This window comes from Haladaptatus rarus, from assembly GCF_054177585.1.
On sequence record NZ_JBPEHG010000013.1, the window covers coordinates 1 to 52,516 of the forward strand.

Annotated in this window: 67 protein-coding genes and 2 tRNA genes (1 of these 69 cut by a window edge); 34 read left to right on the top strand and 35 right to left on the bottom strand. The window is 61.4% G+C overall.

Features of this window, described 5'->3' with window-relative positions; genetic code table 11:
- From nadC to ACR3FE_RS20935, 3 genes are all read left to right on the top strand, one after another.
- A partial coding sequence (nadC, locus tag ACR3FE_RS20925) for a carboxylating nicotinate-nucleotide diphosphorylase (protein ID WP_458209557.1) occupies positions 1-480 on the top strand: 480 nt, incomplete at its 5' end.
- A 38-nt stretch (positions 481-518) separates the two neighbouring features.
- A complete protein-coding gene (locus ACR3FE_RS20930; protein WP_458209558.1) occupies positions 519-1,271 on the top strand; it encodes an inositol monophosphatase family protein in 753 nt (250 codons plus the stop codon).
- A gap of 130 nt (positions 1,272-1,401) precedes the next feature.
- Complete coding sequence (locus ACR3FE_RS20935; protein ID WP_458209560.1) at positions 1,402-1,599, top strand: HVO_0649 family zinc finger protein; 198 nt, start codon at positions 1,402-1,404, stop codon at positions 1,597-1,599.
- Here the strand turns inward: ACR3FE_RS20935 and gpmI are convergent.
- Positions 1,593-3,113: a 2,3-bisphosphoglycerate-independent phosphoglycerate mutase gene (gene gpmI / locus ACR3FE_RS20940; RefSeq protein WP_458209562.1), complete on the bottom strand. Its 1,521-nt coding sequence runs from the start codon at positions 3,111-3,113 to the stop codon at positions 1,593-1,595. The genes ACR3FE_RS20935 and gpmI overlap by 7 nt on opposite strands.
- 82 nt (positions 3,114-3,195) lie before the next feature.
- Between gpmI and ACR3FE_RS20945 the strand changes: the two genes are divergently transcribed.
- Positions 3,196-4,446, top strand: a complete 1,251-nt coding sequence (locus tag ACR3FE_RS20945; protein ID WP_458209563.1) for a DNA double-strand break repair nuclease NurA — start codon at positions 3,196-3,198, stop codon at positions 4,444-4,446.
- On the opposite strand, the gene ACR3FE_RS20950 is transcribed toward ACR3FE_RS20945, so the two are convergent.
- Positions 4,440-4,775, bottom strand: coding sequence for a DUF7113 family protein (locus tag ACR3FE_RS20950; protein WP_458209564.1), 336 nt, complete (start codon positions 4,773-4,775; stop codon positions 4,440-4,442). The two genes, ACR3FE_RS20945 and ACR3FE_RS20950, sit on opposite strands and share 7 nt — an antisense overlap.
- A gap of 87 nt (positions 4,776-4,862) precedes the next feature.
- Between ACR3FE_RS20950 and ACR3FE_RS20955 the strand changes: the two genes are divergently transcribed.
- From ACR3FE_RS20955 to ACR3FE_RS20965, 3 genes are all read left to right on the top strand, one after another.
- Positions 4,863-6,671 (top strand): ATP-binding protein, encoded by a 1,809-nt coding sequence (locus ACR3FE_RS20955; RefSeq protein WP_458209565.1) that lies wholly within the window; start codon positions 4,863-4,865, stop codon positions 6,669-6,671.
- Positions 6,672-6,800: 129 nt separating this feature from the next.
- On the top strand, positions 6,801-7,229 hold the full coding sequence (locus tag ACR3FE_RS20960) for a universal stress protein (RefSeq protein ID WP_458209566.1): 429 nt from the start codon (positions 6,801-6,803) through the stop codon (positions 7,227-7,229).
- Between the two features lie 80 nt (positions 7,230-7,309).
- Positions 7,310-7,765 carry a hypothetical protein gene (locus ACR3FE_RS20965; RefSeq protein WP_458209568.1) on the top strand — a complete coding sequence of 152 codons (456 nt, stop codon included), beginning with the start codon at positions 7,310-7,312 and terminating at the stop codon, positions 7,763-7,765.
- A 97-nt stretch (positions 7,766-7,862) separates the two neighbouring features.
- Here ACR3FE_RS20965 and ACR3FE_RS20970 read toward each other — a convergent pair whose 3' ends face one another.
- Positions 7,863-9,077 carry a KaiC domain-containing protein gene (locus ACR3FE_RS20970; protein WP_458209569.1) on the bottom strand — a complete coding sequence of 405 codons (1,215 nt, stop codon included), beginning with the start codon at positions 9,075-9,077 and terminating at the stop codon, positions 7,863-7,865.
- Positions 9,078-9,247: 170 nt separating this feature from the next.
- Here ACR3FE_RS20970 and ACR3FE_RS20975 point away from each other — a divergent pair, with 170 nt between their 5' ends.
- Entirely contained in the window at positions 9,248-10,072 is an 825-nt protein-coding gene (locus ACR3FE_RS20975) for an NAD(+)/NADH kinase (protein ID WP_458209570.1), read from the top strand.
- 61 nt (positions 10,073-10,133) lie between these two features.
- Positions 10,134-11,084 carry a GTP cyclohydrolase MptA gene (gene mptA / locus ACR3FE_RS20980; RefSeq protein ID WP_458209571.1) on the top strand — a complete coding sequence of 317 codons (951 nt, stop codon included), beginning with the start codon at positions 10,134-10,136 and terminating at the stop codon, positions 11,082-11,084.
- A 75-nt stretch (positions 11,085-11,159) separates the two neighbouring features.
- Here mptA and ACR3FE_RS20985 read toward each other — a convergent pair whose 3' ends face one another.
- Entirely contained in the window at positions 11,160-11,339 is a 180-nt protein-coding gene (locus ACR3FE_RS20985) for a hypothetical protein (RefSeq protein ID WP_458209573.1), read from the bottom strand.
- On the opposite strand from ACR3FE_RS20985, the gene ACR3FE_RS20990 reads away from it, so the two are divergent.
- Positions 11,338-12,729: an NAD(P)/FAD-dependent oxidoreductase gene (locus ACR3FE_RS20990; RefSeq protein ID WP_458209574.1), complete on the top strand. Its 1,392-nt coding sequence runs from the start codon at positions 11,338-11,340 to the stop codon at positions 12,727-12,729. The genes ACR3FE_RS20985 and ACR3FE_RS20990 overlap by 2 nt on opposite strands.
- Before the next feature lie 55 nt (positions 12,730-12,784).
- Complete coding sequence (locus tag ACR3FE_RS20995; RefSeq protein WP_458209756.1) at positions 12,785-13,144, top strand: DUF4260 domain-containing protein; 360 nt, start codon at positions 12,785-12,787, stop codon at positions 13,142-13,144.
- Between the two features lie 8 nt (positions 13,145-13,152).
- Here the strand turns inward: ACR3FE_RS20995 and ACR3FE_RS21000 are convergent, their stop codons facing one another.
- Positions 13,153-13,740, bottom strand: coding sequence for a DUF6149 family protein (locus ACR3FE_RS21000; protein WP_458209576.1), 588 nt, complete (start codon positions 13,738-13,740; stop codon positions 13,153-13,155).
- Between the two features lie 207 nt (positions 13,741-13,947).
- Between ACR3FE_RS21000 and ACR3FE_RS21005 the strand changes: the two genes are divergently transcribed.
- The 4 genes from ACR3FE_RS21005 to ACR3FE_RS21020 all read left to right on the top strand — a co-directional run bounded on the left by ACR3FE_RS21005 (position 13,948) and on the right by ACR3FE_RS21020 (position 16,568).
- Complete coding sequence (locus tag ACR3FE_RS21005) at positions 13,948-15,189, top strand: NAD(P)/FAD-dependent oxidoreductase (protein ID WP_458209577.1); 1,242 nt, start codon at positions 13,948-13,950, stop codon at positions 15,187-15,189.
- A 373-nt stretch (positions 15,190-15,562) separates the two neighbouring features.
- Positions 15,563-15,772 carry a DUF7979 domain-containing protein gene (locus tag ACR3FE_RS21010; protein ID WP_458209579.1) on the top strand — a complete coding sequence of 70 codons (210 nt, stop codon included), beginning with the start codon at positions 15,563-15,565 and terminating at the stop codon, positions 15,770-15,772.
- A gap of 72 nt (positions 15,773-15,844) precedes the next feature.
- Positions 15,845-16,102: a hypothetical protein gene (locus tag ACR3FE_RS21015; RefSeq protein WP_458209581.1), complete on the top strand. Its 258-nt coding sequence runs from the start codon at positions 15,845-15,847 to the stop codon at positions 16,100-16,102.
- Between the two features lie 52 nt (positions 16,103-16,154).
- A complete protein-coding gene (locus tag ACR3FE_RS21020) occupies positions 16,155-16,568 on the top strand; it encodes a DUF7124 domain-containing protein (RefSeq protein WP_458209583.1) in 414 nt (137 codons plus the stop codon).
- A 92-nt stretch (positions 16,569-16,660) separates the two neighbouring features.
- Here the strand turns inward: ACR3FE_RS21020 and ACR3FE_RS21025 are convergent, their stop codons facing one another.
- The gene (locus ACR3FE_RS21025) at positions 16,661-16,897 is read right to left on the bottom strand and encodes a hypothetical protein (protein WP_458209585.1); all 237 of its coding nucleotides are present in this window, start codon (positions 16,895-16,897) and stop codon (positions 16,661-16,663) included.
- Positions 16,898-17,084: 187 nt separating this feature from the next.
- Here ACR3FE_RS21025 and ACR3FE_RS21030 point away from each other — a divergent pair, with 187 nt between their 5' ends.
- From ACR3FE_RS21030 to ACR3FE_RS21040, 3 genes are read left to right on the top strand one after another with little or no spacing between them, the layout of a single operon-like run.
- Positions 17,085-17,618 carry a DUF5815 family protein gene (locus ACR3FE_RS21030; protein WP_458209586.1) on the top strand — a complete coding sequence of 178 codons (534 nt, stop codon included), beginning with the start codon at positions 17,085-17,087 and terminating at the stop codon, positions 17,616-17,618.
- 57 nt (positions 17,619-17,675) lie between these two features.
- Positions 17,676-17,912, top strand: a complete 237-nt coding sequence (locus tag ACR3FE_RS21035) for a hypothetical protein (RefSeq protein WP_458209588.1) — start codon at positions 17,676-17,678, stop codon at positions 17,910-17,912.
- 48 nt (positions 17,913-17,960) lie between these two features.
- Positions 17,961-18,848 (top strand): Vms1/Ankzf1 family peptidyl-tRNA hydrolase, encoded by an 888-nt coding sequence (locus tag ACR3FE_RS21040; protein WP_458209589.1) that lies wholly within the window; start codon positions 17,961-17,963, stop codon positions 18,846-18,848.
- Here the strand turns inward: ACR3FE_RS21040 and ACR3FE_RS21045 are convergent.
- Entirely contained in the window at positions 18,845-19,723 is an 879-nt protein-coding gene (locus ACR3FE_RS21045) for a homoserine kinase (protein WP_458209591.1), read from the bottom strand. The two genes, ACR3FE_RS21040 and ACR3FE_RS21045, sit on opposite strands and share 4 nt — an antisense overlap.
- Positions 19,724-20,000: 277 nt before the next feature.
- Here ACR3FE_RS21045 and ACR3FE_RS21050 point away from each other — a divergent pair, with 277 nt between their 5' ends.
- Positions 20,001-21,047 (top strand): thiamine pyrophosphate-dependent enzyme, encoded by a 1,047-nt coding sequence (locus tag ACR3FE_RS21050; protein ID WP_458209592.1) that lies wholly within the window; start codon positions 20,001-20,003, stop codon positions 21,045-21,047.
- 78 nt (positions 21,048-21,125) lie between these two features.
- On the opposite strand, the gene ACR3FE_RS21055 is transcribed toward ACR3FE_RS21050, so the two are convergent.
- Positions 21,126-21,356, bottom strand: a complete 231-nt coding sequence (locus ACR3FE_RS21055) for an Lrp/AsnC ligand binding domain-containing protein (RefSeq protein WP_458209593.1) — start codon at positions 21,354-21,356, stop codon at positions 21,126-21,128.
- 81 nt (positions 21,357-21,437) lie between these two features.
- Between ACR3FE_RS21055 and ACR3FE_RS21060 the strand changes: the two genes are divergently transcribed.
- Positions 21,438-22,127 carry a potassium channel family protein gene (locus ACR3FE_RS21060; protein ID WP_458209595.1) on the top strand — a complete coding sequence of 230 codons (690 nt, stop codon included), beginning with the start codon at positions 21,438-21,440 and terminating at the stop codon, positions 22,125-22,127.
- 1 nt (position 22,128) lies between these two features.
- The gene (locus ACR3FE_RS21065; RefSeq protein ID WP_458209596.1) at positions 22,129-22,359 is read left to right on the top strand and encodes an Lrp/AsnC family transcriptional regulator; all 231 of its coding nucleotides are present in this window, start codon (positions 22,129-22,131) and stop codon (positions 22,357-22,359) included.
- 42 nt (positions 22,360-22,401) lie between these two features.
- Here ACR3FE_RS21065 and ACR3FE_RS21070 read toward each other — a convergent pair whose 3' ends face one another.
- The 5 genes from ACR3FE_RS21070 to ACR3FE_RS21090 form a co-directional block, all read right to left on the bottom strand.
- Entirely contained in the window at positions 22,402-22,869 is a 468-nt protein-coding gene (locus ACR3FE_RS21070) for a DUF5813 family protein (RefSeq protein ID WP_458209598.1), read from the bottom strand.
- A 32-nt stretch (positions 22,870-22,901) separates the two neighbouring features.
- Entirely contained in the window at positions 22,902-25,010 is a 2,109-nt protein-coding gene (locus ACR3FE_RS21075) for a hypothetical protein (RefSeq protein WP_458209600.1), read from the bottom strand.
- Between the two features lie 9 nt (positions 25,011-25,019).
- Positions 25,020-25,943, bottom strand: coding sequence for a DUF7504 family protein (locus ACR3FE_RS21080; RefSeq protein WP_458209601.1), 924 nt, complete (start codon positions 25,941-25,943; stop codon positions 25,020-25,022).
- A gap of 314 nt (positions 25,944-26,257) precedes the next feature.
- Complete coding sequence (locus tag ACR3FE_RS21085) at positions 26,258-26,908, bottom strand: hypothetical protein (protein ID WP_458209602.1); 651 nt, start codon at positions 26,906-26,908, stop codon at positions 26,258-26,260.
- Positions 26,909-27,127: 219 nt separating this feature from the next.
- Positions 27,128-27,212, bottom strand: a tRNA-Leu gene (locus ACR3FE_RS21090).
- 82 nt (positions 27,213-27,294) lie between these two features.
- Between ACR3FE_RS21090 and ACR3FE_RS21095 the strand changes: the two genes are divergently transcribed.
- From ACR3FE_RS21095 to ACR3FE_RS21110, 4 genes are all read left to right on the top strand, one after another.
- Positions 27,295-27,714, top strand: coding sequence for a desampylase (locus ACR3FE_RS21095; RefSeq protein WP_458209604.1), 420 nt, complete (start codon positions 27,295-27,297; stop codon positions 27,712-27,714).
- A 150-nt stretch (positions 27,715-27,864) separates the two neighbouring features.
- The gene (locus tag ACR3FE_RS21100) at positions 27,865-28,008 is read left to right on the top strand and encodes a hypothetical protein (protein ID WP_458209605.1); all 144 of its coding nucleotides are present in this window, start codon (positions 27,865-27,867) and stop codon (positions 28,006-28,008) included.
- Complete coding sequence (locus ACR3FE_RS21105) at positions 28,001-29,680, top strand: sodium/proline symporter (RefSeq protein WP_458209607.1); 1,680 nt, start codon at positions 28,001-28,003, stop codon at positions 29,678-29,680. Before ACR3FE_RS21100 ends, ACR3FE_RS21105 begins: the two co-directional genes overlap by 8 nt.
- Positions 29,670-30,212 (top strand): hypothetical protein, encoded by a 543-nt coding sequence (locus ACR3FE_RS21110; RefSeq protein WP_458209608.1) that lies wholly within the window; start codon positions 29,670-29,672, stop codon positions 30,210-30,212. Before ACR3FE_RS21105 ends, ACR3FE_RS21110 begins: the two co-directional genes overlap by 11 nt.
- Before the next feature lie 46 nt (positions 30,213-30,258).
- Here ACR3FE_RS21110 and ACR3FE_RS21115 read toward each other — a convergent pair whose 3' ends face one another.
- A complete protein-coding gene (locus ACR3FE_RS21115; RefSeq protein WP_458209610.1) occupies positions 30,259-30,456 on the bottom strand; it encodes a DUF7977 family protein in 198 nt (65 codons plus the stop codon).
- Positions 30,456-31,496, bottom strand: a complete 1,041-nt coding sequence (locus ACR3FE_RS21120) for a zinc-binding dehydrogenase (RefSeq protein ID WP_458209612.1) — start codon at positions 31,494-31,496, stop codon at positions 30,456-30,458. Before ACR3FE_RS21120 ends, ACR3FE_RS21115 begins: the two co-directional genes overlap by 1 nt.
- Positions 31,497-31,580: 84 nt before the next feature.
- Between ACR3FE_RS21120 and ACR3FE_RS21125 the strand changes: the two genes are divergently transcribed.
- Positions 31,581-32,201, top strand: coding sequence for a molybdenum cofactor synthesis domain-containing protein (locus ACR3FE_RS21125; protein WP_458209613.1), 621 nt, complete (start codon positions 31,581-31,583; stop codon positions 32,199-32,201).
- A 51-nt stretch (positions 32,202-32,252) separates the two neighbouring features.
- On the opposite strand, the gene ACR3FE_RS21130 is transcribed toward ACR3FE_RS21125, so the two are convergent.
- The 5 genes from ACR3FE_RS21130 to ACR3FE_RS21150 form a co-directional block, all read right to left on the bottom strand.
- Entirely contained in the window at positions 32,253-33,059 is an 807-nt protein-coding gene (locus tag ACR3FE_RS21130) for a TrmB family transcriptional regulator (protein WP_458209614.1), read from the bottom strand.
- A 90-nt stretch (positions 33,060-33,149) separates the two neighbouring features.
- A complete protein-coding gene (locus ACR3FE_RS21135) occupies positions 33,150-34,799 on the bottom strand; it encodes a DUF255 domain-containing protein (protein WP_458209615.1) in 1,650 nt (549 codons plus the stop codon).
- A 199-nt stretch (positions 34,800-34,998) separates the two neighbouring features.
- Positions 34,999-35,517, bottom strand: a complete 519-nt coding sequence (locus ACR3FE_RS21140) for a peptidylprolyl isomerase (RefSeq protein WP_458209617.1) — start codon at positions 35,515-35,517, stop codon at positions 34,999-35,001.
- Between the two features lie 40 nt (positions 35,518-35,557).
- Positions 35,558-35,818, bottom strand: a complete 261-nt coding sequence (locus ACR3FE_RS21145) for a DUF8006 family protein (RefSeq protein WP_458209618.1) — start codon at positions 35,816-35,818, stop codon at positions 35,558-35,560.
- A gap of 41 nt (positions 35,819-35,859) precedes the next feature.
- Positions 35,860-36,072 carry a DUF7996 family protein gene (locus ACR3FE_RS21150; protein ID WP_458209619.1) on the bottom strand — a complete coding sequence of 71 codons (213 nt, stop codon included), beginning with the start codon at positions 36,070-36,072 and terminating at the stop codon, positions 35,860-35,862.
- 108 nt (positions 36,073-36,180) lie between these two features.
- Between ACR3FE_RS21150 and ACR3FE_RS21155 the strand changes: the two genes are divergently transcribed.
- Entirely contained in the window at positions 36,181-36,321 is a 141-nt protein-coding gene (locus tag ACR3FE_RS21155) for a hypothetical protein (protein WP_458209621.1), read from the top strand.
- 33 nt (positions 36,322-36,354) lie between these two features.
- On the opposite strand, the gene ACR3FE_RS21160 is transcribed toward ACR3FE_RS21155, so the two are convergent.
- Complete coding sequence (locus tag ACR3FE_RS21160) at positions 36,355-37,674, bottom strand: cytochrome P450 (RefSeq protein ID WP_458209622.1); 1,320 nt, start codon at positions 37,672-37,674, stop codon at positions 36,355-36,357.
- A 111-nt stretch (positions 37,675-37,785) separates the two neighbouring features.
- On the opposite strand from ACR3FE_RS21160, the gene ACR3FE_RS21165 reads away from it, so the two are divergent.
- The 3 genes from ACR3FE_RS21165 (at position 37,786) to ACR3FE_RS21175 (ending at position 40,387) form a co-directional block, all read left to right on the top strand.
- Positions 37,786-38,160 carry an SHOCT domain-containing protein gene (locus ACR3FE_RS21165; RefSeq protein ID WP_458209623.1) on the top strand — a complete coding sequence of 125 codons (375 nt, stop codon included), beginning with the start codon at positions 37,786-37,788 and terminating at the stop codon, positions 38,158-38,160.
- 74 nt (positions 38,161-38,234) lie between these two features.
- Positions 38,235-38,783 carry a hypothetical protein gene (locus tag ACR3FE_RS21170; protein ID WP_458209624.1) on the top strand — a complete coding sequence of 183 codons (549 nt, stop codon included), beginning with the start codon at positions 38,235-38,237 and terminating at the stop codon, positions 38,781-38,783.
- Between the two features lie 188 nt (positions 38,784-38,971).
- Entirely contained in the window at positions 38,972-40,387 is a 1,416-nt protein-coding gene (locus ACR3FE_RS21175; RefSeq protein ID WP_458209625.1) for an alpha/beta hydrolase family protein, read from the top strand.
- Between the two features lie 126 nt (positions 40,388-40,513).
- Here the strand turns inward: ACR3FE_RS21175 and ACR3FE_RS21180 are convergent, their stop codons facing one another.
- The 3 genes from ACR3FE_RS21180 to ACR3FE_RS21190 all read right to left on the bottom strand — a co-directional run bounded on the left by ACR3FE_RS21180 (position 40,514) and on the right by ACR3FE_RS21190 (position 41,950).
- Positions 40,514-41,053 (bottom strand): DUF302 domain-containing protein, encoded by a 540-nt coding sequence (locus tag ACR3FE_RS21180; RefSeq protein ID WP_458209627.1) that lies wholly within the window; start codon positions 41,051-41,053, stop codon positions 40,514-40,516.
- A 176-nt stretch (positions 41,054-41,229) separates the two neighbouring features.
- Positions 41,230-41,303, bottom strand: a tRNA-Ile gene (locus ACR3FE_RS21185).
- 35 nt (positions 41,304-41,338) lie between these two features.
- Positions 41,339-41,950, bottom strand: coding sequence for an FxsA family protein (locus ACR3FE_RS21190; protein ID WP_458209628.1), 612 nt, complete (start codon positions 41,948-41,950; stop codon positions 41,339-41,341).
- 250 nt (positions 41,951-42,200) lie between these two features.
- Here ACR3FE_RS21190 and ACR3FE_RS21195 point away from each other — a divergent pair, with 250 nt between their 5' ends.
- Complete coding sequence (locus ACR3FE_RS21195; protein WP_458209629.1) at positions 42,201-42,815, top strand: class I SAM-dependent methyltransferase; 615 nt, start codon at positions 42,201-42,203, stop codon at positions 42,813-42,815.
- A gap of 9 nt (positions 42,816-42,824) precedes the next feature.
- On the opposite strand, the gene ACR3FE_RS21200 is transcribed toward ACR3FE_RS21195, so the two are convergent.
- Both ACR3FE_RS21200 and ACR3FE_RS21205 read right to left on the bottom strand, forming a co-directional pair.
- Positions 42,825-43,838, bottom strand: a complete 1,014-nt coding sequence (locus tag ACR3FE_RS21200; protein ID WP_458209630.1) for a formyltetrahydrofolate deformylase — start codon at positions 43,836-43,838, stop codon at positions 42,825-42,827.
- A gap of 86 nt (positions 43,839-43,924) precedes the next feature.
- Entirely contained in the window at positions 43,925-45,496 is a 1,572-nt protein-coding gene (locus ACR3FE_RS21205) for a hypothetical protein (protein ID WP_458209631.1), read from the bottom strand.
- 113 nt (positions 45,497-45,609) lie between these two features.
- Here ACR3FE_RS21205 and purS point away from each other — a divergent pair, with 113 nt between their 5' ends.
- The gene (gene purS / locus ACR3FE_RS21210; RefSeq protein ID WP_458209758.1) at positions 45,610-45,861 is read left to right on the top strand and encodes a phosphoribosylformylglycinamidine synthase subunit PurS; all 252 of its coding nucleotides are present in this window, start codon (positions 45,610-45,612) and stop codon (positions 45,859-45,861) included.
- Positions 45,858-46,532 carry a phosphoribosylformylglycinamidine synthase I gene (gene purQ / locus ACR3FE_RS21215; RefSeq protein WP_458209632.1) on the top strand — a complete coding sequence of 225 codons (675 nt, stop codon included), beginning with the start codon at positions 45,858-45,860 and terminating at the stop codon, positions 46,530-46,532. Before purS ends, purQ begins: the two co-directional genes overlap by 4 nt.
- A gap of 26 nt (positions 46,533-46,558) precedes the next feature.
- Here purQ and ACR3FE_RS21220 read toward each other — a convergent pair whose 3' ends face one another.
- From ACR3FE_RS21220 to ACR3FE_RS21235, 4 genes are all read right to left on the bottom strand, one after another.
- On the bottom strand, positions 46,559-47,488 hold the full coding sequence (locus ACR3FE_RS21220) for a DMT family transporter (protein WP_458209633.1): 930 nt from the start codon (positions 47,486-47,488) through the stop codon (positions 46,559-46,561).
- A gap of 267 nt (positions 47,489-47,755) precedes the next feature.
- Positions 47,756-48,256, bottom strand: coding sequence for a CBS domain-containing protein (locus ACR3FE_RS21225; protein ID WP_458209634.1), 501 nt, complete (start codon positions 48,254-48,256; stop codon positions 47,756-47,758).
- A gap of 180 nt (positions 48,257-48,436) precedes the next feature.
- Positions 48,437-48,748 carry a cupin domain-containing protein gene (locus ACR3FE_RS21230; protein ID WP_458209636.1) on the bottom strand — a complete coding sequence of 104 codons (312 nt, stop codon included), beginning with the start codon at positions 48,746-48,748 and terminating at the stop codon, positions 48,437-48,439.
- A gap of 45 nt (positions 48,749-48,793) precedes the next feature.
- Positions 48,794-49,033, bottom strand: a complete 240-nt coding sequence (locus ACR3FE_RS21235; RefSeq protein WP_458209637.1) for a DUF8142 family protein — start codon at positions 49,031-49,033, stop codon at positions 48,794-48,796.
- Positions 49,034-49,105: 72 nt separating this feature from the next.
- On the opposite strand from ACR3FE_RS21235, the gene ACR3FE_RS21240 reads away from it, so the two are divergent.
- The gene (locus tag ACR3FE_RS21240; protein WP_458209639.1) at positions 49,106-49,777 is read left to right on the top strand and encodes an MBL fold metallo-hydrolase; all 672 of its coding nucleotides are present in this window, start codon (positions 49,106-49,108) and stop codon (positions 49,775-49,777) included.
- Positions 49,778-50,060: 283 nt separating this feature from the next.
- On the opposite strand, the gene ACR3FE_RS21245 is transcribed toward ACR3FE_RS21240, so the two are convergent.
- The 5 genes from ACR3FE_RS21245 to ACR3FE_RS21265 form a co-directional block, all read right to left on the bottom strand.
- The gene (locus tag ACR3FE_RS21245) at positions 50,061-50,420 is read right to left on the bottom strand and encodes a hypothetical protein (protein WP_458209640.1); all 360 of its coding nucleotides are present in this window, start codon (positions 50,418-50,420) and stop codon (positions 50,061-50,063) included.
- Positions 50,421-50,511: 91 nt separating this feature from the next.
- Positions 50,512-50,964, bottom strand: a complete 453-nt coding sequence (locus ACR3FE_RS21250; protein WP_458209642.1) for a GNAT family N-acetyltransferase — start codon at positions 50,962-50,964, stop codon at positions 50,512-50,514.
- 45 nt (positions 50,965-51,009) lie between these two features.
- On the bottom strand, positions 51,010-51,330 hold the full coding sequence (locus tag ACR3FE_RS21255; RefSeq protein WP_458209643.1) for a DUF7126 family protein: 321 nt from the start codon (positions 51,328-51,330) through the stop codon (positions 51,010-51,012).
- Positions 51,330-52,247 (bottom strand): glutamine-hydrolyzing GMP synthase, encoded by a 918-nt coding sequence (gene guaA, locus ACR3FE_RS21260; RefSeq protein ID WP_458209644.1) that lies wholly within the window; start codon positions 52,245-52,247, stop codon positions 51,330-51,332. Before guaA ends, ACR3FE_RS21255 begins: the two co-directional genes overlap by 1 nt.
- Positions 52,247-52,516 carry the 3' end of a CTP synthase gene (locus tag ACR3FE_RS21265; RefSeq protein ID WP_458209645.1) on the bottom strand. The gene runs 1,377 nt beyond the window's last position, so the window shows 270 of its 1,647 coding nt (coding positions 1,378-1,647); its start codon lies off the right edge, out of view; the stop codon is at positions 52,247-52,249. The genes guaA and ACR3FE_RS21265 overlap by 1 nt, the downstream gene beginning before the upstream one ends.

Below are 52,516 nucleotides of genomic sequence, written 5' to 3' on the forward strand. Positions count from 1 at the left end.
GCGGCCCGAACCGTCAGCGACGAGGTGGCCATCGCCGGAACTCGGAAGACGACGCCCGGCCTGCGCGGAATCGAGAAGCGGGCGGTCGCGGCGGGCGGCGGCGACACCCACCGCCTCACGCTCTCGGGGATGGTGATGGTCAAGGACAACCACATCGCCGAGATGGGGCTGGTCGGCGCGATAGAACACTTCCGCGAGCTGGCGTCGTTCGCTACCAAGATCGAGGTCGAAGTCGAGCGGGCCGAAGACGGGCGTCGGGCCGCAGACGCCGGGGCGGATATCGTCCTGTTCGACAACCTCTCGCCCGCCGAGGTGAAACGCGGCGTCGAACTGCTCCCCGATGGCGTGCTCGCGGAGGCCAGCGGCGGCATCGGAATCGAGACCGTCGCCGACTACGCCGGAACCGGCGTGGACGTTATCTCGATGGGGTCGCTCACGCATTCGGCACGGAGTCTGGACTTCTCGTTCCGAACTGGCTGAATCGGGGCAGGTTTTACCCCCGAGTGATACGTACTCGTATGGACTCGTTCGATGAGACGGCGGTGCAGGCGTGTCGAGTCGCAGGTGAGTACCTCGTGCGGGAGTTCGAGCGCGAATCGCACGATGCCGACCACGGGCCGAACGACGTGAAATCGAGTGTCGACCGCGGTGCGGAGCGTCGAATCCTCGAACAGCTCACCACCGCCTACCCCGACCACGCCGTCTTCGCCGAGGAGTCCGGCGAGCGGTCGGGCGAGAGTGACTATCGCTGGGTCGTCGATCCACTGGACGGGACGAACAACTTCTGTTCCGGAATCCCCTACTTCGGGACTGCCATCGCACTGCTCCACGAGGACGACCCTATGCTATCGGTCATCCACGAACCGCTGCACGACCACACCTACGTCGCTCGCGACGGGCGAGCCACGTTCGACGGCGACCTGGTCCGCGCCGAAAGCGAGGTGTCGAGCGACCACGCGACGGTGTCGTTCGTCATCGGTCTCGACGTTCTCCACGACGACGAGCTGCTAGCGCAGGCTGGCGAACTCGAATCGACGCTCAGGGACCACTGCAAGCGAGTCTGGGAGAGCTGGGCACCCGCCCTCGACTGGGGACTGCTCGCCCGCGGAAAGCTCGAAGCGGTCGTCTGTTACCACCCCGACGAAGTGGAACAACACGCCGGATGGTTGCTCGCGGAAGCCAGCGGCGCTCGGTTGGCACACGAGGACGGCCTGTTCCTCGCGGCGGCGAGCGACGAGGTGTTCGAGGAACTGCACGAGGCGCTGTTCTGACGCCACTCGCAGCCAACCCGCCGGCAGTCTGGGGTGGAGTCGTCGCCGACGTGATGGAGGCGCCGGTAGAGAGAGCACAATTATCTGAATAATCGTTACAATTATACCGTGCCACAACATAGCATACAACATGGCAGTCAATTCGAGTCGCTCTCCCTTCGACAAACTGCGCAAGCACTACGAAGCGACGAAGCGACGATGTCCGAAATGTGGTTTCGTGGACGAGGAAGGCGAGTGGCGCGTTACCGCACGCGGCGGCAAGGTTCACTACCAGCACATCTGCCCGCGCTGTGACGCCATGGATACGCGTGTGCTCCGGTATCACTGATCGAGCAGCGATTCACCGGTCATCGCTTCTGGCTTCTCCACGCCGATGACTGACAAGAGCGTCGGCGCGAGGTCACAGAGCGACCCGTCCTCTCGGACGTTTCTATCACCATCGTCACCGTCGGGTGAGAGATAGACGAGTGGGACGAGGTTGTAGGTGTGGGCCGTGTGGGGGTCATCCGGTGTCCCCATGTCGTCGGCGTTGCCGTGGTCTGCCGTGATGAAGACGTGTGCGCCGTGGCTCTGGAGCGCCTCCACGAGTCGTCCGAGTTGTTCGTCGACAGCTTCGACCGCGGCGACTGCGGCGTCGAAATCACCGGTGTGGCCGACCATGTCCGGATTCGCGTAGTTCAGCACGAGCACGTCCGGGTCGTCCGAATCGACGACCGAGATGGCCGTATCGGTCACCTCCACGGCGCTCATCTCAGGTTGCTGGTCGTAGGTCGGTACGTCCGGACTCTCCACGATTCGCCGTATCTCGCCGTCGAACTCCACCTCGCGTCCACCGTTCAGGAAGTAGGTGACGTGGGCGTACTTCTCCGATTCGGCGATGCGGAGTTGAGTCTGCCCGTTCTCAGCGAGCACCTCGCCCAACGTATCCTCGGGTTGGTGGGGCGGGAACGCGACCGGCAGGTCGAACTCCTTGTCGTACTGGGTCAGCATGACGAACTCGACTTCGGGTGGGTTCGTCTCGAACTCCCAGACCGGGTCGATGTCGGCGATCAACCTGGTGAGTTGTCGGGCGCGGTCGGAACGGAAGTTGAAGAAGATCACCGCATCACCCTCGTCGAGCGTGGGGCCGCCGGAGACGAGCGTCGGTTCGACGAACTCGTCCGTCTCGCCGCGGTCGTATGACTCGCGGACTGCATCGACCGCAGTTTCAGCCTCGTGGTCGGTGTCGCGGTTCACGATCGCGTCGTAGGCCCGTTTCGTGCGTTCCCAGTTCTGGTCGCGGTCCATCGCGTAGTAGCGCCCCGAGACGGTGGCGATCTCGCCCGTTCCTCGCTGGTCGATGACCCCCTGCAGCTCGCCGAGGAAATCAGCCCCGCTTTTCGGGGGTGTGTCACGCCCGTCGGTGAAGGCGTGCGTGACGGCTTCGACACCCCTGTCTGCGGCGAGTTCGATGAGTGCGTAGAGATGCTTCTGGTCGGAGTGGACGCCGCCTTCGCTGACGAGACCCATGAAGTGGACGCGCCCGTCGTGCTGATCTGCGTACTCGAACGCCTGGTCGATGGCCTCGTTCTCGCCGAGTTCACCCGCCTCGATAGCGTCGCTGATGCGAGTGTACTCCTGGTTTACCACTCTACCCGCACCGATGTTGAGGTGGCCCACCTCGCTGTTGCCCATCTGTCCTTTCGGCAGGCCGACCCTGCGACCGGTCACGTTAAGTGTTCCGTATGCGCCCGTGCGCGCGAAGCGGTCGAAGTTCGGCGTGTCTGCCGCTTCGATAGCGTTTCGACCGCCACCTTCGCTTCCCAGCCCCCATCCGTCGAGTACGATGAGTCCCGCTTTCATGGGCGAACCGTGGTCGGCGTGCGGTAACTAAGCTTCGCTCGAAAGGCGACCTTTTTTCGGGGTGCGATTTGATGAGACGTGCATGACTCTCGACCCCGTCCACTTCGATGGCATCGCCAGCCTGGCGCGCCAGATCGACCACGACGTGGACGACACCGACCACCGAGATTTCGCAGAAACCGTCTGGAAGGATTTCCTCGACCCCCTCTATCACGGTGGGCGGGCTGTACTCGAACCCATCGACGACGTTCGCCGACAGTGCGTGGACACCGAGACGGTCGCCCTGCAAGAGGACGCGTTCGAGACAGCCCACGGCGTCGATTCCGGTACCATCAATCCCCGAACATTTCGGAATGGACTCGTCCTCGACATCGCACAGGCAGCGATGAGTGCCACACCCTCCGACCTAGATCTCCATCGCTCGCGCACCGTCATCGCAACCGTCCACTCGAACGACGCGACGGTTCAGATGGACGACGACTGGACGAAATTCGACGCCGGATACAGCAAGGGACAGGTCGTCAAAATCCCACGTATCAGCCGATACGAGGACGCGGTCGTTCACGCTCTCTCGCTCTACCTCGCGGAAAGTCGGCACGCGCTCGACCACGCAGACGTGGTGGACGACCTCCTCGTCCTCGACGGGCCGGTGTATCCGAAAGCCATCCTGAACTGGTTGGACAGGGACGCAGAGTTGGCGGAACTGGTCACGACGGAAGAGACACCCCAGTCCATCCTCCGGAACTACGTTCGACTCGTGGATGAGTTCGTCACTCGCGACGTGCCACTGATCGGGTTCGTCAAGAACATCTCCTCGCGATCGCTCGTGGATACGCTCCGAAAGAAGACGACCGCTCCGTGGGCCCACGATGCCGCCCTCTTCTCGCAGATACTCGAACGTGGTGAGTTCGTGGACGGCGAGTTCGAGCGGCGAACCGACGAACTGTCGTTCACGAACTGGTTCGTCTCGCGGATGGGGCCGGACGCTGTATTCGCGCCGGATGACGACACGCTCGAAATCGACCGCGAACTAACTCCGGAGTCGTACGAAGTCTCCTTCTTCGTCGTCTACGATCCTCGGGACGATATCGCGTACAAGATCGAAACGCCGCGGGCGTTCGCCGAAGACGACGACCTGCGCGAGCGAATCGAGCGGCAGGTTCTCAAGGAGATCGCCGTCAATCGCGGGCCACCACTCGCCATCCAGAAAGCCGACAGCCTCGCTCGAATCGGAACGAACGAACGTCGGTCACTCATCGAAAAACTCGAAGCGACGTTCGAAAGCAAAGAAGATCGCACCTACGACGACAAACGATGGGGAATCGACTACTGAAGTTCGCCTTTCTCGATCGTTATCTCCACTTCTTTGGCATCGACACCGATCCGAGCGAACTGGGTTCTGATGTGGTCTTCTGCGGCGTCTACCGCCTGTTCTCGGGTGTCGAAACCTCGCGGCATCGGTGTGTCGAACGCGACGTTGACCTCCTTGCCGGAGACCATCTGGGCAGTACCGCCGCTTTCGACTTGATAGAACTCATCACAGACCCACACGTAGGGGGCGTCTTCGTCCGGTGCTCCTTTGAACGTGGGCGCTCGTTCGCCCCGCTCGTACAACGTGCCCGTCAGGGTGGTTCCCCCCGCTTCGCCGCGAACGAGTAACATGAAAAGGAATAGAACACGGAGGGGTAAAAGGGACGCGACGGAGTGTCGTGCGAAAGGTGTATCACGTACGCCTGAGATGGCAGGCGCATGAGCGATTTAAGTAACTTCGAGGACTTCGGAAACGATTCCGGCGACGATGGGGAACCAACCGCGTCGGAAACCGAAGTAAAAGACCAACCGGAGGACGACGACTTCGAGCGCGTCGACCTCGGCCCGGTCGGTGACGACCGAGGCATCGGCACCCTCGCGGTGTCAGAAGGCTTATCCATCGGAGAAGAGAGCGACGACACCTGCCTCCGAGCCTACGTGACCGCGCCGAATCGGGCCGAGGTACGGATCGGGAAGTATCTGCTCGTCCCCTATCCGGACGGCGAGAAACTGTTCTGTCGCATCACGACGCTGGAGTACGCCCAGGAGTTCCACAGCGACGACGCCACCGAGATACACGCCCGGCGAGCCATGCGAAGCAAGTCGATAGACGAGACGGATTACAAGTTCATGGCGACGCTGGAACCGATCGCCGTGCTCTTTGCGGATGGGGGAGAGCTAAAGCGGCGGATGACCGACCGCGTTCCAAAACCCGAGACCATCGTCCGGCAGGCCCGCGATAAACGCGAGATCAAGACCGGGTTGAAGATTCCCGAAGAAGGTGTGTTCCTCGGCCATCTCTCGGTCGGTGGCGAGAAGGTGCAGACCGCAGCAGAGCCGCCGACTATCGATTATCGGGTGAAAGACGACTACGACTCGGGCGACCCACTCGTCTTCCGACACACCCTCGTCGCAGGCGGCACGGGGTCGGGGAAGACCCACGGCGCGAAGAACATCCTCCGGCAGTATCTCTCCGAAGAACGCACCTACCCGATGGACGACGGACGTGACGCTCGGGCGGCAGTCGTCCAGTTCGACCCACAGGACGAGTACGCCCAGATGCACGACGACAATCCCGACGTGAACCGCGACGACGTGCGTGCGTGGGAACGTGAGGGCGTCGCGCACGGCGGCCACGACGAGACGGTCGCGTTCGTCCCGAAAGTGAGCGGCGTCTCCTACGCCGCAGACCACCATCGAGCGGAGCAGGTAGAGTTCACGATTCCCTTCTCGATGGTCGAGGACAACCCGTGGCTCGTCGCGGGTGCGAAACTCAACGACAACCAGTACGGTGCGCTCCACTTCCTCCTCGGTCGGTTCTTCCGCAACTACGGCGACGGTGGCACCTACGACGAGTTCCTGTCGTACCTCGACGACCCGGCGCTGCGCGAGGAACTGGACGAAAGCGGTCGCGTTCACGAAGCGACGTTCGACGCGGTGAAACGCCGGGTTCGGTCGATTCCGGGCGGCGTGTTCGACCAGGCCGCAGACTCGATCACCGATCTCGTCCCGCAGTTCGTTCGGTCGGGTCGGCTGTCGGTCGTCCCGACGTACCACCTGCCGACGAGTCGCGCGAAAGAGATGGTCGTGCTCGCCGTCGCCAGCCTGCTCATCGACGAGAAGCTCTCGAACGCACCGGAGTTCGAGCGTATCAAAGAGACGCCACTCGTCGTCGGTATGGACGAGGCACACAACTTCCTCTCGGACGCGGAAAGCGTGCAGGCCCAGAAGGTCATCGGGAAGTTCACGGAGGCGGCGAAGCAGGGTCGCAAAGAACGACTCGGTCTGTTCCTCATCACCCAGGATCCACAGGACATCGCCGAATCCGTCTTCAAGCAGATCAACACGACGGTCGTGTTGAATCTCGGCGACGAAGACGCCATCAAGAGCGTGAACATCCCACCGAATCTGGAGAAGAAAGTTCCGTACATGGAGAAAGGACAGATGGTCGTCTATTCGCCCGACAACTCCGAGCCGGTCGAGCTTATCGGCCTTCCGAAATGTGTGACTCGGCACGGTCGGAAGTGAAACCGGTAGAGGATTTCAGAGTCACATGCGAGTACCCGAATAAAGAGATGAAAACGCTCGAGCTGGTTCGTCTCCATCGAGTTGCGAAGTAGACAAAATACTATATCAAACGCGTTCGTTTCCCCAGATATGGGCAAGCGGATTCTCGTTCCAACTGATGGGTCTGAGCAGTCGAAGAAGGCACTGGAGCACGTCTTGACCGAGTTTCCTGACGCTGATGTGACGATCATCAACATCATCGACCCCATCGATGTCGGCTACACATCGACGGTCGGGATGCCGGGGTACTCGGAAGAGTGGTACGAAGAATCCAAAGCGAACGCCGAGGCACTGTTCGAAGACGCACAGGAGATCGCAGACGAGTACGACGTGACCCTCTCGACCGAGACGGAACTCGGACGACCCTCCCAGACCATCGTGGAGTTCGCCGAAGAGCACGACTTCGACCAGATCGTCATGGGCAGTCACGGACGCTCGGGTGTCTCCCGCATCCTGCTCGGCAGTGTCGCAGAAACGGTCGTGCGGCGCTCGCCGATACCGGTGACGGTCGTTCGCTAAACCAGATTCGAGCGCAATTTTCTGGCCGACCCCGACCTCGGACAGCGAACGTCGAACGCGAGCGAAGCGAGCAGTTCGACGTGAGCGATAGGCCATCGACGCAACCGCCGGAAACCGCCCGGCGACACAACCAGCAAGAACCCTCCGGCGGCACTACCACCAAGAATCGCCTGGCGACACAACCACCGAGAAACCGCCCGGTGACACAACTGCCAGCGGCCAGCACACTCACCGCGACCGAGAAGCGAAAGCGACGAGTGAGCGGGCCGACGACCGAGCGGAATTCTCGTGAGCGACCGGAGGGAGTGACCGAGATCCCCGAAAATCTCCGATTTTCGGGATGTAACGAACGCTTCGCGTTCGTAACCAGCACGGAAGAGCAAGCTCTTCCGGAACACAGTGGAGCGAGGGAGGAGTGTCTTCGTGAGCGACGCGAGCGAATGGCTCGGAAGTCGCACGCCCGCGGAGCGTCAGCGAGCAGGAACGTCCACAAGAGCGACGCTCTTGTGTGCCAATCAGAAATCTTCGATTTCTGATGACGTCTTCCGCTGCTTTTGGTCGAGCTTTCACAGGGAGACGGGGCCCGGTCGCGCGCGACGGCACGCGCCCACTCGACCGTCGTAAAAGGTCGTTTCAGAAGAGATTCGCCTGCTGATAGACGCTGATTCCCTCGTTGGTGATGTCGTAGGGTTTGATATCGCGTGAGTGATTCGCGTCACGGATCTTCTGGATCTCGATGGCGAGTCGCGTCTCCCGGAAGTCGTCCGTCCCGCGGACGTACTGGAGGATGAACACGGCGTCGGTGAGATACTCGATGATGCCGTGTCGGGAGGCGTAGGGGTTGTCGTCGCTGGCCTCGCTCGTGAGCATGGTCGTCACGCCCGCCTCCTTCAGACTCCGGGTGAAGTCGTAGATCTCGTTTCGGCGCGCCGCGCGGTCTTCGAACATCATCTCCAGCAGCGAGACGGAATCGAGGACGAGCCGTGTCGCGCCGAAATCACGGACGAGTCCGGGGAGTTCGTCCTGGATACTCGACAGCGAGTTCGCCATCTCGATGGGGTCGATGTCCACGACGGCGAGGCGGTCGTCTGCGACGTACTCGTCGTACGGCCAGCCTTTCTCCGTCGCGCTGTTGATGATGCGCTCGTGGCTCTCCTCCAACGTGATGTACACGGCACTCTCACCGCGCGAAAGCGCGTGGTTGAGGAACTGGAGTCCGAACGTCGTCTTCCCGGTCCCGGCGTTGCCGATGGCGACCATCAACGTTCGCTCGGGGACACCGCCCTGGATCATGCTATCCAATCCGTCGATGCCGATGTCGATGCGCGGGATGTCGGACTCGAACTCCTCGTCGTCGAATCCGCCATCATCGAGCCCGCCGCCGCCGAACGCACCGCCGCCACCGAATCCGCCATCATCGAATCCGCCACCGAACGCACCGCCGCCACTCTCGCCGAAATCCGGTTCGTCGGTACCACCGACGTTGGGTGCGTTCTTGAGCGCGTCCGCGAAGTCGTCGTCGAACAGTGGTTCGCTGTCGGCGTCGTCCGCTCCGGAGGCCGTCGGCGTGTCTATCCCCGCGTCCGCGGTCGCGTCCCCTTCGAAGTCCGCGCCTGCATCCGTCCCGAAATCCGTCGCATCGTCTGGACTCGACGCACTCGGTTCGTCCACGGGAGTCCCCGAGTCGTCTTCCACAGATTCGGGTGATTCGGGATGGTCGGGTTCGAGCGAGTCCGAGTCAGATTCAGGCCGTTCTTCTGATTCGGGCGATTCCGAGGATTCTCGGGAGTCCTCGTCTTCGTCGTCCCGGCGGAGCGCGGCCTCGAACCAGTCGTCGTCCTCGGTCACGGAACCACCTCCAGTCCGTTTTGCCCCCGGACGGTGCTCGTGCTCGTTTCACTCGCACTCGCGCACACCCGTGTCCGGGAAACTGTTCTCATCATCCAGTCACTTAGCCCCAGTGCAAATTAATGTTGGTGTCGGCGGCTTTTTGGATACCCGGAGAGAACGCAGTCGTGATGAACGTCGGTATCGTCGCCCAACGAGGAAACGAGCGGGCCGCAACACTCGCAGGGGGACTACGGGAGACACTTCGAAACGACGACGTGAACGTTCACCTCGACGCTGCGACAGCCGAACGCCTGGGCCTCGACGGCGTGGACGTGTCCCGGATGGCGGAGAACGATCTCGTCGTGAGCATCGGCGGCGACGGCACCTTCCTCTTCGCCGCTAGCGGGGCGAAGGGGACGCCGATAATGGGCGTGAACCTCGGCGAAGTCGGGTTTCTCAACGCCGTCATCCCGGAGGACGCGGTTCGTGAAGTACAGGCGATCGTCGAGATATACCGCGAGTCGAGCGAGATTCCCTCGCGGGAGGTTCCTCGCCTTCGCGCGACCGGCGAGGGTGGGTGGTCGGTACACCCCGCGATGAACGAGATCGTCGTACAGGGAGCACAACGCGGGCACGGTCAGGGACTCGACTACGAGGTACAGATCGATGGAGTGCAGTACAGCGAGGGGCACGCTGATGGGGTGCTCGTCTCGACGCCGACCGGGAGCACCGCCTACAACCTGAGCGAGGGTGGGCCGCTGGTACACCCGAGCGTGGATGGACTGGTGTTCGCAGAGATGTGTTCGACCGACCCCATGCCGCCACTCGTGTTCGAACCGGGCTACGAAGTCGAGATTCGCGTGGAAAACGCCCCGTTCGCGGTGGTCGGAAGCGACGGAACGCAGGTCCGGATCGACCCGCCCGAAACCGTGACCGTCTCGCTCGCAACGGAACCGGCCCGAATCGCCGGACCGTCTACGAACTTCTTCGAGGGGCTCTCGAAGCTGGACTGATCGCTTTCGGGGGGTGCCGGAAGCGCAAGCCTCTAATCCCGTCTCTCACAAGAGTTGGATAATGAAAGAGCAACTTCCCGACGTGCAGGCGACGGAACCTGACGTGACCGTTGGCCTGAACCGGGTCGGCGTGACGGGGGTCGAAAAACTGGTCGAAGTCGCCCGACCCAACAAGCGACCCTACGTCCTGACCGCCGAGTTCGACGTGCTCGTCGACCTTCCGAGTTGGCGCAAGGGCGCGGACATGAGTCGGAACATGGAGGTCGTCGACGAAGTGTTAGAAGACGCCGTCAGCGAACCGACCTATCGCGTCGAAGACGTCTGTGGCGACGCCGCAGAGCGCCTGCTCGAAAAGCACGACTACACGACGAGAGCCGAAGTCAGCATGGAAGCGGAATTCATGGTGCGCGATACGACGCCCGAGAGCGAACGCCCGACGCAGGCCATGGTGGACATCGTCGCCAGCGCCACGGCCACCGAAGCGGAGACGAAAGAGGAGATCGGCGCGCGCGTCACGGGTATGACGGTCTGTCCCTGCTCGCAGGGGATGATGAGCGGGCGCGCGAGAGAGAAACTCCTCGACCTCGGCGTCGGTGAACGCGAAGTCAAAGAGTTCCTGCGCGACGTGCCACAGGCGGGTCACTCCCAGCGCGGCCACGCCACCCTCACCGTCGAGAGCGAGGATGCACCGGAGGTTGACCTCCACGAACTCATCGAAGTCGCGCGCGATTCGATGAGCGCCCGCATCTACAACCTCGCCAAGCGCCCGGACGAAGACCACATGACCTACCACTCGCACGCCAATGCGAAGTTCGTCGAGGACTGCGTGCGAGACATGGCCCACGGCATGGTCGAGGCCTTCCCCGACCTGCCGGACGACGCAGTGGTGACGATGAAACAGAGCAACGACGAGTCCATCCACCAGCACAACGCCCACGCCGAGCGCGTGGCCGAAGTCGGGACGCTTCGTGAGGAAGTCGCCGAATCGGAAGGCGAACCAGACAGCGAGTAGGCGAAATTTCGGATCTTTCCTCCCGGTCATCGACGACAGTAGATCGAACGCAAAAGTTGATTGTACTGAAATGTACTAAAATGTACTGCCGGTGTCCCAAACCCCACGCATGCGAGCGACAGCACCGACCTTCAGCATCGTCCCGACGACGCTGACTCCGTCGAAAATACCTTCTCGAAACCCGTTAGCGAGAGCTACTTTCCAGATCGCGTGGTCGTAACACGTATTCCACAGGGCAACGAACCAGACGCCCATGATAGGTATCGTCGGTGGGGGAATCGCTGGATTGGCCGCCGCCTACCGCCTCCAGAAGCACGGCTACGATGTGCAGGTGTTCGAAGCGAGCGACGACCTCGGCGGACTCGCCGCGACCTACGAGACGAACGGCGACCGCATCGAGAAGTTCTACCACCACCTGTCGGCGTCCGAGCAGACCATCATCGACCTCATCGACGAACTCGGCCTGGGTGACGACCTGGACTGGCCCATCGGGAAGAACGCCTACTACGTCGATGGCGTCGTCCACCCACTCGACAAGCCCTGGGAGATCCTCGCGTACCCGCACATGAGCGCCTACGACAAGTTCCGCCTCACCCTCCTCACGCAGGAGATCGATATCCGCGGCGGGATTCCGAAGTTCGACACCTACGAACACCTCGAAGATTTCGAGGACGTACCGATCAAGGATTTCCTGCTCGACCACACCTCCCGTGGCGTGTACGAGAATTTCTTCGAGCCACTGCTCGACGCCAAATTCGGGAGCAAGAAGGAGAACGTGAGCGCCGCGTGGCTCCTCGGACGCATCAAGTTCCGCGGCGAGCGCGACCTCCTGCGGGGCGAACCATTGGGCTACCTCCGTGGCGGCTTCGGTCGCCTCATCGACGCGCTCGTTGAGGAGGTCGGGAAAGAGAACATCACGACCGGCGTGCGCGTGACCGACCTCGACACCGAAGACGGCGCAGTCCAGACACTCACGACGGAAGCGACCCAGACCGTCGAAGCGACCGCCGCAGACGGTGGCAGCGTAAACGACGACGTAAATGACGAAACCGTGACCGAGACCTACGACGTGGATGGTGTCGTCGTCGCGGCGATGCCGAACGTCCTCGAAGACCTCACCGGCTACGAGTGCGACATCGATTTCCAAGGGGCGGTCTGTGCGCTCGTGACGATGGACGAATCGCTCACCGACACCTACTGGCTCAACATCGGCCACGATGCTCCTTTCGGCGCGCTCATCGAACACACGAACTACATCCCATCGGAGCAATACGGTGGCGATAACCTCCTCTACGTCGCCAGCTACATCCAGGATTACGAGGAAGACCTCTGGCAGATGGACGACGACGAGATCGAGGAACTGTGGCTCGCCCACATAGAGGAGATGTTCCCAGAGTGGAACCGCGACTCGGTAACGCAGTTCCGCCTCGCGCGCAACCCGCGCGCCGCGCCCGTCTACGAGCGTGGCTACCTCGACATGGTCGTTCCCTTCGACCTCGGGGACGACATCGCCGACGGAATCTACTACGCCGGGATGGCGAGCAGGGCACAGTACCCGGAGCGTAGTCTCAACGGCGGCATCGTCGCAGGCTACGAGTGTGCGGACAGGCTCGCCGGGAAGAAGGAAGTCGTCAGCCCGGAGTAATCTGAACCTACTTCTCCTCGAATCGCCAACCAATCGCACGGAACCACGAACGTTTCTGCGGGTCGAGGGGTTGGCAGTGTTTCTCGCAGCGACTGCGACGTTCTTCGGCTCCGATGGCCCACTCTGGCTGTATCTCGTGCTGGCGCTCGCCCCGGACATCTCGATGGTCGGGTATCTCGCTGGAGCGCGTCTCGGAGCGACTGCTTATAACCTCTTTCACACCGACACCAGTCCGATCGCACTCGCCGGAGTCGGGGTATGGTTCGACGTTCGGTTGGCCGTGCTGGTCTGGGCGGCACACATCGGCGCCGACCGGCTGGTCGGATACGGACTCAAATACTCGTCCGGATTCGAAGATACACATCTCACGCTGAATGAGACGGGTCCGTCCCCGGAACCAGTAGTAGAGCGATAGCCGACCGACTACGCTTCGCCTTCGTCCACGCCGGGTGCATCCTCGACGCTCACGTCCTCGGGTTCGTCCTGCCCACCGACGCGAATCTCGCCGTCGTCGCCCTGCACGTACACGTCGTCCGCGAAGCCGCCTTCGGCGTAGGGGTGTTCGGGGTCGTCCAGTTTCTCTGGCGTCGAGGGTGCTTCCGGAACGCCGTCGGTAGGTGCGAACTCGCCGAGTGGGTCGGCGATGGTGATGTCGTGGCGCTCGAAGAACGTCTCGTAGCGGTCGTAATGTTCGCCGAGTTCGTCGCTCGGGAACTCCATCATCTCCGTCCAGCCGTGGTTGAAGAAGTCGAAGTTGGCCTGGATGTGCGTTATCTCACGGGCTTCCGCCTCGGGTGCGCCCGATTGCAGGGCAACGAGATAGCTGTCCATCGTGGCGTCGAAGAAGGCATCGAGGTGGTCGCGCCGTTCTTCCCGATGGTCGGGGTCGGCCTTCTTGAGGAAGATGTCGGTGTGCATGTCCACCAGTTTCCCTTTGACCACGTCGCGGACGACGGGCAGTTCGAGCGCCTTCTTCGAGGCGAAGTGGCGGGCGTTCTGACGGATCTTCATGGGGCAGGGTTGGGACGCGAGCGCCTTCAACGTCCCGACTCTTTCGACCGCGCATTTCGACACCCTCGTTTCGCCTCTCCGTTTCGACGCCACCAACTCCGAATCTCGACGCCTCGTTTCGCCTTTGCTAACTCAGATGTGTGTTGGCGTATGACACCGATTTCGAGATAGCAATCCACTTTAACCCCGACGAAGAAGTTCCATTACATGAGCGAGTCGTACGTGATTATCGGTGACGGTATCGCGGGTAGCTCCGCGGCGGAGACGATCCGTGAAGCGAAACCTGACGCCGATGTAACCGTCATCACCGACGAGGGCGAAGCCCTCTACAACCGTATTCTCATCAAAGAATTCGCCAAAGGAAAACTCCCCGAAGCACCGATCTCCATCCACGAGGAAGATTGGTACGGGGAGCGAGATATCGACCTCGAACTGAACACGTTCGTCACGGACATCGATCCCGACGCACACGAAGTCCACACGCACGACAGTGGCACGTTCGAGTACGACAAACTACTCGTCGCGACTGGCGGGACGCCGACCCAACTCCCCGTCGACAACAGCGACGCCGACGGCGTCCACCACTTCTGGACGTTCCAGGACGCCCGGAAGATCGCCGAGAACGCCGAGAAAGCCGAAAACGGCGTCGTCATCGGCGCTGGTCTGCTCGGCATCGACCTCGCAGCGATCTGTGGCGAACAGGACGTCGACGCCTACTACATCATGCGTGGCAATCGCTGGTGGCGCTACGGCCTGAGCCTCGACGGTGCGGAGATCATCCACGACGCTCTCAGAGAGAAGGGCGTCACCCCGGTCCTCGAAAGCGGCGTCAACGGTTTCGAGACGGACGACGACGGCAACGTCGTCTCGACCCTCGACGCTGACGGAAACGAGTACGACAGCGAGTTCGTCGGTATCGCCATCGGTCTCAACTTCAACACCGAGTATCTGCAGGGATCTGGCGTCGAGACGGACAACGGCGTCGTCGTCGACCAGTACATGCAGACCAACGTGGACGACATCTACGCTGCAGGCGACATCACGCGCTTCTATGACGTCATCCTGGACGAGTACACCCAGAACGGTTCGTGGGGCAGTGCGAAACAGCAGGGCGTCATCGCCGCGAAGAACATGGTCGCAGACGACGAGGAAGAGGAGTTCCGCTGGGTCTCCTCGTACTCCATCACCCACTTCGACTTCCCGTTCCTCTCCTTCGGCTTCCCGACACTCGGCGACGACGAGTGCGAGCGCAAGTACAGCAACACCGAGTGGCGGCGACTCTCGTTCAAGGACGGCAAACTCATCGGTGGCGTCCTCATCGGCGATATCGCCCCGCAGGGCAAGTACAAAGACCTCATCCGGAAGGAGGTCGACGTGGCCGACCAGAAAGAGATCCTGCTCGAAAAGGAGTTCGACCCCGAGAAACTCGCGCTCCCGCAGGAACAGTAACGTCGAACCGCAGTTTTCGGTCGAATCACGGTTTGCGGATCTTGGTGACGGAGAATATCATCACGCAGTTCGTGGATTGCTACTTCATCGATCTCATAGAGTGCAGCCGGTACAGTCGCGGTCGTAAAATGCAGTCGGTGCAGTCACAGTAGTTCGATTCCAACGATCACAGTTCCGACCGAGACAACGACCGAAGGGGTTACCGAGAACCGTCTTCGGAGAGCCATTTCAGCAGCGACTCCCGTCAGGGAGAGTATCCACTACCCGTCTTCCAACTCTCCCGACTCGGAATTGTAGGAATATTTGTAACGACGGTAAGGTTTAAGCAAGAGCACGTCATTTGTTATCACAGACCAGTCCGGTCTGTGGTAGTGTGAACCCTAAAATAACGGTCGAACCAGCAGAGACGATTCCGGACGACGCGAGCGTCCGGCACTACGACGAGCTAGAAAACGGTGCCAAACAGCACTTCCCGAGCGTCGTCGAGGACGGCGAGCAGACCATCGACGTCGAAACAGCCCTCCAGTTCAGCGACGGTGAATTCGTGAAATTCACCGGCTACTACCGAGTCCTTCTCGCGTAGCTGACCTCCCTGCTGTCGGACTGTTTTGCCGGAAGCTTTAAGATACGCCACGTCAATTGGTAACATATATCAATGGCTACGAACACGACAACTAGTGTTGGGTCTGCACCGACCGGCGATGCGAAGTCCCTCCTCGTCCGCCGAACCGAGACGGTGGCACCAGAAGGGCAGGTGCACCACTTCGACGAACTCTCCGACGAGTTCCAGCAGGTGCTCGTGGAGTTCGACGGCGAGAAATCGGTCGTCCCGATCACCCAGCAGTTAGCCGACGAGGTCACGGCGGACACGACCGTGGTCTTCACCGACTACTACCGCGTCGAAGTCGTCTGAACATAGCAGAACAACCGAAGCCGTTTTCTCCGGCAGGACGGGAGTTAGGAACATGAACGGAAGCGGCGAGATGACGCTCGCGTTCGAACTGTCGGCACTCAAGACGCTATCGAGTCCCGGAACGGTGTTCGAGGACGCCCGGCGCTGGACGCGCTACGTCGGCGTCATCTCCGACCAGCCGACCTACGTGGTGACGAACTTCACCCGGAAGAATCGCATTCGACAGGACTTCTTCTCCGGCCCGAAAGGGAGAGCCGAGAGTCTCGACAGCGTGAAAGCTCAGTTCGACACCGACCGGCACGTCTTCGTCGGAACGACTGACGACGACCGCGAACTCGCCGAGGAACACGACTGGGAGTTCCTGCACGTCGAAGACGCGGCAGAAGCGGCAGAGTGGGAGCTCGCCTCCGAGGAATCCGAAGACGAGGGGACGGTCGAAGAGGACGTGCGCGACGACTGGCCCTGAACGCTCGCAGCGAGGTTGGTGGATCCACCTGGAAACGACGAACTACTGGACAGCAGCACTGTTACGACCGAAAAAACGCATATCACAGATCATCAATCTTCGCGCAGATACCGTCGTCCGTACTCCGTGATCTCGTAGCAACACCAGTTCGTGTTGCGGACGAATCCGCGTTCGGTGAGGAGACGACATCTGCTCGCCGTCACGCAACCGGACAAGGAAAGTCGTCGTTCGATGTCGAGTCGAACCTGTATCCCGTCGGTGTCGAGCAGTCGGAGGATTCGTTCGTCTATCGGACGCAGTCGGTCGGGAACCCCACTGGCCTGTGCCATGCTCGTCCATATTTTCACCGGAAATAAGTAGCTCGCTAAGAGCGATATGTACCGGAGACGCCCGCTCTGGAGGGCTATTGCTCGCTACCTCTCCGACTCGAAGTAATGTTCCACCGTGTGGTTCTGGCAAACCGTTGGGCGAAGTGTAATCACGTCGTTTAAACTCGTAAAGGACGAACCAACGGCCATGGCAGAACCGCGTGTGCCGGGTGGACGAGGTGCGACACTCGACCTCCCCTGTGGCGAGTCGGTGAAAACGCACGACATCGACATGGGGATGCGTGAGTACGACTGCGACTGCGGTGACTCCCACGCGGTCGTGTTGGACATCCACCCACCTTCTCGATTCGTGCCGGAGTTCCTCGTCGCCGTCCTCCGCGAAACCATCGACACTTCGGACGACCACGGTGAGTTCGGAACGATGCACCTCATGGGCGTCGTGTTAGAAGAGTTCCCCGAGGAGGTGGTGAGCAAGGACGTTGCCGAAGACCCCGACCTCGGCTACGCGATGGTGTGGATCACCGACTTCGACTCACGACGACTCCACGAGGTAGTCGTCGAACTCATCGTCGAGTTGATGGAACACGCCATCAGCCACGCCGACAACGAGGATGCGATGAGCCAGTTCGAAGCCGATATGCTGAACTTCGACGTCCCGGAGTTCGTCGAGCAGTACCGACGAGAACGGGACTTCAGCAGCCCACACGACCGTCCAGCGTAGAGCGTCTGACGCACGTCTGACTGAGTCTTAAGTAGGAATACAACTATATTATTATATATGAACGTTCGGGGGAGAGAGTTCGACCGCATCCGCGAGGTCGTCACAGAGACCGAAACCGACGAACCCCTCACGGCGCGTGAAATCCTCAGCCTGCTCGATGAACACGGGGAAGGGTTCGAGAGCGCACACGAGGTCGCAACCGTGCTCGGGCGGCAGGCGCAGTACGGCGACGTAACCGTGATTCGCTCCTCACCCTACCGCTACTCGATCGGCGAACTCGGCGAGAGCGCGTAGATTCTCACACACCAACTTTCAAGAGTCTCTACCACGCCCTTCGAGTCGATGCTGGACGAGTTGCTCGGGCGCGCCGAGTTGAAAGAGCGGATCGAAACCCTCGAAGAAGAGAAACATCATCTCGAACGACGAGTGGAAGCAGAGCGTGAACGCAGAGCAGATGCTGTCACCGAGCGACAGGAGGCCGAAGAACGGGTCAACCGGCTCGAAGACCGCATCACGGAACTCGACGACCGGGTCGAGCGATTACAAGACGACGACACGGACCTCGATTTCCGAGGCGTCGAGACACTCCACGGGGAACGACTCGACGAGATTCTCGACCGTCTGTCGAGTTTCGAGACGGAAACGGAGGGGGCGCTGACCGCGATGGTGGACGACGACCTCCCCGAAGACGTGCACGAACTGTTCGACGACCACGCGACGCTCGTCGCACGCGCCGCACCGTGTCTCGTTACGGCCGACGACGCAGGACTCGTCAGTGCCGCCCTCGTCCCCCCGAATCCGCCGGAAGCGTTCGTCACGTGGGACGACAGTTTCGACATCTCGACGGAGTGGTTCCGCCCCGAGGGACGGTTCGCGCTCGCACTCGTTCGCTCCGACCTTTTCGCGCTCGGCGTGTACGACGGACGGGAACGGCAGTCGTTCTCAGGATTCGAAAGCGACGTGAAAGGCGACCACTCGAAGGGCGGGTTCTCGCAGGGCCGGTTCGAGCGCAGACGGGACGCCCAGATAGACGAGCATCTGGAACGGTGTCGAGACGAAATCGAGGGGAGTGATGCAGATCAGCTGTACGTCGTCGGTCAGCGAACGCTCCTCTCCGAGTTTCGGGACGTTGCCGACCGGACGAAGCCAGTGGACGCGACAGGGAAGCCGAAGGAGGCACTGGACGACGCCTTCCACGAGTTCTGGACGACACGCTGCTATCGAATCTAGCGAACGACGGTCGCACCGCTACCGACCGCCGTCTGGTAGGCTCGTGCTTCGACATCTGCACCGAGGAAGGCATCGAGCATGGTGCTCGCAACGGCACTTCGCGTTCCATCGCGGCAGATGGCGAGGACGCTCGGCCCCGCCCCACTGACGGCGACCCCTGTTGCACCTGAATCGAGAGCAGCCTCTCGAACCGTGTCGAAACCGTCGATGAGCGACGACCGCGAGCCGGTGACCGAGTGGTCGCGCAAGCCCCGGCCCACGAGTTCGGGGTCGGCGCGGAACATCCCCGCCGTGAGCGTCGCGGCATCACCGACGGTTTCGACGAACTCGTCGAGACCGACGGACTGCGGGACGACCTGCCGTGCGTCACGCGTCGAGACGACGATCTCGGGGAGACAGGCGACCAGCGGAATCGAGGTATCGACCTGCGTGATGTCGTCATCGGTGACGATGGTGAACCCGCCGAGGATGGCAGGTGCGACGTTGTCCGCATGGGCCTCGCCCGAGACGGCGGCCTCGCCCTCAGCCGCAACGCGAACGAGTTCTTGTCGTGATAGTCCGCAGTCGTAGAGTTCGTTCAGTGCGACGGCAGCACCGGCAGCACTCGCGGCGGACGACCCCAACCCCGAGGACGGGCGAACACCCTTGTCGATCCTGATATGTGCAGGCGCATCGAGTGCTTCGGCGACGACGCCAGCCGTGTTCTTCTTCGGATCTTCCGGAACGTACTGTCGTCCGACTCCCGTGACCTCGATCGTCGTCCTGGGCGCGCGTTCGACCCGCACGACATCAGCGGGATGCTCTAGCGCCAGTCCGAAGACGTCGAATCCGCTTCCGAGATTGGCGCTCGTCGCAGGAGCCCGCACTGTGACCATGGGGTAGGTATCGAAAGCACGGCCAAAAACCTTCGCTTCGACGGGGATAGCAGGAATCCAGAATGTGTGGGTCGAAAGAGCGTGAACCTATCGCGATTCTCGACGTTTGAACACAGTCACACCCTCTTCATCGTGGGTGTGATCCCTGTGGAGTCGCGTCCACCCTCGAATCACGCCCCCACATCTCGATTGAATCTTCGTCCAACTTTCGGCACGACAGCAGGGATGCGTCGCGGGATTCGGAACGACTTTGAAACCGGACTCCCTGCCCGGAGGCATGAACCGAATCATCGGAGAGCGCGAACTGGCCGCGACGCCGTTCTCCGCCGAAGACGCCCGCGAGACCTTCGAGAAGATGATTCTCGCCCGGCGATTCGACGAGCGTGCGATCGCGCTCCAGCGACGAGGATGGATGAGCAGTTGGCCGCCGTACCGCGGGCAAGAGGCCTCGCAGGTCGGTGCAGCACTGGCGCTGGCCGACGACGATTGGCTCTTTCCGACGTATCGGTCGAACGCGATGCAGGTCGCGCGCGGCGTCCCCATTAGCGACGTGCTCCTCTTCCGGCGAGGTCGCCCGGAGTATCACTCCGACCACGACGTGCCGACTTTCCCACAGGCGGTTCCGATCGCCACCCAGATCCCTCACGCGGCGGGCGCAGGCATGGCGATGAACTACCGTGGCGACGAGGACGCCGCACTCTGTTATTTCGGTGATGGCGCGACGAGCGAAGGCGACTTCCACGAGGGGCTGAACTTCGCGGGCGTCTTCGACGCACCGGTCGTCTTCTTCTGTGAGAACAACAACTGGGCGATCAGCCTCCCTCGACACAAGCAGACCGCGAGCGAGAGCATCGCCATCAAGGCCGAAGCCTATGGATTCGAGGGCGTGCAGGTAGACGGTAACGATCCACTCGCAGTCCGTGAGACGGTAAGCGACGCACTCGATTCGGCCCGGAGCGGGAAACCGGTGCTCGTGGAGAGCCTGACGTATCGACATGGTGCCCACACCACCAGCGACGACCCGAGCCAGTACCAGGACGTCGAACGTGACCTGCCGGAGTGGCGGAAGGCCGACCCCCTCGAACGATACGAATCGTGGCTCCGCGAGCAGGGACTCGTGGACGACGAGTTCGTGGCGGAAGCACACGACGATGCAGACGAACTGTTAGAAGCGGCAGTCGAAGAAGCCGAAGCGGTCGAAGACCCCGATCCCCACGACGTGTTCGACCGGGTGTACGCCGACGTACCGCCCCGACTTCGCGACCAGCGAGCGTGGCTAGATTCGTTCCTCGAAACCAACGACGTGTACGAACTCGACCACTGACGGGGTGACGTAACTCGACCACAGAAGCATCCAGCGACCGCAGTCGCACGTCGATCGCAGTGCTCGTCGATGGCGCGACTAGTCGATGGCGATGTACGTCTTCGTATCTACCACGCCATCGAGTCCCTGTACGTCGCCCGAGGCGGTCTGGAGGACATCGTACACTTCACCAGCATCGACCTCGACCACGATATCGTAGTCTCCGGCGACGATGTGTGCCTCCTGGACGCTTCCGAGCCCGCGCACCGATTCGAGCAAGCTCTGAGATTTCCCCGCAGCAGTGTTGACCATGATAAACGCGTGCACCATAGTGGTGTGTGATACTCTATCATGCTAGAAAAACCTTCCCCCGGAGAAAGGTTATTCAACCCCTCAATCGTACGGTGTGACATGCGATTCGTTATCATTGGTGCAGGAAGGGTCGGCCTGCGAACCGCCCGTGTCCTCCGGGAGGAAGGCCACGACGTGGTGCTCGTGGAACGCGACGTGCAGAAAGCGAAGCGCGCACGGAACGACGACTTCGAAGTCGTCGAAGGGGACGGATCGAAAGAGGAAGTTCTCGAACGAGCAGGTCTCGACACGGCGGACGCGATCGGCGGACTGACCGGCGACCTGAACGTCAACTTCGCAGCCTGCATGGTCGGCAAACATCACGACTGTCGAACCGTCCTCCGCATCGACGAGGATTACCGAGAGGACATCTACCGGAAATTCGCCAGCGACGTGGACGAAGTCGTCTACCCGGAACGACTCGGTGCCATCGGCGCGAAAAACGCACTGCTCGGCGGCAACATCCGTGCTATCGCCGACATCGCCCAGAACCTCCAGGTGGTCGAACTCACGATCACCGAGGAATCACCGATGGGAGGCTACTCGATCAGCGAACTCGAACTGCCCGCCAACGCGCGCATCCTCGCGTTCGGCAAGCGCGACGAGCCGATGGGGATTCCACTGCCCGACGATTCCCTCGAAGTCGGTGACAGAGTCGCCGTCCTCGCGGATTTCGCCGTGCTAGAGGACGTTCGCAGGATCCTCGTCGGCGATGGCAGTCGAGCGAAAGCAGAAGCAGGAGGTATCTAAGATGGTCGCAGCATACATCATGGTCAAAGCGAACACGGGAGAGGCGGATCGGCTGAAGAAAACCATCCTCGACATCGATGGCGTACAGGACGCCCACATCGTCGCCGGGGACGTCGACCTCATCGTGAAGGTGAAGGTCGAGAACCCCGCCGAAGTGAAGACCATCGCCGCCGACGGTATCCAGGGCGTTCAGGGTGTCGAGGACACGCAAACGTACATCGCGATGGATTGAGCGTCGTTTCGCGGCGGATAATATCTGTCGCTTGACGACAGTTCAATCGTAGTTCTGGTGTGCCCGCGATATCAGCTCTGAAGCGGGGTCACCGTACTCGTATCCGGGGATGATTCCCTGAACCCACGTTCCTTCGACGAAATCGACGACGGCCATCGCGTCGTCGGCTGCTTTGTCCGGATAGCCCGAAAACTCCAGCGTGAGAACCACCTCGCCCCCGTCTCGCTCGATCGTCGGCTGAGTCACCTCGTTCGCAGAGAGGACGGTGTGCGTATCTTCCAGTCGGAGTTGGAGCGTCTCGAACCAGCCCGTCTCGACTACGTTGGCGACCGTCTCGTCCTCGACGACGGTCGACAGCATCGGTGTTCGAACCGTCACCGTGACGGATTCGTCGCTCAGTCGGGCGATCCCTTCGAACGGTGTCGTCGTCGCGACGAAGGTTCCAGCCCCGTTTCGCTCGAATCCATCGTGCAAGGAGAACGCTCGCTCGATAGGTGTCGTCTGCGTCATTGGCGTCGGTAGGAGGGCGTCACGGAAGGGCGTTACGAGAGATCCCGAGCGACGTCGATGTCGGACGCCCAGCGCAGTTCTCCATCGTGGATGACCGGCATATCCTCCAGTTCGAGGTATCGCTGGAGTTCCGCACCCGAGACCGTGAACGTCGGGAGGTCGCCACCGGCGAGGAAATACGTCTGTACGCGGTCGAGGAACGGGATAAGGGTCGAGCCTAACGCAGTTCCGTCCGTCGGAAACGACCGCAACCGAATCGCATACTCGTCGTCACCGAGCGATTCGACGAAGATGACGTTGGGAACACCGCTCTCGGGGTGTGCGACCTCGGCACCCCCGTCGCCGACGACGACGTACTGATTGCCGACGAGTCGCTGACCCCGAGCGACGGAGAGTGCCGACCGAAGTGGAAATCCGACGTTGAGAAGCCGGGCGATAGTCTGGCCGATCACCGTCGCGCCAGCGTTCCCGATCTCGCTGTACGTGACGATTCCGCCGATGCTCCCCGCTTCAACGAGTCGTTTTCCGGGGACGTACGACTGACACGCGTTCAGGAGGAACATGTCGACACCGACACTTTCGACGGTTTCCGGGTCGAGCAGACCGTCGGAACAGACGAACGCCCCGTCCTCCACGTGACCGATGTAGTGGAAGAGGTCTACTCGTTCACCCAGTAGTTCTCGGAGCGTTGCCGTCGAGCAGTTCTGTCGCGTCGTCACGTCGAACGGGAGGTCGGTTCGGGTGCCGTACAGCCTGTCGTCCCACTCTGCCCGCATCTTCGAATCGTTGCAGACGATCGTGACCTGGATATCTTCGGTCGACTGTTCGCGCGTCAGACGGTTCTCGAAGCCCGAGCGAAGGAGTTTGTTGCCACCGACCGGTGCGCCCGTCCCGAGCCATGCCGATTCGAGCGTGTCGATGTCCGGTGTTGTGACGTACTCTTCCTCCGGAGCAGGGTTCGTCGAGGGGGTCACGTCCGGATTCACGGCGCGCGTGAACTCTTTTATCCCGGCGACGGTCGACATCGCATCGCCGGTTTCCTGGGCTTCCTCCGCCATCCGGATCAGTGGGAGATCTCGAAGGACGTAGGGAAGGCGTGTTACGTTCTCCGCTTCGTTCGTGACGTGCACCGAGAGTCGCCACGTCGGAAGTGTGTCGGCTATCGTCGAAAACGGCACGTCGAGATACGATTCGAGACGGTTCGGAAGCGGGGCGTCGTAGAGTGCCGCGAAATCGAGATCGACCAGCGGTTCGACCTGCTTTCGTTCGTGGAGATCGAATCGGTACAGACCCTCCGTTCGGGTCACGCAGTCGAGGAACATCGACTGTTTCAGGACGCGTTCGACTTCACCCTCGAATCCACGTTCCGGATGGTCGAGCGAGTGAACCATGTTATCCGTCACGATTCGTGGCGTCGTCCCAGGCGCCAGTGTCGCACCGTGGTAGTAGGCTAGTGAGGTGACGGGGAAGATGGACTCGTACTCGGGTGGTATCTCGATGCGAACGCCAGTCTCGGGAGGGCGCACAGCGTCCGGAACGTGGAGGTCGTCACCGAATTCGACCGTCGGTGGATGTCCCCGAAGCGTGGGAAACGAGCGTTCGGGACTCGTCGTCTTCAGCGCCGACCCGAACGTCGATATCGCTGCCATCACGTCAGTCGGGTCGGGTGTCGTCGTCACCGTGGCCATCGGACGAGAATGAAGCGATCGCGAGCCGACCAGTACCCTCGCCTCGCGGTCGAACGTGAGCGTGAGGCGGTCGTCCGACGTGTCTATTTCGACGGCTGCATCGAGATGGAGATACGTCTTTATCGGCGCCGATAGTTCGATATCGTAGGCTGCGGCAGGCAGTGTCGTCGCAGTCTCGTGGTCGATCACTAATACGGTGTCGCCGTCGGAATCCCGAACGTAAGCCCCGATGAGGAACGGAAGCCGGATCCGTGTCGTCGTGAGACTGGTGACGGCTCCAACCGGTGCGGAAAGCTCGGGGGCTGGAACCGCCTGTAGTTCGATGGGACGTGCGGTTTCGATCGAATACTGGGCGCGTTCGAGTGGGTCGATTATCGTGAGACCCGGACGGTCGTCCCGTACTCGGAACTGGGGCGTCACGCCATCTCCCGTCGGGTCGGATGCGTTACTCATCGTCTGGTCTCAGAGGTCGAACCACTCCGTCGTAAACTCCGTCTCGCGAAGATGCCAACGCTGTTCTGGCCCGGCATCCCCTACTCGGAGTTCGATCACGGCGTCGAACCGCGAGGTGATAGCGCGAACGTACGGTGAGTCACGCGCTATCGGGAGGATGTAGTGGGCCATCCCCGAGACATTCTTGACCGTCTCGCAGATCGTTCCGAGGAACGCATCGACCATCGCCTCGTGGTGCGTCTCGACCAGTGGGCGAAGTGTGTCGAAACAGAAACGAAGCTCCGCCGGGTCGAACCCACCCTGCTCGGTGTCGAGTCTGCGGATGGTCGAAACGATCTCGTCTCGAAAGTCATCGATATCGCCCTCGACGCGCTCGACGGTCGGGCCGACCCGTGCCGATCCACCGGCAGCAGCCGACCGTGAGCCCGTATGATAATCGATGATGTGGGCGTCACCACCGCCCGACTCGGACATCGACAACCGACTCCGGGCTGTCGAGACGCTTCGGTCGTGGAGAGCGAAAACGCGTGTTCGACCGGCGGCCGTCTCACCGAGAAGCGGTGTGCTTGCTGCGTCGACGACCGAGTCGGGAACCGACCCGACGACGAGGATGTTCCCACCGAGTTGCTTGATGCGAGCGAGGCCGGGCTGGATCGTGATCTGCCCATTACCTCGAACGGTCACGTGATGGCCGTAGAGAGAGAATGACAGCCGACCACCTCGGCGTCGGGCACCGTCCTCACGAGGTCTGAACAGTTTGTCGAGTGCTTCCGGATCGATCACGTCGTACAACTGCTCAGGGATATCCGCCGGTTCGACGCCAGCCACGTCCGCGACAGCCACCGTCACCGTCGTGCTGAGTGACCGAGGACTCGAAAGGTCGTGTTGCACGCGGTAAACGCCGTGCTCGTCAGGAGAACCATCCTCGTTCATACACTTTTTGGATATCTGTAATCGATACTCAAAAACCCATCGTCATCTATTTGATATTTCCATGAGGAATTCGGAGATATATCAATGGAGAGGGTCGCAGAGGGTCGGTTACTGATTCGGTCGATGGCGATTCATCTCGAACCTGTGGACGGTCGAATATCGATCAGGTGCTTCGCCGATACCCCACAGCCATCGCATCTCGGTAGATAGTCGTGGCCGTGGCCGTGAATCACTGCCGAGGGAGAACAGCAACGCCGAAAATGATGTTCGAATCGCTTCGTCGGGTTTCTACGAACCCATCGCTCGTGGTCGCGTCAGCCGAGGAGGTTGTTGAGCAGATCCTCCAGGAGACCGCCGAGGAGGTCGAGCAGATCCGACAGACTACCACCGGTCGAGGGATCGAGGAGTCCTGCGACGGCACACAGGAGATTTCCTAACAGCTTCGACTCACCCGTCTCCGCGGTGATGTCCAGGTTCACTTCCTGGAGATCGACCACCAGACCGAGCAAGTCGAGGTGGATCGGCCCGAGGTCGAGGTCGAGGATACTGCACGTCGTCGCTTGCGTGGTCAGATCACCTGTGCTACCCTGCGACAGCGAGATGGGGACTGCGTCGAACGACTGTTTGACGCTCGTCTTCTGCCCACCGTCACCGTACGCGGTTCCCTTCAGGATACCGCTGACTGCCAGTTGTTCTCCTTCTTCGGCGGTTTCGTCGACGACGACCTCCGTGATGGAGACCGTCCCCTCGAACGTCCCGCCCTCGAACGCATCGCCTGCGGATTTCTCCGCCGTATCCGAGAGCGTTCCAGATACGTCTATCTTCTTCAGGAGTTTCGAGGTACTTTCTGCACTCGCACTTCCACTGAGACTCATCGCACCAGTTCCGACTGCACCGGTTGCCGCAAATGCTTTGAGAACTGTCCGTCGGAGCGTTTCTTCGCGGGTTTGGTCTTCTTCAGCCATGGTAGGAACACGCATCACTTATCGTGATGCGATTAACAATTCTTGCAAATATACCTAAAAATAGTGGCCTGTATATGAAATATACTATTTTTCATATGCCGAACACCACATGCTTAATCGAGGTGCATCGGACTACATCCCGTTCGATCCATTCGATGTGTGACCAATCGGCCTCGAATTCGTACGCGATATCCTGCTCACGATGTCGTTCACAGAGAATGCGAGGGATGGGATTCGAACCCATGGACGTCTACACGAGCGGGTCTTAAGCCCGCCGCCGTTGGCCTGGCTTGGCAACCCTCGCTCGTCAGTCGATTGTCGGTACCATCGCAAGTGGGTTTCGATTGGCCTCCTCGCTTATACCATCGGACGACGAAGCCCCTCCCATGCTCGTCCTCTCCCGCGAAGTGTACGACACTCTCGTCAGTCACGCGCGCCGAGGCCGCCCCTCCGAAGTCTGTGGAATCCTCGCAGGAAGACGCGATAGCGACCAGTCCGACGCAGCTCGGGTCGAAGACATCTACCGCACGGAGAACGTCTCGGACACCCCGCAGACGAACTACGAACTCGACCCCGAAGAGCAACTGACGATCATGGAGGAGATCGAAGCGGACGGACAGGACGTCATCGGATTCTATCACTCACACCCCGGCGGGCCGGACACACCGAGCGAAACCGACGCGGCCGATGCGACGTGGGACGACTACTCCTACGTCATCGTCTCACTGAACGGAGCGTACCCGTTCGTCGGGTCGTGGCGCTGGACCAGCGAATCGTTCGAACCCGAGGTCGTCCAGCTCGAGTAGCCGACTGACGGGATAGCTGGCCGACGATAAAGACGAACCCCCATCAAGGTTGAAATTCTGTATCTTTTTCATGCATACTCCGGGATAATTTTCATTAATTTTGTGCCAATTCCCGCAATGTTTATTTTTGGTGATGATTCTTGTAGGACCATGGCAGGCATGAGCACACTCGATTGGGTCGGGTTGGTCGGACCGTACCTCGTATTCTTCGTGATGTTGATCGCGTACTACGTCCTCGAAGGACGGCGCGAAAAACGGCTCCGCGAGGAGTACGAGGAGGACAGCTATGCCTGAGGGACTCGCAGGTGAGGCGGGAATCTGGGTGTTAGGAACGTTCGGCGCGTACCTCCTCGTCCTCATCGGAATCGGGCTCTGGGCGTCGAGGATGATGGACTCGGTCGGCGACTACGTCATCGGCGGGCGGCAGGTCGGCCCGGTCGTCACCGGCTTCTCGGAACGAGCCTCCGAGATGAGCGGGTGGCTCACTCTCGGTGTCCCGGCGAACGCTTACGGTACGGGTATCATGGCGTTCCTGAACGGACTCGGGATGATTCCGGCGGACTTGCTCGCGTGGGCAGGGCTGGCAAAACGCCTGCGGAAGTACACCGAGATCGTGAAATCCGTGACGCTGCCGACGTTCTTCGAGACGCGCTTACAGGACGACACCGGGATGGTGAAAGGTACGTCGGCGGTCGTGTTGATGCTGTTCGAAGGCGGCTACGTCGGTGCACAGATCGTCGCTGCAGGAACGTTGTTGCAGGTGCTCACGGGCGTCGACCCGTGGGTCGGCATCGTCGTCGGCGGGGTCATCGTGGTCGGCTACACGATGCTTGGCGGCTACTTCGCCGTCGCGTGGTCGGACTACTTCCAGGGTGCCATCATCCTCGCCGCGTTCATCGTCCTCCCCATCATCGCGTTCTCGAACTACGGACTCCCGTTCAACGACCTCGCGAGCGTCGGCGGCGGGTCACTGACCAGTATCACGGCAGGGACGACCGGGTGGGCGGCTGCCTTCGGTATCATCAGCTACGCCGCCATCGGACTGGGCGTCCCCGGTAACCCACACATCATGGTTCGGTTCATGGGTATCGACCGAGTGAAGAACGTCCGACTCGCCGCGATGGTCGCACAGTTGTTCATGTTCGTGGCATACATCGGCGCTGCCCTCGTCGGATTGTACGCCATCGTCGTCTTCGGACAGGGTGAACTCGCGCAGGCAGACAACGCGATGCCGCGACTGACGCTCGATCTCCTGCCGGGTGCCATCGCGGGGATCGTCCTCGCGGCGTCCCTCGCGGCCATGATGTCGAGTGCTGACTCACAGCTCCTCGTCGCCACGAGCGCCGTGGTGGAGGACGTGTATCACGGCTTCTTCAACAAACAAGCGACCGAAGACCAACTGGTGCGGTACTCTCGCTACGTGACGCTCGCACTCGGCGGCGCGAGCATCCTCTTCGCGTACACCGCGAAAGGGACGCCCATCTACACGCTCGTTCTCGACTACGCCTGGGGTGGTCTCGGCGCGGCCATCGGGCCGACACTCATCGCGGCGCTGTGGTGGAAGCGCGTCACGGCGAAAGGCTCCGTCGCCAGCATGATCGTCGGAGCGACGACGATGGTCATCTGGACGCAACTCGGAACCATCCTCGACACGGTCGGGATGATGCCGTCCGAACAGGCGTCGCCATTCTTCTACAACCTCGTCGGTGTCTATGGCCTGTTCCCGGCGTTCATCCTCTCGGCTATCACCTTGATCAGCGTCTCACTCGTGACGCGACCACCGTCTGGTGTGGACGACCACTTCGACGTGTTCGACAAACCGCTGTCGGCGGTGACCAGGGAACCCGGAAGCGGAACGCCGAGCTACGTGACCGACGGGGGTGAGGATATCTCTCCCAAAGCCGTGACCGAAGCCGACAACATCCGCGCTCACGTCCAAGAATCCGGCTACTGGGATGACGAATAAACTTGTTGGCGAGAGACATGAGCGTTCGGAACTGGCCGTCATCCCGCCCGCGATTCCGCGCGAGGAGTTCGGAGACGGGGGGATCGAAGTTCGACGGGCCGAAGATGAGGGGGTCGAAGACGGTCGAGTCGGCAATGGGCGGGTCGGCGCGGTTGCGTACCCCTACCGAATCTTCGAGGTGGTGGTGACGATGACGCGACCGTTCCTTAGCAACCGCACCGATCGGTTCGTCGCCAGCGTCGACCGCTCTCGTCGCCTTGCGGTTCGAGCAGATGCGTTTCCTGACGTCGAGACGCGAGCCATCGAGGACGTGCTGGTACTTCCCGAGGAGCTGTCGGGCGAGCAGTCCCGCGCGAAAGCACGAGAATCGGTGTTCCAGTGGACGCTCCGACGCTACTCGCTGAACGACGCGCCGGATATCGAGTTCGTGCGCGAAATCGACGCCTACAAACTATTCTGGATAGTCGAGCGCCCAGAAGGAGATGTTATCGTGGACAGTCTGAGGGGAGACGAAGACCCCTTGCACGACTGACCGCAAACGATCTCGAATTCAACGAGTGCGATTCGGGACGCTCGACCTACGCCCGTCGCTGCGCAGACCACACCGCCGTCGCGCCGAGCAAGATCGCGGGCAAGAGCGGCAACACGAGGTACGAGAACTTGAACGGGAGCGCAGGCGGTCGAAGGTAGATGAGCAGTGGCGCGACGACAAACGCGAACAGCATCACACCGACCAGTATCCACCCGCTTCGGCCGAACTCCCTTTCGTCAGTCATCACAACTCGCTATCGGGTTTCACGACGACTTTCCCGAAGCCCTCGCGGTTCTCCAGCATCTCGTGCGCGCGTGCCGTCTCGCTCATCGGCAGTACCTCTCGGATGGCCGGTTCGAACGTGCCATCCCAGACGAGTTCCATCACGTCGTCGACCTCGCCGTAACTCGCCATCGTCGAACCGATGACCGAAAGCTGGTTCCAGAAGATGCGATTGATGTCGGTTTCGGGGTTTCCACCCGTGGTCGCTCCGCAGGTGAGCACTCGACCACCCTTGGCGAGACTCTTCAGGGAGTCTTGCCACGTCGCCGCGCCGATGTGGTCGACGACGACATCGACGCCGCGTTTGCCCGTCAGCTCTCGGATCTGCTGGACGAAGTCCTCGTCCTCGTAGTCGATGACGTGGTCGGCTCCGAGTTCGCGGGCGTGGTCCAGTTTCGCCTGACTACTGCCCGTGGCGTACACCGTCGCTCCGGCGTAGTCCGCGATCTGGACGGCGGCGTGACCGACGCCCCCGGAAGCACCGAGCACGAGGACGTGTTCGCCGGGGGTCACCTCACCGCGCGTGAGGAGCATCCGCCACGCGGTCTGGAAGACGAGCGGGGCCGCCGCCGCGGTCTCCCACGAGACGCCCTCGGGAACCGGAATGAGGTTGTCCTCGGGAACCGCCGCGAGTTCGCTGTGGACGCCGCGGACGTGCTCGCCGATGATGTGGAATTTAACGCACATCGAATGTTGGCCGTGGCGGCAGTACTCGCATTTCCCGCAACTGACACCTGCCGCGAGGGCGACTCGGTCACCAGGTTCGAAGCGCGTCACTCCCTCGCCGACTTCCATGACCTCACCCGCCCCGTCGCTGCCGGGGATGTGTGGCATATCGAGCGAGATGCCGGGCAAACCCTTGCGCGTCCACACGTCGAGGTGGTTCAACGCGCCCGCCTTGACATCGACGAGAACCTCGTCGCGTTCGGGTTCTGGGTCGGGGAACTCCCCGTATTCGATAACCTCCGTCCCGCCGTGTTCCGTGAACTGGACGGCTTGCATAGTCGTGTATTGGGGGGAGGGAGTAAAACTGTGTTCAAGTCGGGTTCGCGTGGACTTTTGGGCTGGCGAGTCGAACGTGAAAGCATGACCGACCACACTCACGACGAAGAACACCAATACGAAGATAAACACGACCACGAAGGCGAGCATAGCCACGGAAATGAGCACGACCACGACGAACACAGTCACGGAGACGAACACGACCATCCCGACCACCACGCCCACGACGTGGATGAACTCGGGTTCGGTATCGTCACCGTCTCCTCCTCGCGCTCGCTGGACGACGACGCAGCGGGCGACGCCATCTGCGAACTGGTCGAGGACGAGGGACACGACATGGTGACGCGAGTGCTCGTCTCGGACGACTACGACTCCGTTCAGAAGACCGTAGACAACCACATCGGGCGCAACGACGTGGATGTCGTCGTGACGACCGGTGGGACAGGGGTCACCCCCGACGACGTGACCATCGAGGCGATCCGACCGTTACTCGAAAAGGAGCTACCGGGCTTCGGCGAACTGTTCCGCACCCTCTCCTACGACGAGATCGGAACCAAGGTCGTCGGGACGCGCGCGACGGCAGGCGTCGTCGATGGCGTCGTCGTCTGCTGTCTCCCTGGTAGTGAGAACGCGGTTCGTCTCGGAACGGAAGATATCCTCCTGAAAGAAGCGGGCCATCTCGTCGGTCTCAGTGGGCGCGATTAGAGGCGAGGGTTCAGGCAAGTGACTCCGGAGGGCGGTTCTAGCGGGCTCAACTCAGAGTCGAAGCGGTTCCGCCGACTCCCAGCGCGAGGTGAACTGACTGTTGACGTTCGTGGCGAACTCGGGGTCTTTGAGGTCGATGAGGGCGAACGCCTCGCCGGGCGTGAGTGGGTTCGCCACCTCGATACAGACCTCCACATCGTCGATGAGATTGAACGTCCCTTCCAGATCCGGCGTCGTCCGCACCGAGAACTGTGGATGGTCGGAGAGCGTGGAGGCGTAGCGTTCGCCGACACTCGGCGGAAGCGTCCGAACGAGTTCCGGTGACATGAGCACCGACACCTCCACGTCGCGTTCGAGCGCGTCTTCGAGATGCCTGCTCACCGTCTCGCCGACGTTACCGATGTCGAACGTGGGCGACACCCGTCCGGCGACCATGACGATACGCTCTTCCGCGGCGTCCAACCGTTCGACCAGCAGTTCGAGCGATTCGTCCGGCCCGACCGCCGCCGTCCAGAAGCCCTCCTCTATCGGCGGTTCGGCGGTGTCGAGTTCGGTGCTCAGGTCGTCGACGATGTCTTCGTACTGCTCCGCTTTCGCACTCAACTCGTCAAGTTTGTCGTCCAGCAGCCGGTCGAGCGCGGTTCCCGGTTCGACGGCGATGTACTTCTTCGGTCGACTCGCACTCTGACTTCGGACGAGGTTCTGCGTCTCCAAGTTGTTGAGCACGTCGTAGATTCGCCCCATCGGCACCTCGCTCGCTCGCGAGAGTTCTTTGGCCGTCGTCGGCCCGGTGTTCAAGAGCGCCCGATACGCCCGTGCTTCGTATTCGGAGAGACCGAGGTCGCGGAGACTTGGCATGTCTGTTGACATTACACCGACTGTATAAAAACGCTACGTGCGTTGTCGGCTCGTTTAAATAATTGGATGATTTTATCAGAATCTCTAACGTCAGAAGAAGTCGTTTGCGAGTTCACTAAGTTCTGCAGGGGTGCATGCGGATTCAGACTTCATTTCATCAGATACGAGACATGCGGTTCCGGATTCGTATTCGCTCGCGTCCGGAATAACGACTTTCTCGTGATCTGCGATGCGAAGTGCGGCCCGATGGAGGTCAGACCCCGGCGGCGTGGCGACGGGAATCTGCAAGGGTGGTCGCGTGAGTCGGGATGCGGCAGTGGCGTAGCCTGCGACTTGCACCCCGATTCTATCCGCAGCACCCGCGAAGGCACCGATCGCGTCACGAGCCGTATCCTCGTAGGACGAATCGCCGGACAGGATGGACAGATCGACCAGTGCATCTGCGAGTGCCGCATTCCCGTCGATGGGACGAAGCGGTCGGTCAAGTAGTCCCGATCCTTCCATCGGCCCGTCCACGAACGTGCCATCGTCCTGCTGGAGCGTCTCGATGGCGTGGTCGGCGACGGTTCGGGCGGTATCGAGGTACTCGCCGCCGAGCACCTGTGCCGCAGTGACGAACGCCTGCGTGACGTGTGCGTGGTCGGCGAGCAAGCCGCGTTCGACGTTGTTGGCATCCACTTCCGTATCGTCGCCCGTCCGGTAGTGGACGACCGCACCGTCTTCCACTAGCGATTCGAGAAAGTCGAGCGTTCGCTCCGCATATCGGCGGGTACGTTCGTCGTCGGTGTACGCGGTGTACGTGAGGAGGGCATCGGCAGCGAGCGCGTTCCAGTCCGCAAAGGAGGTGAAATCGACGGCAGGAGCGTCCGAACTCTCCCGGTCGCTCGCGTCACTCTCGTAGTAGTTCTCGCCCGGTTGCTGGCTTCCGCCGAACGACTCGTCCTGCCAGAGCGTCGTCGTCAGGTACTCGATGGTCTTCTCGGCGGGGTCGCGGTAACGTTCCTCGCCCGTGTACAGGTAGGCGTTCGCGTAGGCGCGCACGAGCGCGGCGTTCGAGTCGAGCATCTTCTCGTGGTGGACGTCGCGCCAGTCGCGGGTGCCAGCGTAGCGGAAGAACCCACCCTCGTAGTCGTCGAAGAGGTTCGCCGTGATCGGCGAGAGGGTAGCGAGTGCTCGCTCCCGGTCGCGTTTCAACGCGAACTCGATGGTTCGAGGGAGTGGGAACTTCGCGTCGTCGCCCCACCCACCGTGGGTCGCGTCGAACCGGTCTTCGACCTGCCCGACCAGCAGACGCTCTATCTCCTCGCTCACCTCGCCAGCGGGGGGATTCTGGTCGCGGACGTTTCGCGGAACCTGTGCCGCGTCCCGGCCCTGGTGTTTCCAGAGGTCACGCACCTGCCCGATGACCTGTCGCATGGTGTCCGAGTCGAGGAAAGTCGCCCCCGTCAGATGTTCACCCTCCGGCGTGAGGAAGACGGTCGACGGGAATCCACCCATGTTGTATCGCTCCCGAACGCGGGGCTGGCGGTCGATGTCGACTCGAACCGGGACGAACGAGTCGTTGACGTTTGCCGCCAGCGTTGGCACCGAGTAGGTCGTCTCATCCATCTCGTGACACCACGAACACCACCGCGCCGAGAGCGAGAGGAGGACGGGCTTTTCTGCATCTTGGGCTTCCTCGAAGGCCGCCTCACCCCACTCCCGCCATTCGATCTTCGTCCGTTCCGCAGACTCGTCCATAGTCGGGGTTTGGGGTGGATGGGGAAGTGGTTTCGGAATCGCGTATCTGGGAGTTAGTATCGGGAATGTCGAAACAGACGGTGGTGAGAACGTTATCTGAGAGCAGCAGTCGTAACGTCGGTTAGTCATGATCGACTCTGGCCGAGTATCGGCAGTCGTCAAAAGATGAAAATATCTCCACTACTCCGCGACTCGTCACTTACTGGTGAACGTCGACGGATTCGAGCACCACGTCGTCGAGCGGTTTGTCCTGCGGGTTCGTGTCGACGGAACCGATCTCCTTGACGACGTCCATCCCGTCGATGACTTCGCCGAAGACGGCGTGTTTGTTGTCGAGGTGTGGCGTGGCGTCGAGCGTGATGAAGAACTGCGAACCGTTGGTGTTCGGGCCGGAGTTCGCCATCGAGAGGATGCCCTCGCTGTCGTGGGTGAGTTCGGGGTGGAACTCGTCGTCGAACTGGTAGCCGGGGCCACCGCGTCCGGTGCCGGTCGGGTCGCCACCCTGGATCATGAAGCCCTCGATGACGCGGTGGAAGAGCACGTCGTCGTAGAGCGGTTCGTCGGTATTTCGCTCGCCCGACTGTGGGTCGGTCCACTCTCGGTCGCCCGTCGCCAGTCCGACGAAGTTCTGGACGGTACGCGGTGCGCGCTCGTCGAACAGTCGAACCTCGATGTCGCCGTGATTCGTGTGAAGCGTGGCTGTCAGATCGTCTGCCATAGCTGAAAACTCTCGCTCCAGGGAAAAAAGACGTTCTATCTTATCTGCTCGCGGTCGTGTACAGCAGCGGCGCGATGACCAGCAGCGCGACGCCGAGATAGGCGAAATGCGGCGGTGCGCCCATCGACACGACGAGCATGAACAGGATGCCGAACATGATGGCGTTCAGTGACAGTACCTTCCTGGATTTCAGTGGGATGGCACCCAGCAACGAAAGGGCGAACAGGACGAAGACCGCCTGTCCCACGTTGTATTTGATGAGGAAGTCGTCGACGAGTGGGAGTGGGACGAACTCGATCATTCTTGTCCGACAGTCGGAGTGAGTTCTCCTTTAAACTTCCGCTATGCCCCGCCCGACCCCGTCAACTCTAGCGGTCTGACCCAGATGTACCAGATGATTACAGCAGCCGTGAAGTATCCCGTGTAGAAGACGGCAGAGCCGACGAGACCGTAGCCCATCTCGGTCAACACGTACTTCGCCATCCCCGGAACGATGACGCCAAGCGCCAGCGCCAGCCCGAATCGAACCTTCCCGGCGGCGTTCTGCGTACTCATACCAGCGGCTATGGACTCCACCGGGGTGAATCGCTCGGTTCGTCCTGACGACCTCGCTCGAACTATCAGACCACAAAGTATTTGCGCGGTTCGTCGCACTCGACGGACATGAATCGCGAGAGAACGTTGGCGGGTGGAATCGTCGTCGTCGTGGCAGCGGCTCTGCTCGCCGCCGCAGTGGTTCCCGGCGCGATCGCGGACACGCCCTCCGCGACGTACGCACCAGCTACCTCCGCCTCGAAGAGGTGACTATCGCACCCGACGAGGTGTCTGGCAGCTAGACTAACGAGACCGAATCGTCATCTCGACCGGATTCTCGGGGTGGACGGTGACCAGCGGAACGAGGTCGAGCGGGGCGTCGGAGACGAGGTCGAACTCGAACTGTCGTCCGAGCGTCGCCAACACGAGCTTCGCCTCGCGCATGGCGAACCCGTCGCCGATACATTTGCGCGGGCCACCACCGAACGGGAAGTACGCGAAGTCGGGGATTTCGCGGCGGAACTCGTCCGTCCATCGCTCCGGGCGGAACTCCCACGGGTCGTCGAAGAATCGCTCGTCGTGGTGGACGACCCACTGTGGCGTGGCGACGACGGTTTCGGCGGGGATGCGGAAGCCTGCGAGTTCGTCCGCTTTCTTGGCCTGTCGATAGACGACGTAAGCCGGGGGGTAGAGGCGCATCGCCTCCATCACGACCTTTTCAAGGTAGTCGAGTTTCGCGAGGTCGGCGAAGGTCGGCGACCCGTCGAGTACCGAATCGAGTTCGTCGTGGAATCGCCGTTCTTTCTCGGGATGTTTCGAGAGGAGGTACCACGAGTAAGTGAGCGTCAGGGCGGTGGTGTCGTGGCCCGCCAGCAACATCGTCATCATCTCGTTGCGAACCTGTCCGTCGTCGAGTTCGCCGTCGTCGCGGCGTTCGAGGAGCATCCCGAGCAGGTCGCCTTCGTCCCCGCGATGCTCGTGTTGCCTGCGGATGTCGCGCAGGATTCGTTCCAGTTTCTCGACCGAGCGTCTGTAGCGCACGTTTCGGGGCGTCGGCACCTCCTCGGGAACGAACCCCTGTGGACCGGGTTGGAATCGCTCGCCGACGTCGAGCAAAGCTTCGCGGGCGATGCGTTCCATCCCATCGAGTCGGGCGCCGAGGAGGGTCTCGACCACGATTCGAAGGGTGAGTTCTGACATCTCGCGGTGGATGTCCACGTGTTCGCCATCGTGCCACGACGCGGCCAGTTCCTCTGTATCGCGGACGATGACCTCGGCGTATTCGTTCAGTTTGTCGCCGTAGAAGGCCGGTTGCATCACCTTCCGCTGGCGCTGCCAGTGTTCGCCGTCACTCGTCAGCAGCCCGTCGCCGAGCAAGCCCCCCAAACCCTCGTCGCCACCCAGACTCGGTTTGCTGTAGTTCGTGGCGTTCGTCACGAGGACGCGCTTTATTGCCTCCGGGTCGGTGACCTGATACACCTCCTGATTGTACACGTCGATTCGGGCGACGTCGCCGTACTCCTCGGCGACGTGCTCCATGAACCCCAGCGGGTCGTCTGCGTACTGGAGACTCGAACCCAGAAACGGCACCCCCTCCGGCCCAGATGGCACTCGATTTGTCATATCGTGGTATTCGTCCGCACACCGTAAGTACTCCTCGCCCAACCAGTAACCGGCCACGAACAACTGCGCAGCAGTGACAGAGTTTTTATCACTCGCAGGAAAGCTTCGAGTATGGGCGACACGTCACAGACGCTGGCCGAGCAGATCCCAGGGGTCGTCGCGCTCCTCGTCCTCGGTGCTGGTCTCACTGCGCTGTTTCTCGGTTACGACTGGTTCTGGATGGTGTTCATCCTCGGGTTCGCCGTCGTCTTACCCATCATCGCGATCGTCTCGGAGGCACTGTTCAGGAAGGAAGGCGAACGGAAAGTCGAGGTAAGCGATGAAGAGACGGACGACCAGCAGGACGCACTGGACACGCTTCGAGACAGATACGCTCGGGGGGAGATCGACGAAGCGGAGTTCGAGCGCCGGGTCGACATGCTGCTGGAGAACGAAACCGTCGAAGACGTGAAAGCGCGGCGAGAGCGGAAAGAAATGGAAAAATAATCCGAGCTACGACCGACGGTCGAGAGCGGACGAGCGAACAGAAAGCATATGTTTTCCAATTGTCATTCGTTTTTATGAAACGACGTGCTCTGTTGGCTCAGGGAACAGTCCTCCTCCCTGTCGCACTCTCCGGTTGTCTCGACTCGGGAAACTCGACCGGTGACAGCACTACAAAAACGACCACGAAGACACCCACATCGACAACGACGATGCGACCGGGAAGCGAGAACCTCCTCCTGCTGAACGACGATTCTACAACGCACACCATCAGCGTCGCTGTGTCTCCGAATGCGGACGAACAGAACACGCTCGTCGATTCGACGTACGAGGTTCCGAGCCAGTACATTCTGGAATTCACCGACCTGCTCGAACACGGTACAGAATACCTGTTCGAAGCCACAGTCTCGCAGGGTACGTCGGTTTCAGACACATTGACTGCAAAGGGGTGTGGCGGCGACCAGCACAGTTCGAGTGGCGACCGTTCGATAGTCATCTGGTTGCAGAACGACGAACCGGACGTCCTGTACAAGGAGTGTGACGTGCGGTTCCCATCGAAGTACACGCGCAGTTCGGCAGCGCAGTACGAGGTTTCGGGGACGATGACCACATCTTCCGACTCATGACCTGATACCTTCCGACTCGTAGTCTGAACGACCGGTTTCGGCCTCTCGCTCGGCACCGCTGAGGGAACAGAACCAACCAGAGTGGCGGAAACTGAGCGAAGTTTCTTCTGGGTGTCCGACGCGACGGTCGTCTCCGAACGTCGAGAAATCCGACGACCTATGGAAATCAACGTCGAAGCAAAGTACCGATGACCGACCATCTGACGACGCCACTGGTACACAAGTTCATGGTCTCGCCAGCGGGTATCGTATTCAATACGCGGCTGTTCGAACGAGTAAAGACCAGATCCGTGCCGGGAGAGTTCCGGGTCGCGCGAGCGCGTGCCGTCGCGGACGTGACCGCCGACGATGGAGTCGATGCGTTCGTTCGAAGACTCGGAATCGACGCCGATGAGGGACTTCGAGAGCGAGTCGAAGACGCACTGACGGCTCATCGTCATCATCGACGCGAGTACGAGGCGGTGAACGACGAGTGGAACGCCGTCTTCTGGGGTGGCGAAGGAGTGCCGATGGACGAACGAGTCGAACTCGAAGGTGAGCGTCGAGAAGTGAGCGAGACGTGGGCGACCCCGACGAGCACCTTTCGATTCCTCACGAGACGCGCGGCGTTCAGTCCGGTCGAGTACGCGATTCCGTCTCCGGAGGACACGATCGCTACGTGGCACGACGAACTCGAATCGCCCGAGAGAGTCTACGCTGCACCGGCGAGGCAGCCGACGGTCGAATCCTCCGACACGATGCTCGGCCCGGAGACGACCGAGTATCTCGTCCGGTTTCCATCGCCATCGCCGTACACCGACGACCGCGCGTACGCGAGGGTGTACGAACCGGCAGAACACGACGAGTCAGCAGACCACGATGGCCCACTGCCGACGCTGATCTACGGAAGCGGACTCGGGATGATGTACGACCAGTTGAGCTACTGGCCCGAAGAGGAGTACGTCGGACGCTCGCTCGCCCCATCCGGGTTTCGCGTCGTTCTCCTCGAATCGCCGTGGCACGGGCGTCGAGAGACCCCTGGCCAATACAGTGGCGAACCCTATCTACGTTCGATGCCGGTGACGCTGTTCCAGTTGTACGCCGCCCAGGCCCGGGAGATCGCGGTGCTCACCGACTGGGCGCGCGAGCAGGGTTCACCCACCGTCGGTATCGGTGGCGTCAGTCTCGGTGGTATCGTCACGCTGTTCGTCGCCGGGCACAGCGACCAGTGGCCCGAACGGTATCGACCCGACGCCGCGTTTCCGGTCGCCATGTCGGCGAATATCGACGAACTGGTTCTCGGAAGTTCGATCGTCGAGTTACTGGATGGGAACGACGCCCTCCGAGATGCCGGGTGGGACGCCGGGACGCTCCACGAGTTGGCACCCCTCCTTCGACCGCCGGAGACGCCGGGAATCGCACCCGAGAACGTCTATCCGTTCGGTGGCCTCCGGGACGAGATGACTGACTACGAATCGGCCAGCGAGTTGTTCGACAGGTGGGGTGTCCCGGCGGGCAATCGAACCGTGTGGGACTGCGGGCACTTCGGGACCCTCCTCCGGGTGATCCGGAAAGACGACTACCAGAAGCGAGTCGCTTCCGTGCTGTCGGATGGAGGGTTCTGAGATGGAGAACGAACAGCCGGAGTGGCGCGAACTGCTGAAACACATCCTGACGGGCGTGGCAGTGCTCACGTTCGTCTGGCTGGTGCGAAGGCTTCAGGGCGAGCGAAACGGATGACGTGAGTCAGCCTAGCTGCTTCCCCCACCACCAGCACGACCTTCGGCGAGTGCGCGGAGCACCTGTGCAACCCCCCTAAGCTGTTGGCGTCGGCCCTCGATACCGTGGCGTTCTGCGAGAAACTGCGGGTCGTTGTAGGTCACGTTCACCCGGTCGCCATCCTGCCAGACGAGCATCTTCTGCGGAAGGTCGATACCGATCGTTCTGCTCGCCTGCATCAGCGGCGTGCCGACCTGTGGATTGCCGAAGATGAACAGCGTCGTCGGCGGAAGGTCGAGATCGACGGAACTGGCGTTCTCGGCGTGGTCGATCGCCGTGACGAGAGTCAGCCCCTCGGTGTTCTCGATACCTCGCTCGATCCGCTCGACGGTCGCCTCGAAATCCTGCTCGCTCTCGACCGTCACGAGACCGTTTTCGCCGCCCGTTTCGGTGCCGGTCGTCGTTGTCGTCGTCTCTTGCGCCCCAGAGGGTGCGGCGAGTGCACTGCCGCCGAGAAGGGCGCTGGCGAGTCGCAGCATCGTTCGTCGGTCGTGTGTCGAGTCTATCGGCATGACATCCCAGTCGACAAGAGATGGCTTTGTTATTCACCGCTCACGGAGCGGAACTCTACGGGGACTCCAGAATACTCGTAGTAATCTCGGATTATTCGGGAGAAAGACATCGCTGTAGAAGTTCGAAACCGCAAGATTAGGTGGCTGGGGAGTTGTCCTCGGCCCCCATTGAAAGGTGGGCCAACGCGGATTTGAACCGCGGACCTCCCGGTTATCAGCCGAGCGCTCAACCTAACTGAGCTATTGGCCCAATTGAGCGCATTTACCCGTTGCCGGTTGTGAGTTTTAAGGGTTTCCTTTCTCGTCTGTATCGTCGTCGAAGTCGATGTCGTACGCGTCCGAATCCACCCGGTAGGTGTCCTCACTCGAACCGCTGGAACCGGTCGAACCGTCGGATCCGCCGGAGGTGTCGAACCCGCCAGACGCGTCGAAGCCACCGGAACCGCCGGAGTTACCAGACCCGCCAACGTCGCCGGGGTTCGGGAACCCAAATGTGTAGACGTTCCCCGAGGCGAACCCGCCGGTCTGTTTGTCGATGTAGGGCGTGATGACCCACCGCTTGGTCACGGCTCGGAAACCGGCCCGCGTCACGGGGAACGCGAGCAGGAAGCCGAGCGTGTCGGTGATCAGTCCGGGTGTGAGCAAGAACGCACCCGCGACGAGCAGGAACCCACCGTCGATGATGCGGTCGGTGGGGATGTTCCCCTGTGCGAGGTCGGACTGGATCTTTCGGAGGGTATGCCGCCCTTCCGCGCGAACCAGAAGCATTCCAACGAGCGCGGTCAACACGACGAGTGCGACCGTGAGTTGCCAGCCGATCTTTCCGGCCACGAAGACGAGAAACAACCCGTCGGCTAACGGAATCAACAACAGCAGCGCCAGCAGCCGTTTCCACATGCCCGAACGTAGTGGTTCATGCTGTAAAACGCTTTACCTGCTGCGTCGGTGAGGAGAAAATCGAATCGTGGGGTTCGTCGTTGGCACTGATGGCGGGTGAAGATGTGGTAGTATATTCCAGTAGATACCAGTACGATCCACCGCTCTCGTCGTACCCTCGCGAGACCAACCATCACACTGCTCTCCTCGGGCGAAAGTTTATATCAGAAACTGAACCACCAGATGACACGAGGAGTTCGAGACGACGCACATGCCACACGACCGAAACGACGTTCGTCACGCATACGACCAGATGGGTGACGACTACGACGACGAGCGAAACCAGGCCGACGACGACGTCGACCTACTGGAAGAATTCTGCGAATACCTCCCCCAAGACGCCCGTGTGCTTGACGCCGGATGCGGTGCCGGGCGTCCCATCGCAGAACGACTGACCGCCGACTACGACCTCGTCGGTCTCGACTTCGCGCGCGAACAGGTGCGCCGTGTCCGTGCGAACGTGCCCGAAGGGCGCTTCTGTCAGGGAGATATGACCGCGCTGGCACTCGCAGACGAATCGTTCGATGGCGTCTGTGCGTATCACTCGATCATCCACGTCCCCACCGACGAGCATCTGGATGTGGCTCACGAGTTCCACCGCGCCTTGCGATCGGGCGGCAACCTCTTGCTCACGGTCGGGTCGGCAGCGTGGGAAGGGTCGAACGACGACTGGCTCGGAACCGGGGTCGAGATGCACTGGAGCATCCTCGGCCCGGACGAGAGCGAGGCCATCCTCGAAGACGCTGGATTCGAGGTCCTTTGGCGACGGATCGTGAACGACGAGATGGGTGGAGACGCCTGTTTCGTCCTCGCACGGAAACCCTGAACCAGATCCCTAATCGTCGGACTCACCGAGAACGAGGGGTTCGTCGACAGGGCCGTCAGGCGTCACCTCGTCGAGTTCCGACGGCATGCCGAGGCGATACCCGTCACCGCCTCGGTCACCGTCACTGCGACCAGCACTATCGCGGTCATCGCCACCTCGGTCACCGCGACCAGCACCATCGCGGAGTTCGGTACGACCGCGGCGAATCGTCACGTCGTCGTTGAGGTGCATGCGCACGGCTTCGAGCAGTGCGTCCGCCTCCAGCGGTTGGCCACGCTCGCGCATCTCTTCGACGCTTCCGTCCTCGGGAACGTTGAAGACGCGCTGGGTGAGGATCGGCCCCTGATCCAGATCGGTCGTCACGTAGTGGGCGGTGACGCCCGCTACACGAACACCAGCCTCCTTCGCCTGTCGGTAGGCTTTCGCGCCGGGGAACGCCGGGAGCAGACTTGGATGGACGTTGATGATGCGCCCTTCGTAGCGGAAGACCACCTTCGGACTGAGGATGCGCATGAATCTCGCGAGGACGACGAGGTCGATGTCGTAGTCGTCGAGCAGGGAGAGCAACTGCGTTTCGTCGTGGATGCCCTTCTCGTCGCCCACGTCGTGGAAGGGGATTCCATGACGCTCCGCGAGAGGACGAAGGTCGTCGTGGTTGCCGATGACGACGCCGATCTCGGCATCGAGGTCACCACGCGCATCGAGGAGGTGACGCAGGCAGTGTGACTCCTTCGTGACGAGGACGGCGACCTGTCGGGTGTCACGCTCCGCCGGGAAGCGGACTCGCACGTCGACACCGAGATCGTCAGCGAGGGCCGCGAGGTCACGCCGAAGCCGGTGTTCGCTCACCGCCATCTGGCTCGTATCGACGTGCATCGTCATCCGGAAGATGCCGTCACGAACCGCCTGATCGACGTCTTCGATGTTGATGTCGCGTTCGAAGAGGAGGGTCGTGACGCGGGCGACGAGTCCGGTATCGTCGGTACCGACGACGGTGATCTCGGTAAGCGTGCGGGGATTCATCGTCTCACCTGTCGCAGACGGGGACGGGACATTGGAAATCAGAATCGACGGGGACTGACAAAAGCGTTACCGACGGTGCAAAACTTTCAGCCCTTCTTGCGGTGTTCAAGGAGGGCCTGAACGAGACCCGAAGCGAAACAGACCACGCCAACCACCCCTGCACCGAACGCGGCAGTTCCACTCCTGACCCACCAGATGATCGCTCCCGTACCACCGATGACTATGAGATACACTGGAAACGCATAGCCGCGAATTCCATCGTAACGGTCGCCGTACCGGGCGACGTTCGGAAGATATACGATTGCTGGAACGACGAGCAAGGGAAACAACAGTCCCGTATCGACGACTGCTTCGTGAACCCCACCGCTGGCAAATCGCTCGGAGTGAATCGGTGCCAGAATAGCCATTATTTCGATGACCAGTCCCGCAGCGACGGCGCGGTCTTCGTTCGCTGGCGACTGTGCCTTCGAGGTTCGGAACGTCCATCTCGCACACGAAACGAGGAAGAGAACCAACACCGGCCACGCGATAGCGAAGACGAACCACGCAGGATGGTCGAAATCGGCGGAATCGCCGAGCGCGACGATCCATCCTCCGCCGACGATGAAACCCAGCGTCGGCGGAACCGTCAAGAACGGCGGTCGGGTCGGTGTCTGCTCGTCGGATTGCCGACCCGCCCATCCATCGAGAAACATGGGGAGACGTTCGAGTTGACGAAGCCAGTACCAGAACCCGTATATACCGACACTGCCCCAGAGGAGGATGATTCCGACGAAATCCCACGCGACCACCGGGCGGGCGAGCAGCAAGATCGTCGTCGAAAAGATGGCAACAGATGCCGATAGCGCGCCTGCGAACAGGGTAGCCCAGCCAAACGCGCCGACGGCAACGAACGTGACCAAGATCGCGCCTTTCAAACTTCGAGTACCACTGTGCAATGCGACGTAGACCCTATCTTCGAGGTCGAAAACGGAACCATCCCATCCGACGACAGTAAGCACGAAAGACCCGAGCAGTAGAACGTCGGGAACCGGGAATGTCGATTCGAGAACGACGGCGACCAACCCGGCGAAAAAGCACGGAAGTCCGAACACGACCCCGAGTGCGCCCATCCAGAGAACGACGACGAGCGCCTTCAGCCATCCATCGGAATCGAAGTACCGGCGTAACTCTCCTCTGAGATCTGCACCGACCAGAAAGCCGTCGATAGTTCGTGCCAGTCTCCCATCGGAATCCAGAAGCGACCAGCCGTGTCTGATTCGGAAGAAACCGGCGAAATAGACGCCAGAAGCACCGGTAAGGACGAGAACCGACCCGAGAAAACTGGTTAAAGAACCCTCCCTCTGGAGGACGAACGCGATAGCGAGTCCGAAAAGGGCGAACGACGCTCGGAAAGCCAGTCGATTCGTTTGTGGCCGTAATCGATTCGGAAAAAGGTTCGGAGCGAACTGAAGAAGGATACCACCGATCACCAGCCAATCGAGCACGAAGCGGGAGGGGAGATGCGTCTTCAACCACGGAAGAAGGAACGACAGGACAGGCCCGAAGACCTCTTCAGGAACGAAGTCGGCGATCCAGCGAACGAGGTCGACGGTCGCTGCCACGACGAGGGCGAATCGATATCTGACGTGGTCGGTTCGAAGTCCACGCCACTCCATACCCTTCGATACCATGAATCAGTGTAAAAACACTTCACAATCGGAGTTACACGAACGTGCACAACGAACTCGTTCCAAAAGAGCTTTTGAGCACGGACACGCAGGAGCAGGTGATGACTGCCTACACCGCGACGGTGACCGTTCGGCTGAAGCAGGGCGTCCTCGACCCTGAGGCCGAAACGACGCGACGTGCATTAGAGCGACTCGGCTTCGAACTGGACTCGCTCCGCTCGGCGGACGAGTTCGAGATCGACCTCGACGCAGAATCCCCAGACGACGCCGAAGAGCGCGTCGGAGAGATGGCAGACCGCCTGCTCGCCAACCCGACGATCCACGACTACACGGTGGCTATCGAGGAACGATGACGGTCGCTATCGTCGAGTTCGGTGGCAGTAACTGCGACCGCGACGCGGAGCGTGCCCTCGCGCATATCGACATCGACGCCGAGATCGTCTGGCACGAAGACGGCCTCCCCGAGGGGACGACGGGCGTGATGCTCCCCGGCGGTTTCTCTTACGGTGACTACCTCCGGGCCGGTGCCATCGCCGCCAACTCACCGATAATGGCGGAGGTGCGCGAGGCTGCCGAATCGGGCGTTCCCGTCCTCGGCGTGTGCAACGGCGCACAGATCGGCTGTGAGTCTGGGCTGACTCCCGGTGCGTTCACGACCAATCGGAGCGCGCGCTTCCAGTGTGAACACGTCTACCTGTGCGTCGAGAACGCCGACACGCCGTGGACCGCCGCCTACGACGAGGGCGAGGTCATCGAGGTTCCCATCGCCCACGGCGAAGGCAGATTCGAGATCACGGACGAACAGTACGACGAACTCGATTCGGACGACCGCATCCTCTTTCGCTACTGTGACGAGCACGGTAACGTGAGCGACGATACGAATCCGAACGGGTCGAAAGGGAGCGTGGCCGGAATCGTCGGTGAAACGGACACCGTCGCGGTCATGATGCCTCACCCAGAGCGTGCGACCCTCCCGGACATCGGCGGTACCGACGGCGAAGGTATCCTGTACGGGTTCGCCTGAATCGCTCTCTCGAATCGAACGCTATTCTATCGGCTGGACGAGAACACGCTCCTGAGCCGAGGCAGTTCTCGCGCGATCGCACGCCGCTTCAGCAGACAGAATCCGGTGAAGATGACGAGGAATCCGACCGTGGTGAGAGGTGTCACGGGTTCGCTGAGGAAGACCAGACCGGAGACGGCGGCGAAGACGGGGGCGACGTAAGAGACGAGGTTGATCTCGATCGGACCCAACCGCTCCAGGAGGTCGAAGTAGACGAGAAACCCGAGCGCGCTGGCGACGATCGAGAGGTAGACGAGCGCTGCCACCGCTTCTGGCGTCCACCGGATGGCGGCGAACGACTCGCTCGGGTGGGCGAGGCTCATTGCGTGCATCATGAGCGCGCCGAGTAACATCGACCACGCTTCCATCGTCTCGATGGGGAGTTCGGCGTCGATCCGACGGGTGAGCACGCTTCCGAGGGCGAAAGAGAGCGCCGCCCCGAGCACGAGCACCTTTCCGACGAAGTCCGCGGCGAGCAGATTGTTCGGGTCTGGCTGGCTCAACACCGCGACACCGACCAGTCCGAGCAGGAGCCCCACGATTCCGGCGGGTTCGAGGCGTTCGCTGGGAAGGAGGACACGCGCGAACCCGGTGGTGAGGATGGGACTGAAACTGACGATGACGGCGGCGACGGCGCTCGTCGTCTCCATCTCGCCGACGAACAGGAGGGCGTGGTAACCCGCGATCATCAGCGCACCGCCGACGAGGACGAGTCGCCACTCGCCGCCGGTTCTGGGTAGCCAACGGTCGGTGACGTAGATGGCGTAAACAAGCATCAACACCCCCGCCACGTCGTAGCGGATGGCCGCGAATAAGATGGGCGGGAAGTACGCTAACCCCGCCTTGATGGCCATGAACGCAGACCCCCACGCTGCGGCGAGTAAGACGAACAGCACCGCATTTCGATATCCAGTCACTGTGCGAGATGCACGTCGCGCAAGGGAGTAGCTTTCGAAAGCCCTCCCCGAATGCCGGAATCGGGACCAGGATTGACGAGAAGATTTCGCCCGAGGATCGGCGAATCCTCAGATAGATTCATTATTTATTACCGATATATGGTAGACGAACCTCCGTCGAAAAACGGTGGTTCATGGGTGATATCGGGCTGGCATCCCGCAACCACTGCTTTCAGCGTGTGACCTTCGTTTTCAGGTGAGCGACCAACGTTTTCGAGCGTGTTCGCGTTAGCTCGACGAGCGCCGCTGGTCACGAACCACTCGAAGCACGTCCTGTCGGGCGATGATTCCGACGAGCGTGTCGTCTTCGAGCACCGGCAGGCGGTTGATATCGTTTTCGGCGTCGGCCAGCAGATCGAGGATGTGATCCAGATCGTCGTCCGGCGTGACGGTCACCACGTCTTCCGTCATGATCTCGCTGACGGGTTTTCGTGCGCTCTTTGCGAGGTCGATTCCAGCGTCGACTTCGTCCCACGAGAGGTCGATGGCGTATTCGAGACTTTCGAGGAACGGCGGGAATCCGACCGGAATCCACAGCGTTCGGTCGCTCGGCTGGAACATGTGGACGAGGTCGTGTTGCGTGACGATACCGACGAGTCGTCCATCTTCCGTGACGGGAAACCCGTTGAACTCGACGCGCGCGAGGCGAGTCAGCACCTCGCCGATCTCGTCGTCCGGCGCGACGGTCTCCACGTCGGTCGTCATCAAGCTGCGAGCCGTGATTGCCATACGGGAGAAGAGGAAGGGCCACCGTGTAAGCCTTGTTGATGGTGGTCGTTCTCGTGGCCCACCAGTAATCGAGTTCTCGTAGCCCATCGCTGCCCGAGCGAACCTACAGCTGTATCTATGGGTAGTACAAAACAGTACATTCCAGTGGGAAACAGTACAAACAGTGACGAGTAGCACGAACTACGGGAGCGGGCACAGACTCGCCGTGAACACCACCGCCTCGTCGGTGTCGTTCCGTGCGCCGTGAACGACGCCGCGCTCGTGGAGCACGACGCCGGGGGCCGAGACGGTCTCCTCGGAGTCGTCCTGGATGACGGTCACGTCGCCGTCGAGGATGTGGAAGATGTTGGTGCTGTCGCCGTGTTCGTGCGGGGAGAGTTCCGCGCCGGGCCCCAGCGCGAACGCTTTCACGAGCACGTCGTCGTCCACGACAAGTTCCTCGGTCAGTACTTCACCTTCGTCCGGGTCGAGGTCGGGATAGCGGTCGAACATATCGGCGACCACGACCCAGTAGGTCTTAATCCGACTGGTCTCAGTTCACTCCGACGGATCTTGATGCTCGGAGTGGTCGGTGATGAAGCCCGATTTGAAGCCGATCCACGCCAACACGCTGATGAAGAGGATCGGCGGCAGGATGGCGAATCCCCAGAGCGGATCCATCCCCCAGCCGAGGATCAGTGCGACGTCGAACAACCCGAGCAGGAGAAACGGGATGACCGCTTTCGCGGCGCGCTTTCTGTCCACCTCGGACGACTCGGTCGGCAGCGGTGTTCCCATAGCCGACTGTCGGCGTCCCACGACCAAAAACTACCCGTTCACGCTCAAGTTCGTGGCCGTCGTAGCGTCGATATGGCGACCGAACTCACGGACGACCTGTGGTGGTTCGAACTCGGAAGCGTGAACTGCTATCTCGCGGACGACGGCGGGGACCTGACGCTCGTAGACGCCGGGACGCCATTCGATCGCGGCGACATCGCCCACGGCGTGAAGGACGCGGGCTACAGCCTCGACGCCATCGACCGCGTGCTCGTCACCCACTTCGATTTCGACCACGTCGGAACGCTCGCCCGACTGCCGATCGACGCACCTATCTTCGTCGGCACGGCGGACGCCCCACTCCTGTCGGGTGAGGAGACCCCGAACTGGCGGAATCACAAGGGCGCGCTCCAGCGCGTCGTGCGACCTCTCCTCTCGCCTCCCGACAGCGACATCCGACCCGTCGAGGACGGCGACGAGGTCGGGAGTTTCACGGCCTACGCCACGCCGGGCCACTCACCCGGCCACGTCGTCTACGTCAGCGAGAAACTCGGTGTCGCCTTCCTCGGTGACCTCGTACACGAGGATCGTGGAAAACTCGAACCGTCGTCGTGGGTCATGAGCTACGACACGGACGAAGTGCGCGACAGCATCGTGACGCTGGCAGAACAGACCCCCGACTTCGAAGTCGCCGCGATGGGCCACGGCGTTCCGTTCATCCGGGACGGCAGTGAGCGGCTGCGTGAACTCGCCGAAAGGTTGTGACTGCGACGATGGTTTTGGAATAGATCCTTCGTTGCTGACTCTGCCAACGGAGCGTTTGAGTCCCCGAAAGTTCTCCGACATTTCCTTCGAGACGGACGAGCGACCGCAGTAGCGTAGTCCCCGAAAGCCCTCGTGGGCTAGGCTCGCGCGCCGCGCACCCCTCGCCCCTTCAGTCCGCCGTCAGAGCACGCTCTGACGAGCCCTCGCTCGCATTGCTCACGAGGACACCAGGGAAAAGCCGGGGCGGGCTGGCACGCACTTCGTGAATGGAAGGTGTGTACGTTCAGCGGCTGGTTGGTCTACCGTCGCGGTGGCGCGCGACGGCACGCCCTGCGGGCGTGCCCGCGCGAGGGACGACCGGAACGAGCGGAGCGAGTGGAGGGAGGAGGTTGGGGAGGACGAGGTGCGGTGGCTGTAACGGGACTGTCTGGGTGGACTGAAAGGGGCCGGTCGTCTCGGCGAAGCACGGCGATGCAAGCACCGCAGGAACGGAGTGACGAGGAGCGCAGCGAGGTCGCCACTCACGTTCGTTCGCGGCGACCAGCGAGAGCGTCGCTCTCGCCTGTCGCGCGAGTTGAGCGACCGGGGGCTTTCGAAGACAACGATACTGAAGGAACTCGTTCGTCTCGAGAATAGGATCCATTACCATCTCGTCTACAGGGGAGGTTACGACCGACTGAAAACGGAGTTCGACTAACGCGAACCAGCGCGTTCGGTACTCGTCGGGCGATTTCTCACATCCGCAGGTACATTCCCCGCGAGACAGGAGCCGTGTATTCGAATCCGAACTGCTCGTAGAATCCCTCCACGTCCGCCATGAGGTTCACGTAGGCCATCTCGGGTGCGTTTTCCTCCAGATACGCCATCAGTCGCTCCATCATCTTCGTGCCGAGTCCCTGTCGCTGATGGTCGGGGTGAACCGCCATGTCGCAGAGGTGGTAGACCGAGCCACCGTCGCCGATGATCCGGGCCATGCCAACGACTTCGTCGTGGTACACCACAGTCACACCGAATACCGAGTTCGGTAGGCCCTGCTCGACCCCTTCGCGGCTTCGAGGAGCCATGTCGGCGGCCTCGCGGAGGGCGACGAACTCCTCCGGCGTCGGCAGTTCGTCGCGGAGTTCGTAGGGCGTGGAGACGTCTCGGGAGTCGCGGGACGGAGGATCGTCTTGGCGGTCGCGGGACATGAAAAAACGTCGGAAAGCAGAGAGATTAGTTCTGTCTATCCCGGTCTATTCGGCCAACTCTTCTGCAACCGCATCCGCCGCCAGCAGGTTCGGATCGACGATGAGGTCGGCCTGCGCCCGCGCGAACTCCGGAATCGTGTTCTCGTCGTAGACGACGACTTTGACGGCGGGGTTCACGTCTTTCGCCACGGCGATGGCGGTGGCCTGTCCCACGTCGGTCAGGACGAAGAGATCGGCCTCGTGGATGGCCGCGTCTTCGAGCGCGGGGCGGGAAGCGATTCCATCGACGCGGGTCGTCTCGACGCCCTCCGTCTCCAGTGCCGAACCGAGTCCGTTCTCGTCGGGGCCTGCGATGACTGCGCGCATCACTCGTACTCGATGGTCGCCGGGGGTTTATGTGTCACGTCGTAGACGACGCGGGCGACGTTTTCGTTCTGCCCCGTGATGCGCGACTGGATACGCTGGAGCGTCTCCCAGTCGAGTTCCTGTGCACGAGCGGTCATGCCGTCACGCGATTCGACCGACCGAACCGCGACGATCCAGCCGTGGACGCGGTTGTCGCCTTTCACGCCGGTTCCCTTGCCGACGACGGCGGCGAACGCCTGCCACGGGTCGTACTCCTCCAGTTCCTCCTCGACGACGTGACACGCATCGCGGGCAACCTGGGCCTTCTCTCGTGTCACCTCGCCGATGACGCGAACCGCGAGACCCGGCCCTGGGAAGGGCATCCGCTCGGAGATGATCTCTTCGAGACCGAGCGCGCGAGCCACCTCACGCACCTCGTCCTTGTAGAGGTCGCGGACGGGTTCGACGATCCCCTCGAAGTCCACTACGTCCGGCAGTCCGCCGACGTTGTGGTGGGATTTGATGCCGCCTTCGCTCTCGATTCGGTCGGGATAGATGGTGCCCTGCACGAGATACTCGGCGTCCGTCTCCTTGGCCTCGCGCTCGAACTCGCGGATGAATTGCTCGCCGATGACGCTCCGCTTCTCCTCGGGGTCGGTGACGCCCGAGAGCGCGTCGAAGAATCGATCTTGTGCTTCCACGACCTCCAACGAACTCATGTAGGAGAACGTCTTGCGAATCTGCGTCGTCTCACCCTTTCGCATCAGGCCGGTATCGACGTAGACGGGCGTGAGCTGGTCGCCGATGGCTTTGTACGCCAGCGCGGCGGCCACGGAGGAATCGACGCCTCCCGACAGCGCGATGATGGCGTGTTCGTCGCCGACTTCCGCTCGAATCTCTGCGACCGCTTCTTCGATGAATTTGCCAGTTTCTACCATTATGCTTCGACCTCCTGTTCGAGTTCAGTTTCGTCGAGCACCGCTTCGAGCAGGCCGACGAACGGCGGGCTCGCCCGGCCAGGGCGGGAACGGAACTCGGGGTGGAACTGCGTTCCGAAGAAGTACGGGTGGCCGTCGAGTTCGAGGATCTCCATCCGGTTGCCCGCACAGCCGGAGAAGACGAGGTCGGAGCCGTCGAAATCCTCGAAGTATTCGGGGTTCACCTCGTACCGGTGGCGGTGGCGCTCGGTACACTGGGGCGCGCCGTA

Excerpts from the sequence above, each read along its gene's own strand:
- ACR3FE_RS21000 (WP_458209576.1), bottom strand. The coding sequence starts at position 13,740 with ATGAAGATCCGTCAGAACGCCCGCCACTTCGCCTCGAAGAAGGCGCTC.
- ACR3FE_RS21135 (WP_458209615.1), bottom strand. The coding sequence starts at position 34,799 with ATGGACGAGTCTGCGGAACGGACGAAGATCGAATGGCGGGAGTGGGGT.
- ACR3FE_RS21250 (WP_458209642.1), bottom strand. The coding sequence starts at position 50,964 with ATGTCCCGCGACCGCCAAGACGATCCTCCGTCCCGCGACTCCCGAGAC.
- ACR3FE_RS20975 (WP_458209570.1), top strand. The coding sequence starts at position 9,248 with ATGAACGTCGGTATCGTCGCCCAACGAGGAAACGAGCGGGCCGCAACA.
- ACR3FE_RS21125 (WP_458209613.1), top strand. The coding sequence starts at position 31,581 with ATGACCGACCACACTCACGACGAAGAACACCAATACGAAGATAAACAC.
- ACR3FE_RS21045 (WP_458209591.1), bottom strand. The coding sequence starts at position 19,723 with ATGGTCACAGTGCGGGCTCCTGCGACGAGCGCCAATCTCGGAAGCGGA.
- ACR3FE_RS21245 (WP_458209640.1), bottom strand. The coding sequence starts at position 50,420 with ATGGATCCTATTCTCGAGACGAACGAGTTCCTTCAGTATCGTTGTCTT.
- ACR3FE_RS21120 (WP_458209612.1), bottom strand. The coding sequence starts at position 31,496 with ATGCAAGCCGTCCAGTTCACGGAACACGGCGGGACGGAGGTTATCGAA.
- ACR3FE_RS21020 (WP_458209583.1), top strand. The coding sequence starts at position 16,155 with ATGAACGGAAGCGGCGAGATGACGCTCGCGTTCGAACTGTCGGCACTC.
- guaA (WP_458209644.1), bottom strand. The coding sequence starts at position 52,247 with ATGGTAGAAACTGGCAAATTCATCGAAGAAGCGGTCGCAGAGATTCGA.
- ACR3FE_RS21080 (WP_458209601.1), bottom strand. The coding sequence starts at position 25,943 with ATGAACGAGGATGGTTCTCCTGACGAGCACGGCGTTTACCGCGTGCAA.
- ACR3FE_RS21190 (WP_458209628.1), bottom strand. The coding sequence starts at position 41,950 with ATGTGGAAACGGCTGCTGGCGCTGCTGTTGTTGATTCCGTTAGCCGAC.
- ACR3FE_RS21130 (WP_458209614.1), bottom strand. The coding sequence starts at position 33,059 with ATGCCAAGTCTCCGCGACCTCGGTCTCTCCGAATACGAAGCACGGGCG.
- ACR3FE_RS21170 (WP_458209624.1), top strand. The coding sequence starts at position 38,235 with ATGAAACGACGTGCTCTGTTGGCTCAGGGAACAGTCCTCCTCCCTGTC.
- ACR3FE_RS21095 (WP_458209604.1), top strand. The coding sequence starts at position 27,295 with ATGCTCGTCCTCTCCCGCGAAGTGTACGACACTCTCGTCAGTCACGCG.
- ACR3FE_RS21065 (WP_458209596.1), top strand. The coding sequence starts at position 22,129 with ATGGTCGCAGCATACATCATGGTCAAAGCGAACACGGGAGAGGCGGAT.
- ACR3FE_RS21205 (WP_458209631.1), bottom strand. The coding sequence starts at position 45,496 with ATGGAGTGGCGTGGACTTCGAACCGACCACGTCAGATATCGATTCGCC.
- ACR3FE_RS21175 (WP_458209625.1), top strand. The coding sequence starts at position 38,972 with ATGACCGACCATCTGACGACGCCACTGGTACACAAGTTCATGGTCTCG.
- ACR3FE_RS21180 (WP_458209627.1), bottom strand. The coding sequence starts at position 41,053 with ATGCCGATAGACTCGACACACGACCGACGAACGATGCTGCGACTCGCC.
- ACR3FE_RS21240 (WP_458209639.1), top strand. The coding sequence starts at position 49,106 with ATGGCGACCGAACTCACGGACGACCTGTGGTGGTTCGAACTCGGAAGC.
- ACR3FE_RS20960 (WP_458209566.1), top strand. The coding sequence starts at position 6,801 with ATGGGCAAGCGGATTCTCGTTCCAACTGATGGGTCTGAGCAGTCGAAG.
- ACR3FE_RS21085 (WP_458209602.1), bottom strand. The coding sequence starts at position 26,908 with ATGGCTGAAGAAGACCAAACCCGCGAAGAAACGCTCCGACGGACAGTT.
- ACR3FE_RS21155 (WP_458209621.1), top strand. The coding sequence starts at position 36,181 with ATGAATCGCGAGAGAACGTTGGCGGGTGGAATCGTCGTCGTCGTGGCA.
- ACR3FE_RS21060 (WP_458209595.1), top strand. The coding sequence starts at position 21,438 with ATGCGATTCGTTATCATTGGTGCAGGAAGGGTCGGCCTGCGAACCGCC.
- purS (WP_458209758.1), top strand. The coding sequence starts at position 45,610 with ATGACTGCCTACACCGCGACGGTGACCGTTCGGCTGAAGCAGGGCGTC.
- ACR3FE_RS20990 (WP_458209574.1), top strand. The coding sequence starts at position 11,338 with ATGATAGGTATCGTCGGTGGGGGAATCGCTGGATTGGCCGCCGCCTAC.
- ACR3FE_RS21050 (WP_458209592.1), top strand. The coding sequence starts at position 20,001 with ATGAACCGAATCATCGGAGAGCGCGAACTGGCCGCGACGCCGTTCTCC.
- ACR3FE_RS21105 (WP_458209607.1), top strand. The coding sequence starts at position 28,001 with ATGCCTGAGGGACTCGCAGGTGAGGCGGGAATCTGGGTGTTAGGAACG.
- ACR3FE_RS20930 (WP_458209558.1), top strand. The coding sequence starts at position 519 with ATGGACTCGTTCGATGAGACGGCGGTGCAGGCGTGTCGAGTCGCAGGT.
- ACR3FE_RS21140 (WP_458209617.1), bottom strand. The coding sequence starts at position 35,517 with ATGGCAGACGATCTGACAGCCACGCTTCACACGAATCACGGCGACATC.
- ACR3FE_RS20945 (WP_458209563.1), top strand. The coding sequence starts at position 3,196 with ATGACTCTCGACCCCGTCCACTTCGATGGCATCGCCAGCCTGGCGCGC.
- ACR3FE_RS21115 (WP_458209610.1), bottom strand. The coding sequence starts at position 30,456 with ATGACTGACGAAAGGGAGTTCGGCCGAAGCGGGTGGATACTGGTCGGT.
- ACR3FE_RS21110 (WP_458209608.1), top strand. The coding sequence starts at position 29,670 with ATGACGAATAAACTTGTTGGCGAGAGACATGAGCGTTCGGAACTGGCC.
- ACR3FE_RS21145 (WP_458209618.1), bottom strand. The coding sequence starts at position 35,818 with ATGATCGAGTTCGTCCCACTCCCACTCGTCGACGACTTCCTCATCAAA.
- ACR3FE_RS21150 (WP_458209619.1), bottom strand. The coding sequence starts at position 36,072 with ATGAGTACGCAGAACGCCGCCGGGAAGGTTCGATTCGGGCTGGCGCTG.
- ACR3FE_RS20955 (WP_458209565.1), top strand. The coding sequence starts at position 4,863 with ATGAGCGATTTAAGTAACTTCGAGGACTTCGGAAACGATTCCGGCGAC.
- ACR3FE_RS21025 (WP_458209585.1), bottom strand. The coding sequence starts at position 16,897 with ATGGCACAGGCCAGTGGGGTTCCCGACCGACTGCGTCCGATAGACGAA.
- ACR3FE_RS20935 (WP_458209560.1), top strand. The coding sequence starts at position 1,402 with ATGGCAGTCAATTCGAGTCGCTCTCCCTTCGACAAACTGCGCAAGCAC.
- ACR3FE_RS21035 (WP_458209588.1), top strand. The coding sequence starts at position 17,676 with ATGAACGTTCGGGGGAGAGAGTTCGACCGCATCCGCGAGGTCGTCACA.
- ACR3FE_RS20985 (WP_458209573.1), bottom strand. The coding sequence starts at position 11,339 with ATGGGCGTCTGGTTCGTTGCCCTGTGGAATACGTGTTACGACCACGCG.
- ACR3FE_RS21225 (WP_458209634.1), bottom strand. The coding sequence starts at position 48,256 with ATGGCAATCACGGCTCGCAGCTTGATGACGACCGACGTGGAGACCGTC.
- ACR3FE_RS21100 (WP_458209605.1), top strand. The coding sequence starts at position 27,865 with ATGGCAGGCATGAGCACACTCGATTGGGTCGGGTTGGTCGGACCGTAC.
- ACR3FE_RS21230 (WP_458209636.1), bottom strand. The coding sequence starts at position 48,748 with ATGTTCGACCGCTATCCCGACCTCGACCCGGACGAAGGTGAAGTACTG.
- ACR3FE_RS21200 (WP_458209630.1), bottom strand. The coding sequence starts at position 43,838 with ATGAATCCCCGCACGCTTACCGAGATCACCGTCGTCGGTACCGACGAT.
- ACR3FE_RS21235 (WP_458209637.1), bottom strand. The coding sequence starts at position 49,033 with ATGGGAACACCGCTGCCGACCGAGTCGTCCGAGGTGGACAGAAAGCGC.
- ACR3FE_RS20950 (WP_458209564.1), bottom strand. The coding sequence starts at position 4,775 with ATGTTACTCGTTCGCGGCGAAGCGGGGGGAACCACCCTGACGGGCACG.
- ACR3FE_RS21160 (WP_458209622.1), bottom strand. The coding sequence starts at position 37,674 with ATGACAAATCGAGTGCCATCTGGGCCGGAGGGGGTGCCGTTTCTGGGT.
- ACR3FE_RS21030 (WP_458209586.1), top strand. The coding sequence starts at position 17,085 with ATGGCAGAACCGCGTGTGCCGGGTGGACGAGGTGCGACACTCGACCTC.
- mptA (WP_458209571.1), top strand. The coding sequence starts at position 10,134 with ATGAAAGAGCAACTTCCCGACGTGCAGGCGACGGAACCTGACGTGACC.
- ACR3FE_RS21040 (WP_458209589.1), top strand. The coding sequence starts at position 17,961 with ATGCTGGACGAGTTGCTCGGGCGCGCCGAGTTGAAAGAGCGGATCGAA.
- purQ (WP_458209632.1), top strand. The coding sequence starts at position 45,858 with ATGACGGTCGCTATCGTCGAGTTCGGTGGCAGTAACTGCGACCGCGAC.
- ACR3FE_RS21255 (WP_458209643.1), bottom strand. The coding sequence starts at position 51,330 with ATGCGCGCAGTCATCGCAGGCCCCGACGAGAACGGACTCGGTTCGGCA.
- gpmI (WP_458209562.1), bottom strand. The coding sequence starts at position 3,113 with ATGAAAGCGGGACTCATCGTACTCGACGGATGGGGGCTGGGAAGCGAA.
- ACR3FE_RS21015 (WP_458209581.1), top strand. The coding sequence starts at position 15,845 with ATGGCTACGAACACGACAACTAGTGTTGGGTCTGCACCGACCGGCGAT.
- ACR3FE_RS21195 (WP_458209629.1), top strand. The coding sequence starts at position 42,201 with ATGCCACACGACCGAAACGACGTTCGTCACGCATACGACCAGATGGGT.
- ACR3FE_RS21165 (WP_458209623.1), top strand. The coding sequence starts at position 37,786 with ATGGGCGACACGTCACAGACGCTGGCCGAGCAGATCCCAGGGGTCGTC.
- ACR3FE_RS21005 (WP_458209577.1), top strand. The coding sequence starts at position 13,948 with ATGAGCGAGTCGTACGTGATTATCGGTGACGGTATCGCGGGTAGCTCC.
- ACR3FE_RS21055 (WP_458209593.1), bottom strand. The coding sequence starts at position 21,356 with ATGGTGCACGCGTTTATCATGGTCAACACTGCTGCGGGGAAATCTCAG.
- ACR3FE_RS21075 (WP_458209600.1), bottom strand. The coding sequence starts at position 25,010 with ATGAGTAACGCATCCGACCCGACGGGAGATGGCGTGACGCCCCAGTTC.
- ACR3FE_RS21070 (WP_458209598.1), bottom strand. The coding sequence starts at position 22,869 with ATGACGCAGACGACACCTATCGAGCGAGCGTTCTCCTTGCACGATGGA.